Genomic DNA, 56,636 nt, shown 5'->3' on the forward strand with positions numbered 1-56,636 from the left:
CAGCCTCGGCGGGCTGACACCCGCCGAGTTCAGGCAGCAAAACGACCCGGCAACCTCGGGTTATGGTTGGCACTAACTAACGGGGGGTCGACACCGAGACGCGTCCTTCACGGCCACAGGGGCCCTATGGAGACGGTTCCTCTCACAAGGCCTCACCCCATGACCCACGACCGCAAAGACGGCCAGCATCCCGACCATCACCCTACTGGCAAGCCGGAAAGTCCCGGGCAGGAAAAGCAACGCAAGGCGCACGCCGACGACAACCAGGACAGCGCACTGGAAGAGACCTTCCCCGCCAGCGATCCGGTATCCCCGTTTATTCCTGCGAAGGCGCCGGAGTGAACCGCTCCGGAATACGGCAACCTCATTGCCCCCAAATTGCCGCATTCCGATAACGGGATGGTCACGCTTGCCCCGGTACAGTGAGCGGGTACTTCAAGGAGCCCGACCCGTGCTGGCGCAATACGTTTACCAGTCGACCTCAGGATTGTTTCGCATCATCCGTCACGGCCACCGCTGGCGTGCCCTGCTCGACGAAGTTGAGCTCGGCCGATTCGACGAGCCCGATGCAGCAGCCACCGCCCTTCGCGACAGCTTCAACGCCGCGCGTGTGCCCCACCGGCTTGATCGGTGGCGCTACCTTCCCGCAACCGCTCTGGGCCATCTGGCGCCGCCCCATCCGACAGCGATGGCGCGCCTCGCCGCTGCCTGATGTCTGCCGGGCGCTTCGGCGCCCGTACATGCAGCCGCTACAAGGCGACCGCCCGCCAATGGCCGTGGTCGTCCTCCACCCGAAGCTCTACTTTGAAACCGGCCTCGTTATTGATCCGGGCCTGACGCAATGCGTAGGTAAGCGCCTCGCGCTCCAGCCGGAACCGCTGAGGCCGGCTGGCATCCACACGTACGGCCCAGTCAGCGCCAGGCTCTGGCGGATGCATCACGTAAATGCGCATGTGACGGGACGACGTGCTCATGATGAGCCCTCCTCATCGGCATTCCTGATGATCCCCCCGGATGTCGCAGGTATCGCACCAGCGCGATGAAGCCGCCGTATGCACCCGCGCCTTCACAGTTTGCTTGTGCTTTCAATCGCCGATATGGTCACTTGCCGAATCTGCATAGCATGTGCCAGTTTCGCGCAGCGAGATGGCCAGCAATTCACGAAATCACGATCTACGCGGGCGGAGCCTGAGTTGACGTTCGTACGAGGGACGAATGATGCACGGCATAGTCAGGTGGTATCACCCAGAGTTGAGAATGGCTCTGGTGGAATTGCAATCGTGCTTCATCGTCGGTGCCGTCGAGGAAGGCCATTGCGGCATCGACGATGTACTGACAGGCCAGTTCCGCCAGGAAGAAGTGGAATCCCTGCAAAACCAGCGCACGGGCGGCATCGTATTGCTGCACGTGGAGTCTGAGGAAATGAGCGAAGACCAGGCCAACGACCTGCTGGGCCTGATGCGCGACTAGTCTTCCTCCACCGCTGCGGTCGGGCAGCGCCAGCATGGAACGGTAAACCGGCAGCCCACTTCTTCATCCACATACGTCACTGTCCCGCAGCCGCCACAGGTGGGACACAACGGCACATCGGATGACGCTGGGTCAGGTTCGGGACACATGCACATTTCCGCTGACATACCAACGCCAGAGCAAATCGGTGCCTTCGCGGATGCCAATGCGCGCCACACCGGCAACGGCTTCCGGTGGCGCGGTGCCGTCGTCCAGAATGGTGTAGCCGTCGCGCGCCTTCACCAGATCAATGCCGTTTTGCTCACCCGTGATACCCATGGCCTGCGTGAGGCGCGCCGGCCCGCTGCACAGATCGCGATCCCGCCGGATGCGCGGGCGCGCCGCTCGCATGGTTTCGATTCCCGCCACTGGCTCAAGGGCACGGATCAACACGCCCGAGCCCGCTCCTTCGTCATCGCACACCGTGTTGCAGCACCAGTGCATGCCGTAGGTGAAGTACACATACATGTGCCCGGGCGGCCCAAACATCACCGCATTACGTGGCGTCTTGCCACGAAATGTGTGAGCGGCCGGATCAACGGCCCCGACGTACGCCTCAACCTCAACAATGCGCCCCGCCCGACCGTCGGCGCAGGCCAGCACCTTGTTCAAAAGCTGCGGCGCCACCTCGCGCGCGTCTCGATGAAAGAAGGCACGCGGCACGATGGTGCCGGGCCAGCGTGTACGGATTTTCGTGGGGCGGGGCACGCGGGAACCTCGTGGGGGACGGCCTACCTTAACGGATGAGTGGCGGGTCTTTCGGGCGATGTCGCAAGCCCGCCACGCGAAAGCGCACCCTTCCTGCCACGCCAGGGAAGCCAGCCGTGGCGCACCTCTGCGGTTCTTCAGACACAAAAAAACCCGCCTTGCGGCAGGTTTTTTTATCCAGAAACTCTTGGTGACGCTCCGGTAAATCTTGGTGCCGGAAATAGGAATCGAACCTACGACCTCATCATTACGAATGACGCGCTCTACCAACTGAGCTATTCCGGCGAGAGGCGGAATTCTAAAGATCCTTGGCGTACTGTGCAAGCCTTTAACTGGCCAGACGCAATTCTTTTGGCAGCGCGAAGGTGATGTTTTCCGCTTCGCCGTCCAGTTCACGCACGGTGCCGGCGCCCCAGGACTGCAAACGAGCCAGGACTTCCTGCACCAGCTTTTCCGGCGCGGACGCGCCAGCGGTAACGCCGATGCGGGTCTTGCCATCGAGCCATGCGCGGTCGATGTGCTCCGCCCCGTCGATCAGATAGGACGGTACGCCCTGCTTTTCCGCCAATTCCTTCAGGCGGTTGGAATTGGAGCTGTTGACCGAGCCGACCACCAGCACGACGTCCACGGCTTCGGCAAGTCGGCGCACGGCATCCTGGCGGTTCTGCGTGGCGTAGCAGATGTCGTCCTTGCGCGGGCCTTCGATGCTGGGGAAACGGGCGCGCAGCGCGCCGATGATGGCGATGGTGTCGTCCACGGACAGCGTGGTCTGGGTGACGAAAGCCAGCGCGTCGGGCTGTTCGGGTACGAGCGCGTTGACGTCGTCCACCGATTCCACCAGATAGATGCGTCCGGCGTTGTTCGGGTTCCACTGCCCCATCGTGCCTTCGACTTCCGGGTGTCCGGCATGGCCGATGAGAACGACATCGTGGCCCGCGCGACCCAGGCGGGCCACTTCCATATGCACCTTGGTCACCAACGGACAGGTGGCGTCGAACACGGTCAGGCGACGACGGTCAGCTTCTTCGCGAACGGCCTTGGGCACGCCATGGGCGCTGAAGATGACGGTGGAGCCATCGGGCACCTCGTCCAGCTCTTCCACGAAGACGGCGCCGTCAGCGCGCAGCTTTTCGACCACGTAGCGGTTATGCACAACCTCGTGGCGCACGTAGATGGGCGCGCCGTAGGACTCCAGCGCACGTTCGACGATGGCAATGGCGCGATCCACGCCAGCGCAGAAACCACGGGGATTGGCGAGCAGGATGTCCAAGCGAACCTCGAAAACCGTAAGGAGGCGCTGCGCGCAGGCAGCACCGACCCCCGAATTATCGCACGTCGGCCGAAGGCTTCGCTGAAAACAGCCCGAAGACGATGAGGCCGACAGCGCCCACGGTGATGGCCGAATCGGCCACGTTGAACACCGGGAACGGGTAGCTGCCGATGAACACCTGAATGAAATCGGTGACTTTGGCGGCGTGGAAGCGGTCAATCACGTTACCCACTGCGCCGCCCACGATCAGGGCAAGGGGAAGCGCCGTGCGCCAGTCGCGGCGCGGCGTGCGACTCAGCCACACGCTCAGCGTGACGCTTATGCCCACAGCCAGAAGCACGAAGAACCAACGCTGCCAGCCAGCGCTATCGGCCAGAAAGCTGAAGGCTGCGCCCGTGTTGAAGGTCAGTGTCCAGTTGAGGATGCCCGGAATGACCGGATGCGGCGTCTCGGCCGGCTGCAGCGACGTAAGTGCCCACCATTTGGTGAGCTGGTCCAGCGCAATGATGGCAACAGCAAGCCACAGCCAGCTGAGTGCGTTCGGTTTGATGCGGGTCGTCATGACGGCCGGATTTCCTGAGATGGCAGACGTGCCGCAGAGATCTGCGGCACGTCAGAACAACATTAGCGTGTGTTTAGAACCAGCGGCGATCTTCGCCCTGCCCCGCCACGTTCTCGACGCAACGGCCGCAGATTTCCGGATGCGCCGGGTCCGAACCCACGTCCGGACGGTGATGCCAGCAACGGATGCACTTGGCGTCGTCGTTGACCCCTGCCGACACCCACGCCTCCACGCCTTCCAGTTCCACGCGACGCGCATTGGCCGGGCGCGGCTCCAGCGGCGCCAGCACGACGTCGGAGGTGATGAAGAAGAAGCGCAGTTCGTCGCCCGATTCGGCGAGCGTGTTGCGCAGCGCATCGTCGGTGTGGATGGTCAGCGTGGCGTCCAGCGAGGCACCGATCTGGCCGTCCCTGCGCATGCCTTCCAGCACGTGCGAGGCGCTATCGCGAATGGTGAGCAGGCGTGCCCACGATGCACGGGCATCGCCGTCCATGCGTGCGCCTTCCAGACCCTCGTACCAGGTCTCGAAGAGCACCGATTCGCTGCGCGAGCCGGGCATGTGCGCCCAGATTTCCTCGGCGGTGAACGTAGTCATCGGAGCCAGCCAGCGCACCAGTGCTTCCAGGATGCGGTACATGGCGCTCTGCGCGCTGCGACGGCCGAGGCTGTCGGTCGGCATCGTGTAGAGGCGGTCTTTGGTGATGTCCAGATACAGCGCGCCGAGCTCGTTGGTGCAGAAATTCTGCACGCGCTGGACGATTTCCGGGAAATCGTAGCGCTCGTAAGCCGCGATGATCGCCGTCTGCGTATCCAGCGCCTGCTGCACGGCCCAGCGATCCAGCGCCACGCATGCGTCAACGTTCAGCAGATGCTTGTCCGGATCGAAACCATCGAGGTTGCCGAGCAGGAAGCGCGCCGTGTTGCGCACGCGACGGTAGGTGTCGGCTACGCGCTTGAGGATTTCGTCTGACAGCGACATCTCGTTGCGGTAGTCGGTGGAACAGATCCACAGGCGCAGGATGTCTGCACCGAGGGTCTTCATGATTTCCTGCGGCTCGATGCCGTTGCCCAGCGACTTGGACATCTTGCGGCCCTGCGCATCCACGGTGAAGCCGTGAGTGAGTACGTGGTCGAAAGGTGCGCGGCCGTTGATCGCAGCGGAGGTAAGCAGGGAAGACTGGAACCAGCCGCGATGCTGATCGGAGCCTTCCAGATACATGACTTTGTATTCGGTGGCGTTGCCCGCCTGCAGTTCCGGACGCGCCCCGATAACGGCAAAGTGGCTGACGCCCGAGTCGTACCATACGTCGAGGACGTCGGTCACTTTCTCGTAGTTGTCGGCGTCGTCGCCGAGGAAGTCGCGGGCGTCCAGCGTGAACCAGGAGTCGATACCCTCTTTCGCCACACGGTCGGCCACCTTCTCCAGCAACTGGACGCTGTCCGGATGCGGCTCGTGGGTTTCCTTGTGCACGAACAGGGCGATGGGCACGCCCCAGGTGCGCTGACGCGAGATGCACCAGTCCGGACGACCATCAACCATGCCGGCGATACGCTCTTCGCCCCAGCCGGGGATCCAGCGCACATTCTTGATGGACGACAGCGCGGTGCGGCGGAGATCCGCTTGCTCCATGCTGATGAACCACTGCGGCGTGGCGCGGAAAATCACCGGTTTCTTGTGGCGCCAGCAATTGGGATAGCTGTGCGACAGCTTCGACGAAGCGAGCAGCACGTGACGTGCGCCCAGCAGGTCGACAATGATGTCGTTGCCCTTCCAGATATGCACGCCGACCAGCGACACGTCACCGATCAGCGGCGTGGTCGCGCGATAGACGCCGCGGCCATCCACGAGATTGAGCGTGCCAATGCCGTAACGCTGACTGACGATGAAGTCGTCCGCGCCGTGATCGGGTGCCGTGTGCACAGCACCCGTACCGTCTTCGGCCGACACGTGGTCACCCAGGATCACCGGCACATGGTGGCCGTAAAGCGGATGGTGCAACGGCTGATTTTCGAGCACCGCCCCCTGCACGCGACCGAGCACGTTGACCGTCTCGACGCCATAGCGTGCCAGCGCCTTGCCAGCCAACGGCTCGGCGATAACCAGCAGAACGCGGCGACCTTCGCGGGCCGGGCCTTCCACCAGTACGTATTCCAGCTCACCACCCAGCGATACGGCCTGACTGGACGGAATCGTCCACGGCGTGGTCGTCCAGATGGGCACGGCAATGACGGCGTCGCCAGCGGCCACACCGAACAGGGCGCCAAAGGACACCGGATCCACCGCGTCGTACGCGATATCAACGGCCGGCGATTCCTTGTCGCCGTATTCGATTTCCGCTTCCGCCAGCGCGGAACCGCAATCGAAACACCAGTAAACCGGCTTCGCACCACGCACCACGTGGCCGTTTTCCACAATGCGCGCCAGCGCGCGGATCATGTCGGCTTCGTAGGTGAAGTCCAGCGTCCGGTACGGATGCTCCCAGTCGCCGATCACGCCCAGACGCTTGAAGTCGGTACGTTGCAGGTCGATCTGGGCCAGCGCGTATTCGCGGCACTTCTGACGGAATTCGGCGGCGTTGAGCTTGTCGCCCGCCTTGCCGAATTTTTTCTCGATGGCGATTTCAATCGGCAGGCCGTGGCAATCCCAGCCCGGCACGTACGGTGCGCGGTAGCCGGCCATCAGCTTCGACTTGACCGTGACGTCCTTCAGCACCTTGTTGACCGAGTGGCCCAGGTGAATGACGCCGTTGGCATACGGCGGGCCGTCATGCAGCACGAACACCTTGTCGCGGTCGGCGGTTTTTTCCTGGATCTGCGCATAGCGTCCGACGCGCTCCCAGGTGGCCAGCCAGTTCGGCTCGCGCTTGGGAAGGTCGCCGCGCATCGGGAAATCCGTCTGCGGCAGGTTGATGGTGTTCTTGTAATCCTGGGTCATTGCTCGCAACCGCTGGTTATCGAATCAGGACGCCTCATGACGTCCATCTTTCATGCATCGACAAGAATGGGGTTCATTCCAAGAGCCTGCCGGGCGTCCCGTTCGTCCTGGCGCATCTGCGCAGTCAGGGCTTCCAGGTCGTCGAATTTCAGTTCATCGCGCAATTTGGTGACAAACTCCACTGCGATCCGGCGCCCGTAGAGGTCGCCCGCAAAATCGAAAAGGTGAGCTTCCAGCAAGGGTTCGCGCACTTCGTTGACGGTGGGGCGCGTACCGAGGCTGGCTACGCCAGGCCAGCTGCACGGCCCCTCACCCACCCCGATGCGCACGGCAAAAATGCCGTGGACCGGGCTGACCCGGTCGCCCAGGTGAATGTTGGCGGTGGGGTAGCCCAGCGTGCGGCCAAGCTGGTTGCCATATTCCACGTGGCCATCAATAACGAACGGACGGCCCAGCAACGCGGTGGCGTCTGCGAAGCGGCCCTCGGCCAGCAGCGTGCGGACCCGGGACGCGGACACCCGCTCGCCATCAATCAGCACCGGCTCCATGGCGTGGGCCGTGAATCCGAGTTCGGCGCCCATAGACTCCAGCAGCGCGAAATCGCCGGCACGTTTATGGCCGAAACGGAAATCCGACCCGACCCACACTTCGCGAGCCGCCATGCGTCCGACCAGCACCCGGCGAACGAAGTCTTCGGCGGACATCGCCGTCAGCGCTGCGTCAAAACGCAGCGAAAGCAGATCGCGCACACCGGCCGCCGTCATGCCCTCCACCTTCTCGCGAAGGCTGCTCAGGCGCGGAACCGGAACCGGCGAGAAGAAAGCGCGCGGAAGGGGCTCGAAGGTGACCACGGCAGGCACCAGCCCCTGGGCACAGGCGCGCTGACGCACCTCGTCAAGCAGGGTTTGATGACCGCGATGCAGGCCATCGAACGCGCCGATGGCAAGGACGCTGCCTTCAGGCACCAGACACGGCCCATCGACGTCACGATGCAGACGGAGCGTCATGCGCAAACCCTCCCATCAGGGAGGTCAGCACGGTTCAGGAGGTGCAACGGAATCAAAGCCATCGGGCCAGTATAGCCGCAGCATTGCGCCGCACAATGCGGCGCCCCCTCACCGACCGCGCAGTTCACGCAGGCGGAAGCCTGCAGCGAACAGAGCCGCCAGATAGGCCCCGCCACCGGCCGCCACCAGCACGGCCAGACGGGCGACGCGGGTCCATTTTTCAGTGTCCGTCCAGTTGGGCCACAACCACAGGCCGGCAAGCAGGACCACGATCATCGCGGCGCAGGCGAAGGCCAGCCGGCCAAGATGACGCATCCAGCCCGGCTGCAACTGATAAACGCCTGCCTTCTTCAGCCAGTGCCAGAGCAGCGCCAGGTTCAGGTAGCTGGCCAGCGCACTGGCCATGCCCAATGCCATGTGCAGGCCAGGAATCTGCGACAGGCCGGTCAGCCAGGACCCCGCCTTCTGTTCGGGGCTGGCCCACAGGGAGAACAGCAAGGCCAGAAAAAGCACGTTGAACACCATGTTCGCCACCAGCGAGGCGACGCCCGCCCTGACCGGTGTACGGGTGTCCTTGCGCGCATAGAACGCGGGCAGCAACACCTTGACCAGCGCGAAGGCCGGCAGGCCAAAGCTCAGCGCGGAGATGGAAAGCGACGCCATGCGCGTATCGAACGGCGTGAACCGGCCGTGCTGGAAAATGGTGGCGACCAGCGGCTCGGACAGCAGCATCAGGGCAAACATCGCGGGCACCGCGATAATAAGCGTCGTGCGCAGGCCCCAGTCCAGCGCACGCGAGAAGCCTTCCTTGTCCGTGGCCACGTGGTGGCGCGACAGCGATGGCAGGATGACCGTACCCAGCGCCACGCCAAAAACGCCCAGCGGCAGCTCAAGAAAGCGATCCGCCTGCGACAGCCAGCTCTGCGAGCCGGCAACCAGCAGTGAGGCAATGACCGTATCCAGCAGGAGGTTGATCTGCGCCACGGACGAGCCGAACAGCGTCGGCACCATCAACTTCATGATCCGGCGCACGTCCGGCGAGCTCCAGCCCCAGCGAGGCAGCGCCAGCAGGTCCAGCCCCTTCAGGGCCGGCAACTGGAAAGCCAGCTGAAGCACACCAGCGACCAGAATCGCCCAGCCCATTGCCATGATTGGCGTGTGCAGCCGTGGCGCCAGCCAGAGCGCGCCCGCGATCATGCAAAGGTTGAGGATGACCGGCGTCAGGGCTGGCAGGCCAAAACGATGGAAACTGTTCAGGGCCCCGCCAGAAAGCGCCGTCAGCGACACAAACAGCAGAAAAGGAAAAGTCAGACGCAACAGGTTGACAGTGAGCTCGAATTTCTCCGGCGTATCGACAGCACCCGGTGAAAACAACGCCGTTACCTGAGGAGCAAAGATCACACCCAGCGCGGTCACCACCAGCAACACACCGCCAAGCGTCCCCGAGGTGCGCGCCATCAGCGACTTCAGCTCCGCATGCGGGCGGGTTTCCTTGACCTCGGTAAAAACAGGCACGAAAGCCGTGGAAAACGAGCCTTCGGCAAACAGGCGACGCATGAAGTTGGGTATGCGGAACGCCACCCAGAAAGCATCGGTAGCCGCGTTCGCGCCGAAGGAGGCATTGATGGCCATGTCCCGCACCAGGCCCAGCACGCGCGACACCATGGTCATGCCGCTGAACGACAGCACGCCACGTAAAAGACTGGGGGTTTTCATCCTTGGAACGGGTGCCTTTGCCGGGGTCGGAAAACGCCGTAGTTTGACAGCGAGCGCCAGCAGGAAGACAGTACGCGTTCGGCGCTTTTGCGGGCAATGTTTCCCGCTACCCCGCCGGCACGCCCGTGAACGGCCTAAGCTGTTGACGTAGCGACGCATTGACCTCATACTGGGCGTCTTTTTTAAGCCCAACCGAACTCTGGAGTTTTCCCTTGGCCAACATCAAGTCCGCGAAGAAGCGTGCGCGTCAGTCGGAGCAGCGCCGTCTGCGCAACGTCAGCGCGCGTTCCATGGTGCGTTCCGCACTGAAGAAGGTCGTCAAGGCGATCGACGCCAAGGATAAGGCAGGCGCAGCTTCCGCCTACGCCGTCGCCGTGCCGGTCATGGACCGTTACGCTGCACGCGGCCTGATCCACAAGAACAAGGCTGCCCGTCACAAGAGCCGCCTGAACGCGAAGATCCGCGACCTGGCGTAAGCCTGCGCGACTGCGTTCCCGAAAGAAGCCGGCTTACGCCGGCTTTTTTTGTGCCCGAACCCTGGCTCGCGATAGAACTGGCCATGCCGGTAATGGCTCAGGCCGGGGGCAGCATGTCCAGCGCCATCACGATGGCATCTTCGCGACCTGTTTTAGCCGGGTAATATCCCGGCCGGCGACCGATTTCAGCGAAGCCCAGAGACTCGTACAGCTCCTTGGCCACCGGATTGGACGGCCGCACTTCCAGGAAAATGCGCTCCGTCCCATACCAGCGGGCCAGATCGAGCAACCGGCGCATCATGCGGCGGCCATAGCCCAGCCCCCGGTGATCGTTGCCGATACAGATATTGAGCACATGGGCCTCCCCCGCGCCGACGGACAAGATGCCGTAGCCCGCCAGGACGCCGTCGTGGACGATGACCCAGCAGTGGTGCCCGGCCTGCAGACAGTCCCGAAAAATGCCCGGCGTCCAGGGGAAATCGTAAGACGCCTGCTCGATGGCGACGACCTCGTCGAGGTCGTCGCGGCGCATGGCGCGCACTTCAGTAGCGGGATGGGCGACGGCGACCACGACTCAACCTGCCGCCAGCGCGCGCCTCAGCGTGCGCAGACCATTCCACAGACGCCGCTTGGCGCCCGGTTCCGCCACGATCCGTGCGGGCTCGTCCACCAGAACGATATCGGCGGCACTCATCACCGCAGCTGGCAGGTCGTGGCCCAGTGCGTGAGCCTGCGCCTCACCGAAAACCAGATACGCCCGCGCGACGGGAACGACGCCCAACCCGCCCTGCCCGGCTTCCAACCGGGCGGCGCGCGCCAGTTGCGGACCCGTGGCACGCAGGGCGCGGCCGATCAGTTCCAGCTGGCGCTCGTCACAGCCTGCGGGGATGACCACCACACAGACGGCATCGGTTTCCATCGCCATCGGCGACGCGGGCATTGCCTCGCCCATCGCGGCGGATGCTGCGTCCGGCCCCGACCGCAGCCGCCACGGCGTGACGCCCATGGCTTTCAGCAGGCGGGCACGCCGACGTGGGTCAGTGCTGGCGACAGCCGCGACCATGCTCATCCATCCGCCCGGGCGTGATGCCGGGCGCGGCGCCGACGGGAGGCACGACCCCACAGGGTCATGACCGGCCCGGACACCACATAAATGATGCCCACGGCCAGCAACACCGGGGCGGTGTCGATCACCAGAAGCACCACCACCAGCACCGCCGCAATCAGCCAGACGAACGGCACGCGGTCGCCCTTGGGCCACGCCTTGAAGCTGTAATAGCGCACGTTGCTGACCATCAACAGACCCGCAACCACCGCGAGCGGCATCGTGAAAAAGGCGACCGTGGGACCGGGAATGCCAAATTTTTCCATGGTCCAGACGAAGGCCATGCACAACCCGGCGGCCGCCGGACTGGCCAGCCCCTGGAAGTACATCTTGTCGGCAACGCCCACCTGGGTATTGAACCGCGCCAGGCGAAGGGCCGCGCACACGGCATAGATGAAGGAGGCAGCCCAGCCGATCTTGCCCCACACCGGGCCGTAACCGGCCAGCGAGGACAGCGACCAGGTGTACATGACCAGTGCCGGTGCAAGGCCGAAGCTCACCAGGTCCGACAGCGAGTCGTACTGAACGCCGAAATCACTCTGCGTGTTGGTCATGCGCGCCACGCGGCCGTCCATGCCATCGAGCACAGCCGCCACGAAAACGGCGCACGCCGCCGTCATGTAGTGCGCATTGATGGCCGAGACGATGGCGTAAAAGCCAGCAAACATCGCTCCCGTCGTGAACAGGTTCGGCAGGAGATAGATGCCGCGGTGGCGAGGCGCCCGCGCGGGAGTGGGTTCAGTCATTGTCCATTCCGTGACGGTGGGCGGTCAGTTTAAAGGACTGGAGTGATGCGTGCGTAGACCAGCGCCCGGAGAGGCTCGTGCGTGCGGTCGCGCACACAAGCACCACCTGGCGCTTGTGCGCACGCCCGGCCGGTGCTAACTGTACGCGCGCCTTCCTTTGAACCGGACTCCCTTCATGCGTCGTTACCTGATTGTCGCGCTGCTAGCGTCTGTTGCCACCATGGCACAGGCCCAGTCGGCCACGTCGTTCTACAAGTGGAAGGATGCTCAGGGCGTCACGCACTACACCGACTCGCCGCCGCCGGGCGGCACCAAGGTGGAGAAAGTGCACACCTCCGGCGCAACGGCCTCCACACAACCGTCCACCGAGGGCGTCTCGCCGGAACCGAAGCCGGAGCCTGCCAAGGGCACCAGCGGCCCCACCGCAGACACGCCGGAAAACCGCGGCAAGCTGTGCGAGACCCTGAAATCGAACCTGGAAGTGCTGGGCAAAGACCAGCCGGTATCCGCCGATGACGGCAAGGGCGGCAGTGTTCAGCTGGACACGGCAGCACGCCAGCGCCAGATGGAAACGGCGCAGGCCCAATACACCCTGTACTGCAAGAAATAAGCACGATCGAATGGGGGCGCTCGCACGCCCCCATTCCGTCCGGCGGCTTAAGCCTATAATCGGTGCTTTACCGTCCGGACCTCCAAGCCTCATGCGTCTCAGCCAGTTTCATCTCGCCACCTCCAAGGAAGTTCCCGCAGACGCCGAGCTGCCCAGCCACAAGCTGATGCTTCGTGCGGGCATGATCCGCAAGCTTGCCTCGGGCCTGTACACCTGGACGCCACTGGGCCTGCGCGTCATGCGCAAGGTGGAAGCGGTGGTACGTGAAGAAATGAACCGCGCTGGCGCGCTGGAAATGCTGATGCCTTCCGTACAGCCGCGCGAGCTGTGGGAAGAAAGCGGTCGCTGGGAGAAGTTCGGTAACCAGCTCCTGAAAATGAAAGACCGTAAAGAACAGGATTTCTGCTACGGCCCCACGCACGAAGAAGTCATTACCGACTTCGCGCGCAATGAGCTGAAAAGCTACAAGCAGCTGCCGCTCAATTTCTATCAGATCCAGACCAAGTTCCGCGACGAGATCCGTCCGCGTTTCGGCGTGATGCGCGCGCGCGAATTCCTGATGAAGGATGCCTATTCCTTCCATCTCACCGAGGAATCGCTGGCTGAAACCTATCAGGTGATGTACGAGGCCTACACCCGTATCTTTACCCGCCTGGGTCTGAAGTTCCGCGCCGTCGATGCCGACACGGGTGCCATTGGCGGCAGCGCCAGCAACGAATTCCAGGTACTGGCCGATTCGGGTGAAGACGCCATCGCGTTCTCCGACGGCTCGAACTATGCCGCCAACATCGAGAAGGCCGAAGCGCTGGCGCCCACCACGGAACGCCCTGCCCCGTCGGCCGAACTGACCCTCGTACCCACGCCCACGCAGCGCACCATCGACGACGTGTCCCGCGCCCTGAGCGTTTCCCCCAGCCAGTGCGTCAAGACGATCATCGTGCGCGGCGTGAAGGGCCTGGTAGCCCTGTGCGTGCGCGGTGACCACGAATTGAACGAAGTGAAGGCCTCCCACCTCGCAGAACTGCCGGACGAGTCGGTGCTGGCCAGCGAGGAAGAGATCGTCGCGGCCATCGGCACGCGCCCGGGCTTCATTGGCCCGGTGGGCCTGCCGGACAGCATCCCGGTGATCGTGGACCGCGACGCGGCCGTGCTTGCCGACTTCGTCTGCGGCGGCAACAAGGATGGCACCCATTACACGGGCGCCAACTGGGTGCGTGACGCCCGCATCGACCGCGTGGCCGACCTGCGCCAGGTTGTCGACGGTGACGCCTCGCCGGACGGCAAGGGCACCCTGCGCCTCGCCCGTGGCATCGAAGTCGGCCACATCTTCCAGCTCGGCCAGAAGTATGCCGAGGCAATGGGCGCGTCCGTGCTGGACGACCAGGGCAAGCTCGCCACGATGTACATGGGTTGCTACGGCATCGGCGTCAGCCGCATCGTGGCTGCCGCCATCGAACAGCGCCACGACGAGGCAGGCATGATCTGGACGGATGCCATGGCCCCGTGGCGCATTGCCGTGTGCGTCATCAATCCGAAGAACTCCCCGGAAGTGGCCGCCGCCGCTGAAGCGCTTTATCAGGAACTGACCGCCGCCGGCATTGAAGCCGTGCTGGACGACCGTGGCCTGCGCGCCGGCTCCATGTTTGCCGACATGGAACTGCTGGGTATTCCGCACCGCGTGGTTGTCAGCGAGCGTGGCATCGCCGCAGGCACCCTGGAATATCGCCAGCGCACTGAAAGCGAAGCCCGCGCCATCACTCGCGAAGACCTCCTGTTACTTCTGGCATAAGATTTTCCGATTAATCTTATTAATCGCGAATAATCGCGTGGTGCATTTCACAAAACGCCGGGCTTTATGCCCGGCGTTTTTTGCATTTGGCGTCCGCGTGGGAGAGAATCAGGGCGTAATTCACCATGGGCGTTCCCGCGAATGACCCATGGTGCGGGGCAATAACGTCAACAATAAAAAATGCGGAGTTTCTCATGGCGGTCGACATCAAAAACCTGAATCACAACCAGCTCAACGACCTCATCACGAAAGCCCAGTCGCGCCAGTCCGAACTGCGCAAGGAAAAGGTTTTCAAGCTGAAAGAGAAAATCCACGCCCTTCTCAAGGCCGAGGGTTTTACCTTTGAAGACGTGTTCGGCACCCGCGCCAAATCCAAGCGCGCAGGCATTACCGTCGCTCCGAAATATCGCAATCCGGCGGATGCCGAGCAGACCTGGTCTGGTCGCGGCAAGCGCCCGCGCTGGTTCAACGATGCACTGAAAGCGGGCAAGAAAGAAAAAGACCTTCTGGTCTGATTCGACATCTACCCGCGCAAGGAAGAGCCGGCCATTGGCCGGCTTTTTTCCGAGTCTGATCCGGGGAGTCTGAAACCGGATTAATGGCCGTGGCCGATCCGTAATACCAATGCGTTACAGCGAGCGCCGCGGCGCGATCAGCAAGTCGCCAAACAGCAGGCCGGCCACCAGCGACACCAGCAGCGTGACGACGAGCAAGCCGGTATCCATGCCCAGCGACGCGTCGTGGTCCAGAAGATAAGACACGCTGCGGAAACTGATACTTCCCGGCACCAGCAGGATGATGCCGGGCTCACGAATCACCGCACCGGGCTGGTGAGCGAACCGTGCGTACAGGTTGCTGACCGCCCCCAGCAACAGGCCGCCGATAAAGACGCCTACCGGAGCTGACGGCAAGGTGCCGGCGATCATGCCGCCCCAGCGGGTGGCCAGATACCCAACGATCACCGCGCCCATCACCACCAGCCAGTCCTTGCGGGCGGCGCGGAAAAGAATGGCGAACGAGAACGCACCCAGCACCAGTGACGGCCAGTCCATCCAGCCCGGTAGCGGCGGCACGGCATAATCGTGCGCCTTGATGCCCAGCGCCTCGAACAACTGGCTGGCGGCAACCGCGCCGAAGGTCAGCTTCAGCAACGTAGCGATAGCCCCGCCCATCCGCGCCACGCCGGCCACCAGATGGCCGCTGGAAATCTCGCGCACAGCGGTGGTCAATGCCATGCCGGGAAGCAGCACAATAAGGCTGCCGAGGATCACCGACTTCAAGGCCAGCGGCACGACAAATGCGCTGACCAGCGTGGCGATGGCCGTGGCCACCATGGCACTGATGGCCTCGCTGGCCACCGCCAGGCGCGGCCGCGTGGCCGAGGCAACAGTGATGCTGCCGATCACCACGCCAATGAAGCCTGCCGTGATCAGGTCGACCCAGGCGCTGTGCAGAAGCAACGCCACGACCGTGGCCGCTGCCAGACCGTAGCTGGCGATCAGTGCGGCCTCGGAACGCCGGGTTTCCGGCTTGCCCAGCGCACGCAGCGACTGAAAGCCTTCACGCAGGCCCATATGGCCGTCGATCACCGCATCAGCGATGCGATCGGCTTCGCACAGGCGCGCAAGGTTCACGTCACCCGGCGGCAGGCGCATGACCTGGGTGACCTGAGCCACACCATCATCGCCCTGCGCCTGATCCGAAAACGAAACAATGATGGCGGTAGGGCTCGACCAGACATCCGCCACCAGCCCCATGCGCTGCGCCACGCTGAACATGGCACTTTCCAGACGCGGCGCGGTGGTGCCGTACTGGTGAAGCCGGCGAGCCAGCTCCACCAGAAACGCAATGCGGGTATTGATCGCCGTCGTCGCGAACGACGTCGGCACCGCTGTATTGACTACGCTTGCGCCCATGCTCTGACCTTGAGCGTTGTGCCATCCACACCCGTGACCTCCACCATCGTGCCGACGGGAAGATCAGGGCCGCTCACCAGCCACATGCCATCGCCCACGCGCGCTTTGCCGCGCCCGTTCACGATGGGCTCGATCAGCTCGTAACGCTGGCCGATCAACTGCTCGCCGCGACGATTAAGCCGCTCGTTGCCGACAGGAATGCTGTCCACACGTGGCCGGATGTACTTCCAGTACGCGAAGCAGGACACAAACGAAAACAGCGCAAAGACCAGCGCCTGCGCCACGGGCCCGAGGCCGGGAATAAAGAGCAGCACCACGCCCATGGCGGCGGACGCAAAACCGATCCACAGCATGAAATAGCCGGGCAACAGCACTTCGCCGCCGATAAGCAGCAGCGCCACGATCCACCACAGGTAATGCAATGCCATGTCGCTCATGGCCGTCAGCGGATCGGCGGCGGCGTGCGATCAGCGTTCGCGGCCTGCGTACGCGTCTGCTGCTGGGCCAGCGAATCCTTGGCCAGCTCTGCAATACCCGCCAGCGAGCCCAGGATGCCCGTGGCCTCGATGGGCAGCAGCAGCATTTTCTGGTTCGGCGATTTGGCCATCTCTTTCAGCGCTTCCACGTAGTTGTTGGCGACGAAGTAATTCAGGGCATTGACGTCACCGCCGGCAATGGCCGTGGAGACCATCGTGGTGGCCTTGGCTTCTGCCTCGGCTTTGCGCTCGCGGGCTTCTGCTTCACGGAACGCCGCTTCCTTCTTGCCTTCGGCTTCAAGGATGGCGGACTGCTTCTCGCCTTCGGCCTTGAGGATGGCGGCCTGACGGAAGCCCTCGGCATCAAGGATGTTGGCGCGCTTTTCGCGCTCGGCCTTCATCTGGCGGGCCATGGCGTCCACCAGGTCGCGCGGCGGCGAAATGTCCTTGATTTCGATACGGGTGACTTTGACGCCCCACGGATGGGTGGCTTCGTCGATCACGCCCAGCAGCTTCGCGTTGATGGCGTCGCGCTGGCTCAGGCTTTCGTCCAGGTCCATCGAGCCCAGCACCGTGCGGATGTTGGTCATGATGAGCGCCAGTGCGGCGCCTTCGAGGTTGGCCACTTCATAGGCCGCCTTGGCGGCGTCCAGTACCTGATAGAACACCACGCCGTCCACGCGGACCACGGCGTTGTCCTTGGTGATGACGTCCTGCGAGGGAACATCCAGCACCTGCTCCATCATGTTCATCTTGCGGCCAATGCCGTACATGATGGGAATGAGGAAATGCAGACCCGGCGTCAGCGTGCCCGTGTACTTGCCGAACAGCTCCACGGTCCACTCATAGCCCTGGGGCACGACGCGAACCAGCTTCGACAACAGGATGACGACAACGAACACAACCACTAACGCAACGATGCTTCCCATTTCCCGCACTCCCGATCCGATGGATATTCGGGAGTATAGGTGAAGGTCATCCGTTCAGCGGCAACAGAAGAGTGACACGCAGACCGCCGCCTTCCCGATTGGCCAGGGAGATGCGCCCGCCGTGTGCTTCGACGATCTCGCGGGCCAGCGCCAGGCCCAGTCCCGTACCCGCGCGTTTGGTGGAGTAGAACGGTAAAAGGGCCTGTGCCAGCACCATTTCGTTCATGCCCGGACCCCGGTCGGCCACTTCGATGCGCAGCTCATGCCCCACCAGAAGGATGCTGAGCGACACGTCGTCCGCTTCCCCGCCCGCTTCATGGGCGTTCTTGATGAGATTGATGAGAACCTGCTCAATCTGGGTGCGGTCAAAGCGGCCGGGGATGTCGGGCAGTGCGGCTGCCAGCTGAAACTGGCAGTGCAAGGCCAGCCCGTCGAGAAATGGCTTCCACTCCACCGGCTCGGTGCGCGGCGTGGGCAGCTTGGCGAAACTGGCATAGCCGGCGATGAAGCCGTGCAGATGCCGGGCCCGTTCGCCAATGGACGCAAAGACGCCCGGAAGCCGTTCCAGGTCGCCCCGCCGTGCCAGCTCGATACCCGAGTGCGACAGCGACGAAATGGGCGCCAGCGAGTTGTTCAACTCGTGACTGATGACGCGGATGACGCGTTTCCAGGTGGCCACTTCCTGCCGTGACAGCTCGCGGGTCATGCGGCGATACAACTGGAGGCGATGCGGCCTGCCCTGAAGGCGGAAATTCCGCTGCGACAGATGGAAGGTTTCCTCCCCGCCCTCCATCTCCACCGTCAGCAGCGCATCCTCGCCACCCTGTGCCGCCACGCGCAGCGGCTGGGGCATGCCATTCAATAATTCGTCGAAATCGAGCCCGGCCAGCGTGCGCCCTTCATTGAAAAGATGACGCGCAGCGATATTGGCGTAGGTAACTTTGCCCGCCCCATCCGTAAGCACGAGCGCGACAGGCGTGTTCTGCACCACGGTGTCCAACAGCAGTTCGCGCTGGGCCAGGTGCTGGCGCTGGTCGCGCAGCGTCTGCCCCAGTTCGTTGTGCATCTTGATGAGGTCGCCCAGCTCATCCCGGCGCGGCGATGCGATGGACATGCTGAAATCGCCGTCGCGATAACTGGCCACGGCACTTTGCAGTGCACGCATCAGGCTGCGCAACGGCTGCATCACCGCATGCGCGAGCCACGCGGACAACGGCACCAGCACCAGCACGCTCAACGTCAGCGCGCCCCAAGGACCGATCGGCTGGATCGTGGCTGCCGATGTCACAGCCTTCGCACCTGCCGCGTGTTTCTCGGTAGCACTCAGCCATGCCATCAATTGCGGCACCGGCCACTCGGTGAGCGACGCGTACACCAGCGCACCGACCAGCGCGGACGTGCCGATCAGGAGGGTCATTCGTCCTTCAAGCGACATCGTTCTCACGCGCGTTCCCTCTCCCAAGGATGCACCGTCCGCCCGGTTGCCACGCTACCAGATCAGGTAGCGAGCCCGTAGCGCTCCATGCGGCGATACAGTGCCTGGCGGGACAGGCCCAGGGAGCTGGCGGCGCGGCTGATGACGCCGCCGGCTGAGGCCAGTGCCGCTTCCACGGATTCACGCGTGGGTTCATCCAGATTGCGTGCGGCATTCGGTGAATGAGCAGGCAGGTTCAGATGCTCCGCATCAATGCGGCCGTGCGGTGCCAGCAACGCAGCGCGCACAATGGCGTTCTTCAATTCGCGCACGTTGCCCGGCCAGCTGTGCGCAAGCAAAGCCTCGCGTGCGTCCTCGGTCAGCACGGCACGCTCTTCGAGGAAGAACTCGGCCAGCGGCAGGATGTCGTCGGTGCGCTCGGCCAGCGGAGGCAGATTCACTTCGATGACGTTGAGGCGGTAGTACAGATCCTCGCGGAACGTACCTGCGCGGATCATTCCCTTCAGATCGGCATTGGTGGCACTGATGACGCGGACGCGGGCCTGACGGGTACGCCCGGAACCCAGACGCTCGAATTGCCCGGTTTCCAGCACGCGCAGCAATTTCATCTGGCCGGGAAGCGGCAGGTTGCCGATCTCGTCCAGAAACAGCGTGCCGCCATCGGCCATTTCAAAACGGCCTTCGCGTGCCTTGTTGGCGCCGGTATACGCGCCGGCATCGGCACCGAAGAGTTCAGCCTCGATCAGTTCGCCGGGCAGCGCGCCGCAATTCACGGCAATGAACGGACCACGCTTGACCGCCGAATTGGCGTGCACAATCGCAGCGATACGTTCTTTTCCCGCGCCATTGGGGCCGGTGACCAGCACGGGCACATCGGATTTGGCCACCTGACAGGCCAGCTCGATAGTGCGCCCCATGCCTTCGGAAGCAAAGACCAGACCCGCCAGATCGTAGCGGCTCTGCAACGCTTCGCGACGCTTGCGACGTTCGATGCGCGCACGGGTCACCTCACGCGTGGATTCCGAAAGCTCCAGCAGGTTTTCCACCGTCTGCAACAGCTTTGCGTCGTCCCACGGCTTGGCCAGATAGTCGGCGGCTCCAGCCTTCACCAGTTCCACGGCGCTTTCCAGATGCGTCCATGCGGTAAGCAGGATCACCGGAAGGTCGGTATGGCGGCCGCGAATTTCGCGAAACAACGCAATGCCTTCCTCGCCAGACGTGGTATCGGCGGTGAAATTCATGTCCTGGATGACCACGTCCACCGTTTCACGCCCCAGTACCGCCAGGCCCTCTTCCGGTGTGTGCGCCACCAGGGCGCGAATGTCCCGCAGGGATAACGCGAGCGACAACGCCTCGCCCACTGCAGGGTTGTCATCAATAATCAGTACGGTACGCATGATGTCCTTTCGCATGCATCCATGGATGCTGCCCCAGGCGAAAAGGTTGAAACCCTTTCGCACCCTTTGTCCATTATGCACACCATGAGGTCATCCGCGGGTGGCAACCACTGGCGGAACGGAGGCGGCGCGCAACGCGGGGCCCAGCACCGCCGCCTGTCCAAGCAGCCAGAGCAGCGCAGCACCCGCGGGAAGATAGATGAACGGAAGACGCGGCAGTTCGTAGTGGACCATCAGCAGGAGATTGATACCGTAAGCCAGAACCATGCCAAGAGCGATGCCGATGGTGGCGAGCAGGAAATTCTCGGTCTGGAAATACCGCACGATGTCGATCCGCCGGGCGCCCAGGGCGCGACGCACCCCTATCTGCCGACGCCGTTGCGCGACCCAGAAACTACCCAGTCCGACAATGCCCAGCGCCGTGACGATGAGCAACGCTGCGCATACCGTCGCCAGCAGCACTGTCATGGAGCGGTCGCCCGCGAAGAATTTCTTTCGTATCTCGTCGTAGGTACGCTTCTCGGTAAAGACGCGCCTCGGATCCTGCTTTCTGAGCGTCGCCACCGCTTCGTCCAGCACCCGCGCACGGTCCTGTGGGCGCGAACGCAGCACGAAGCCAGCGAAATTACCCATCGTGACGCGCAACGGCATGATGATGCTGTATCCGTTGGACTCAACATCACGCAGGTTCGGGCGTGTCAGCGTGCGGACCACGCCGATGATCTGGATGTTGTTGGTGCCCTGCCAGATGGTCTTTCCCAACGGATTTTCGTTCGGGAAAAGCTTCCTGGCCAACGCCTGGGTGACGATGCCGACGTGCGGCGACAGTGAATCGTCCCCAGCAGTATCGTCCCACCATTTGTACTCATCGTCCTGGAAGTTGCGGCCTGCAATGAGGTCCAGGCCATAGATGCGGACGACGTCCTGGCCATAGTAGATCGTGGAATTGAGCGATGGCAGCTTCTGGTCAGGCGAAAGCCGGATGGATGAGTTCCACGACTGATTGCCGAACGGCAGCTGGTTGGCCATGGTCGCACCGGTCACTCCTGGGATTTGCCGGAGGGCCGCCAGATCTGCCGTTGCCCGCGCATGGGAATCGGCCTGCTTGCCGATACCCACGGGGATAATCTGCATCAGCTCGCTTTCAGCGACGCCGCTGGGCAGATCAATATGATCCAGGCGCTGGCCGATCAGGAAGATGGCATTACAGACGATGGCACACGTCAGCGCGATCTCCAGGATCACCAGCGTAGCGGTGACCTTGTGGCGACGCAGCGTGGAAAGGATCGGACGAATTTCCATCGTGAACCTCATTGGGTCTTGAGCTGAAGCGCGGGGGCAATCTGGCATGCGCGCCATGCCGGCAAGACGCCCGCCAGCACCGTGGCGACGATGGCAAGCACCATCGTGAGCACCAGCATTTCCATATCCAGATGCGCGAGCGACGCATATTGCGCAGGCTGCGCGCGCACCAGCACCAGACCGGCCATGGCAAGCATCAGTCCCAGCAGTCCTCCCATCAATCCGATGATGCCGGCCTCCGTCAACAACTGCGCAAACACGGCGCGACGAGATGCACCCAGCGCACGTCGCACACCCACTTCCACCGAGCGACGCATGAACTTGGCAAGCATGAGACCCACCGTGTTCACGAGGCATACAAGAAAGAAGCCCATCGCCAGAAGCGTCTGCAATTTGACGTCACCCGGCACCACCTGTTTGTAATCCATCCACTGCATGACGTTGAAAAGCTCCACCCGCGCCGGACGCTCAAAACGTCCCAGTGCCTTCTGTTCCTGCACGTAATGAAGCAGGAACTGCCGATACTCGGCGGCCTTCGCCGGCGAGTCGAGCTGAACCCAGAATTGCAGCCACACGCAGGACGCCTTCTCCAGGCTCTCCTCGGCACTGCCGCCAGGACCCCAGCAGTCGATCGACCCGCTGCGGGGAAGCAGAAGCTCACGCGCCACAGACAACGGTACGAACACATCTTCCGTATTGGCGAAGTCACCCATGTTCAGATCATAGAAGTGTGGTGTCGGACGCCAGTCACCGATCACCCCCACGATCCTCATGTCGGTACCGTGGATGCGAATGCTCTTGCCCGTGCTGTCCTCGCCGTGGAACAGCTTGTCGTTCAGTTCGCTCGAAATGACTGCGACACGCGTCCTCGCCTCATCATCGCTCGCGTTCCAGGCACGGCCGTAAAGCAGCGGGATCGCGAACATCGGGAAGAAGTCAGCCGTGGTGTATCGGGAATTCGCATAGAACGGATCAATGGACCCATCGGAAGGCTGAACCGTCATCGCGCCACCGGTCATCAGAGCCTGATGTTCGCCACGCTTTGACCTGAGGAGATTCATCCCGTCGATCCACGTCACCTGATCCAGCATCGGGCCATCTTCCACGTAGCCATCCATGGCCCGTGGATCAATCTGTGGCGTGTACAGGTTCTGGCTTTTGCCAGGCATCGGATCGCCCGACAGCACATGCAGGACCGTGAGCGTTGTCATGCAGCTTCCAATGCCCAGCGCCACGGCCACCACCATCAGGGCGGTGAGTACGCGGTTGCGCTTCATGCTGCGCATGGCAAGCTCAAGGTAATAACCGAACATGGATAGCTCCAGAGGACGTCGGAATCAGACCGAGCGTGTCGCTTCGACGGGCGACACCCTTGATGCGCGCAATGCAGGCGCCAGTACGGCAGCCTGGCCAAGCAGCAGTAGTGCGACCACTCCCGTTATGACGTACACCAGCGAAAGGCGCTGCATCTCGAACTGCTCAAGCAGCCACTGGTTCATGCCATAGGCAAGAGCGGATCCGACGATCACGCCACCCAGCGCGATCAGGAAATTCTCGGTCATGAAGTAGCTGAGAATGTCGCCCTTGGTCGCACCCAGTGCGCGTCGCACACCAATCTGCTTGCGGCGCTGCCCCACCCAGAAACTGGACAGGCCCACGATGCCGGCGGCAGTGATGGCCAGGAGCACGGCGCAGACGATACCCATCAGGATGGCCATGCCGCGGTCGGTCTCGTAAGCACGACGACGAACATCCTCGAACGAACGCACGCCACCCTCCTCAGGAATGACCCGCATGCGATTCGTGTCGATCAGCAGCTTGGGCAATGCCTTGAGCACCGCCTCCTGCTGGCCGGGACGCGCGCGGACCAGGAAGTTCTGATAATTGGCGTCGAGCGTGGCGGGAAGCAGCACAGCGTGCTGATCGAACGAGCCGGCCCACGTCCCCACCCAGGGAACCTGCAGCTTTTCCACCACGCCGATCACGGTGGAGGGTTTGCCTTCCTGGGAAAGGTAAATTGTCTTGCCAAGCGACTTGCCATCGGCGAACAACTTCTGGGCCAGCGCCTTGGTAATGATGACCTGCGGCAAGGCGGTGGACTTGCGCGGGTCCAGCATGATGACCTCGCCGGCATTGAAGTTGCGGCCTTCGATCAGCTTCACGCCAAGTGTCCGCAGTGCGTGATCGTCGACGAAGTACAGCGTGGTAGACGTGATTTCCTTCTTCGCGTCAGGAATCAGTCGCACACCCATCGACCAGCCGCCATTGCGCAGCGGGTATGAATTGGTGGCATAGGCGTCTTCCACGCCCGCCATGTTGCGGATGGCGGCAAGATCGGTCTTGATCGTGGGACCGAACACCGTGGCCGGTCCCACATAGCGGTTGGCGATGGCAATGACGTTGCTCTCATCCATGCCCGTCGTTCGCGACAGTCGCGAAACACGTTCCTGGATGATGAACAGCGCATTGCAGACGATGGCGAGCGTGAGCGCGATTTGCAGCGCGATCAGGATGGTGCCCGCCTTGTGCCGGCGAAGCGCGGCAAGAATCGGTTTGATCTGCATGGCGACGCCTCTTAATTCGACTTGAGCTGCCACGCCGGCTGCACCTGAGCGGCGCGCCACGTGGGGTAGAAGGCTGCGATGAGCGATGCGGCGATAGCCACTACCAGCGTCAGCAGCACCAGGGAAGGATCAAGCGTCGCAAGCCGCGCGATGTCCTTGGGAAAGACCAGGCCAACGCCAAGTACGCCGATGCCTGTCAGGATCAGTCCCAGCAAGCCACCTGCGAGTCCGACGGTGCCCGCTTCGATCAGGAACTGCGCGTAGATCGTGCGACGTGATGCGCCCAGTGCACGGCGGACACCGATTTCAGGCGCACGACGCATGAACTTCGCAAGCAACAGTCCAATCGTGTTGACCAGGCAGATGATCAGGAATCCAAACGCGACGGCCAGCGAAATCTGCGACTCCGGCGGCACGACGTGCTGCACGTCCAGCCATTCCATCACGCCGCGCAGGCGGACATTCGGCGCCCAGCGAAAACGACCCGCGCGCTGCTGTTCCGAGGCGTAGCCCTGAAGAAACCGCTTGTAATCGGCGGCAGCGGCTTTCGTCGGCAGCTCAACCCAGAAGGCATTCCAGATGCATTCTGAGCGGATGTAGTTGTCCCAGCCCTCGCCCGGATCAGACGAGCAGTTGTTGTTGCCGTTGGTGGCAAGTTGCAGGTCGATGGCGCGGTTGTAGGGAATGTACACACCCGGCGCATCGTCAAAACCGCCGGTGTTGACCACGTCGAAGAAGCGCGGCTGCGGGTTCCATTCGTCAATGACTCCGGTGACGCGGAAAAGTCGACCGTCCAGATTCACCTGCTTGCCTACACTTTGCCCACCATTGAAAAGCTTCTCATTGAGCTTGCGATCAATGACGATGGTGCTGGCGTGCTTGTCGTCGTCCTCACTCGTCCACGGACCACCCTGGATGAAAGGCGCGTCAAACATGGTGAAAAAGTCGGCACCCACCGCATAAGCGCCCTGGCGCATGGGCAGGCGCCCTGCGTCCTCGGGAATCACCGAAGGACCGATAGGATAGATGGCCGTCTGGCGCGAAGCTTTCTTTGCACGCATCAGCGCCATGGCGTCAATGTAGGACAGAGCATTCGGCGGCTCGCCCTTCTCGGTGTTTTCCGGGCCCCAGTTGTCCACCTGCGCCATGTAAAGCACGTCGGACTTCTGCGGAATCGGATTACGCGATGTGGCACGGAATACCGAATAAGTTGTCATGGAAGCGGCCACGCCGAATCCGATCGCCATCACCATCAAGGCGGTAAGCATCGGATTTCGACGCAGGCTCCGCAGGCCCAGCTGCAGGTAATAAGCAAACATGGCGTTCGTTCCCCAACGATGCGCGGAGTGTTCCGCTTCAATGCGCGACGGCTGTGCCGTCGCGTCCACGACGATCCCGTATTACGACGCCGTATCTGCCAGATGCGATGCCGCGTGGAAGCGCGGGTCTTCCGCCAGGTCAACCACCTGACCATCGATCACATGCACGTTGCGTTGTGCGCGTGCGGCAAGTTCGGGATCATGGGTCACCATCACGATGGTGGCGCCTTCTCGATGGATTTCTTCCAGAAGCTCCATCACGCCGCGGGCCATCTGCGTGTCGAGGTTACCGGTCGGTTCATCGGCCAGAAGCAGGCGCGGCGAGCCGGCCAGTGCCCGGGCGATAGCGACGCGCTGCTGCTGACCACCGGACAGTTCGGCCGGATAGTGCTTTGCACGCGATGCCAGACCCACGCGCTCCAGTGCATCCATGATGCGCTGCTTGCGCTCGGCGGCCTTCATGCCGCGATAGCGCAGCGGCACTTCCACGTTGTCGAACACGTTCAGATCGGGAATCAGGTTGAATGCCTGGAAAATGAAGCCGATCTTCTCGTTGCGAATGCGCGAGCGGGCGTTGTCGTCCAGCTTGCTGACTTCCACGCCGTCGAGGTGGTACTCGCCGCCCGTGAACGTTTCCAGAAGACCGGCGATGGTCAGGAAGGTGGTCTTGCCCGAACCGGACGGTCCCGTAACAGCGACGAACTCGCCTTCCTTCACGTTGATGTTGAAGTCACGCAGCGCGTAAGTCTCAACAACTTCGGTGCGGTAGACCTTGGCCAGATGGCTCATCTTCAGCATGGCTGTTTCCTCTTGATGATTGGGATGGTTTGAAGGCACAACGGAGCGGGACGAGTCAGCCGTTACCGGCTGATCGCCACGTGCGCGGCGCCGTTGAAACCGTCGGAGCCGGAAATCACGATCTTGTCGCCTGCATTCAGGCCAGACAGGATCTCTACCTTGTCGATGCTGTTGGCACCGACACGAATCTCGCGCTTGTCTGCCACGCCGTCGTGAACCACATAGGCGTAACGACCTGCACTTTCATCCACGAACGAACCTCGCGACACCGTGAGCACGTTGTCGCGCTTGTCCAGAAGGATGCGCACAGACAGGCGCTGGTTCTGGCGAAGCTGCTGCGGCGTGGCGCCATCGAAGCGCAGTCGTGCCGACACTTCACCGTTGACCACTTCGGGTGAGATCGCGCTGACCTTGCCCTGCCACACCTTGCCGTTGCCGGTGATTTCGCCGGGCATACCGATGCCCAGATCGCGGGCGAAGCTCTCGGGCACCTTCATTTCCACTTCGAGGGCGCTCAGGTCGATGATGCTGAGCAACTGGGCGTCTTTGGCGACGGTGGCACGCTCGGCGATGAAGAGCTGACCCACCTGACCATCCACCGGTGACTTCACGTCCAGATCGGCCACCTGACGCTCCAGGTCCTGCACCAGCAGCACCTGACGGTCATGCGCGAGGCGCTTGGACTTCACGTCGAATTCGGCGCTGTCGTTGTCCAGGCCAAGATCGGTCTGCGCGTGCTTCGTGGTGATCACCGCCTTCTCGACAGTCGACTTGGATTTGTCGACGTCCATGCTGGGCACCGCACCCTTGCTGAAGGCCTTTTCGTAGCGTTCCTGATCGCGCTCGGCCGACTTCTGGTCGATGATGGCGTTGTCGACAGCCTTCTGCAATTCAAGACGCTTCTTGCGAGCGTCGATCTGCGCGCGCAGATAATCCACTTCCATCGCATTGGCGGCAGACGTTTCCTGCGCGAGCTTGTTGGTCAATTCGGGGCTGGTGATCGAGGCAAGTACCTGCCCCTTCTTCACGACATCACCGGCATGCACCTTCAGCACCACTGCGCCGGGTGAGGCGGCATACAACGTGGGGCTGACCGCAGCCACCACCTTGCCTTCGGCCGCGATGTCGCGAACGAACGGGCCACGTTCGACCACGGCGTAACTGAGGCGCGATCCACTGACGGATGCGTCAGTGGAAAACATGGTCATCACCTTCGGCGCCATGAACGCGCACAGCGCAAGCGCCGCCACACCGCCGCCGATATACACCAGCTTGCGGCGCGTGTTCGGGCGGACTTCGACAAGACGATCCTGAGCGGAGGTATCGCGGATCATTTCAGGTTCCCTGACCACGGACATCGTGGAGACGGGAACATATGAGCAAGGGTCGTGCCAGTCGGAACGCATCCGAAAACCGGCTATTTATCAGCTTGTTAGAATAAGCGCCGTGCTGTGGTCCGGTGTCCGCGGACACCGGACACGGACACCGGGACAATCAGCCGGACATCGCCACCGATTCGGACAGGGCGATATCGCGCGCCACACCCTGCCCCAGCGACGAGATGCGCACAGCTCGCGCACCGAACACATCCAGTTCGGCCATGCGGCGCCGCGTGAAGCGCACAACGCGTGCATGGGCCACACCGCAAAGCTCTGCATCGGCGCCCCAGCGCGCAGGCACATCCACGCGAATGGCATCGACGAACAGGGCGTCCCATGCGAGGTAATCGGTATCGGGAAGCAGATAGATGCGGGCCAGAAGCGTGCCCTGCGCGTCGACGCAATCCATCCATTCGCGCGGGCCTTCGGAGGTGACCGCGCAGGTCAGGCCCACATAACGTGTGTGCAGGAGCGGAACGAAGTCCGCCTGCTCTACCACGCAACCGGCCAGAGCGATCTCATCGGACGCCTCATGGCGCGACTGAGCGAGATAGAGCACGCCGCCCAACTGCGCCAGCCCGTCGATTAACGAGCGTGGCGCGACGCTCAACCATTGCGTCACCGGCGTGGAACGGGCGCGTGCATGCACGCCAAAACTTGCGAGCCAGCCGAACATACGGTCTCCATGAGACGTCCGAACGATGGGTGACCTGGCCGGCGGCCCCGTCCATGGAGGACACGCGCAGGCCGTCAGGCCCGGGGAGAAACGCGTGCGGGGCGCCTGGCGCCCTGCACGGTTACTTGGTGAGGATGAGCTTGTCGTTACGCGTCAGGCGCAGGTGGTACTCGTTACCCTGGTGCTCGATCACCAGCTCGCGCGAGCCTTCCAGCAGGTTCTTGCTGGCAATGCGGCGCGCCGCAACCGCCTGCGCGCGCAGCGGGATGACTTTGTCGCGGGGGGTAACTTCGTTAAGGGGAAGCGCTCTCATCAACATGGTCTGCTCCGCAGTGAGTAGGTGCGGAGTTGATGATAGTGATTCTCATTTACATGTCAAGCGGGCGGCTGGTCCAGAAGCACCTCATGCCGCTGAATGCCTTTCTGGCAGTCCTGCAGGAGCGAGCTTGCCCGCGATGAATGCTTGGCAGCGAAGTCAGATGGCTTCGTGCACTTCCACGTCGTCCAGGGCCAGCAGCGGCGTGACGGTGGCTTCCAGGGCTTCCAGATCGGGAATGATCGCGGTGTCGTCGCGGACGAGTACCTGGGCGCGGACGCCGAACGGCAAATCGTTACCGTCATGGGTCGGCAGCAGGAGCTCGGCGTTCAGCGTGGTCAGGCGCGGGAAGCCCTGGGTAAGCACCGCAATGAACGGAAGCTTCGGATGGTTGCCCAGCGCCTTCAGCACGGCCACGCGCGAGGCCGCCGGAGCGCCCTCCTCGTCGGCATTCACGATGTGCGCGAACGAAATCAACGGCAGCTTCCAGCCACGGTAAGCGATGCGGCCCAACAGCCATTCCGGCGTGTCCTGCACGACTTCAGGCTTGGTCAGCGTGATGACTTCCGCAACCGACGCATTGGGCAGCAACAGGCGGACGCCGCCGGAAGGAATCAGCAGGCAGCGGATTTCGCGGGGTAACGGCTCGCTCATGGGAATTCCTCGATCAGTTTCTTGGCGAGTGCGTCCACGTCGCCGGTAAAGCCTGCGACGCGCTCTTCGCGAATACCGGCGACCATCTGGCCCGGGGCATCGTCTTCGGGTGTTTCAATCCAGACGCGACCGCCGCGGTCGTAGATCGCCTGTGAACCGGCTACGGCATCGTTGGCTTGCCCTGCAAACACGATGGCCAGTGCGTCGGAACCGAAGCCAGTGGCAAGCGAACTGAACACGCCGTCGATGGACGGGCTTCTCGCGTTCTGAGCGCTATGATCGTCTTTCAGCACCAGGCCGCCGTCACGGCGTACCTGCACGTGCCTGCCCCGCGGCACCACGATGATGTCGCCATGGCCAACAGGCAGTCCGTCGTCGGCAAGGATCACCTTGCGCGCGGACACGGCACTGAGACGCGAGGCCAACGCCTGGCTGTCGCCGTCGTGATGCTGCACCACCAGGAACATGGCGGGCACGCGGCTGGTCAGGCGCGAAAGGAACCGGCCCACGGCCGCCTCACCTTCGTGCGCGGCGCCCAATGCCACCACGCGACGTACAGCGCGACTGCCCACGTCCAGGAACATCTCGTGCGCGAAGTCACTATCGGTGCGCGGCGCCACCGCTTCTTCCATAGACACCAGTTCAAGACTGAGTCCCGGCTGGAAATCATGCGTGCCATCATCCACCACGTCCTGCGCCAGATACTCGGCCGCGCTGATGGTTTCGATGCCGAAGGTGGACGCAGGCGTCTGCTCCGGCGTTTCCACCACGATGGTGTCGTGATCGACCAGATCCCATTCGGGGGCCGGAGGAGCCACATATTCCGTGGAACGCGATTCGATCTGCACCGGCACAATGTCATCGGTGAGCATCGGTGTTTCATCGACCGACGCAAGCTCGAAGCGGCTGATGTCGAACTCCCGCTCAACGGGCGCCGGTTCGGCCGCCTTCTCTTCAATGACTTCAAAGTGCGACAGGTCCAGCGACGCCAGATCAGTCAGCGCCATGTCTGAATGCGGCACGCTGTCCAGGTCGTGGACATCGAAAGCGCTGGTTTCGTTTTCCGCCAGCAGCGCTTCCAGCTCGGCGGCCAGCGTAACCGACTCGACGTCGGTCTCGTTTTCCACGGCCTCGTCGTGCGCCGTCGGCAATTCGAGCGCCGCCAGCTCTTCTTCCACCGACGATGCGTGAACGACGGGCTCATCGAGCTCGAAGGTTTCAAAGGTGTCATCGACAACGGGCTCGTCCGAGAACGCCACGGTGCTCCGCGCCTCCGGCTCGTCCACAGGTGCGTCGGCCACTTCGACCGGCGCGAGCCTCGGCTCAATCGCCCGTGCATCGGCGGGACGCGGCGGATCAACCTGCGCCTCGCCTACCAGCTTGGCGGCAAGGTGGCGGGCCCAACGGGCGCGATCCCAGCCTTCCAGATGGCGCGAGGCATCCGCGTCGTTGAAGACCAGTCGCGGCTGGTCTCCCTCCACGGTGTCGTACAAACGATCCAGGTCGGCATCAGACGGGTTGTCCAGGTCCACCACGACCACGTCGGCCGACGATCCCACCAGCTCGGCCGGTGCGAACGACTTCAGGTCCGATTCGTAGACGATGCGTGCGCCCAGTGCCACCAGCGCCTCGCGCAGATGGCTGGACAGGCCCGCGTCATCGAACAGCAACGCGACCGACGAGGAACGATCAGCCATGGGTCACCCGCAGTACGTCGTTGATCTGGATGATCAGGTCATTCTCCTGATACGGCTTGCCGATGTAACGGTCAACGCCGATATCGAAGGCGCGCTGGCGATGTTTGTCGCCGGTACGGGACGTGATCATGATGATGGGCACGTCGCGCAGACGGGCATCGGCCTTCATGTGGGTAGCCAGCTCGTAGCCGTCCATGCGCGGCATCTCGATATCCAGCAGCATCAGGTCGGGCACACGCTCGTTGAGCTTTTCGATGGCGTCGATACCGTCTTTCGCGGTAGTCACTTCAAACTCATTGCGCTCCAGCACGCGGCCGGTGACTTTACGCATGGTGATGGAATCATCGACCACCATCACCAGCGGCTTGGTGCGGATTTCGTCCTGATCGTGGCCCAGCGAGGCCAGGCCGGCTTCGGCCTCGAAGGCGCGACGGGCCAGACCGTGACGCACCAGCGGCGCCAGATCCAGAATCATCAGCACCGAGCCATCGCCCATGATGGTCGCGCCAAGGATGCCCGGCACCGAACTCACCTGCGGACCCACCGGCTTGACCACGATTTCGCGCGAACCGATCACGGCGTCGATGCGGATCGCACCACGCAGTTCACCGCTTCGGGTCAGCAACAGCGGCAACTGCGCTTCGTCAGAGGAATGCACCACGTTGACGCCGAGCAGCTGTGCCAGGTCATGCAGCGCGTAGTTTTCACCCGCATAGGAGAACTGCGGATCATCGCCGCGCATGCGCTCGATGAGATCTTCCGGCGAAATGCGCGCCACGCCATGCACCGAGGTCATCGGAATGGCGAAGTTGGATTCGCCGATGCGCACGATGATGGCCTGGGTCACGGCCAGCGTGAACGGCAGGCGCAGCACGAAGGTCGTGCCTACGCCGCGCTCCGATTCAATGCCCAGCGTACCGCCAAGCTGCTTGATCTCGTTGGCCACCACGTCCATGCCCACGCCACGGCCGGCCACCTGGGTGACCTTTTCTGCCGTTGAGAAGCCCGGCACCTGGGTCAGTGCATACAGCTGGTCGTCGGAGATGCGGGCATCCGCGCGCAGCAGGCCGCGCTCGATGGCCTTGGCGCGAATGGCGTCGCGGTCCATGCCGGCACCGTCGTCGCTCAGGCGCACGACCACTTCGGTCGCTTCACGTGCCACCTGGATGCGCACGGTGCCTTCGGCCGGCTTGCCTGCGCGCTCGCGTTCTTCGGGCGATTCGATGCCGTGAGCGACCGCGTTGCGCAACATGTGCTCGAACGGTGCCTTGATGCGATCAAGCAGGTTGCGATCCATTTCGCCGTGGGCGCCTTCGACCTGCAACTGTGCACGCTTGTCCATGTCCTGCGCAGCCTGGCGCAGGGTTCGGCGCAGGTTGGGCACCATGGCGTCGAACGGAAGCATGCGGGTCTGCATCAGACCGTCCTGCAGTTCCGCGTTGACGCGCTGCTGCTGAAGCAGGAGGGTTTCGGACTGACGGGTCAGGTCATCGAGGATAGTCTGAATGGACACAAGATCCGAGACCGACTCGGCGAGCGCGCGCGAGTACTGCTGAAGCTGCGAGAAGCGATCGAGTTCGAGCGGATCGAACGTCGACATGCCGGTTTCGCGATGCTCCTGGTGGTAACGCGCGATGATCTGCGTTTCGGTTTCGATTTCCAGCATGCGCAGCTGGCTGCGCAGACGGCTGACGGTCTGTTCGTGCTCGGTCAGCGTGGAACGGAAGCTAGCAATCTGCTGTTCCAGACGCGAACGGTAGATCGACACTTCGCCCGCATGGTTCACCAACGTGTCGAGCATGTCTGCGCGAACGCGGATCTGCTCCTGCGGCGAACGCTGAACTTCTTCCTCTTCGAACTCGGGAAGCAGTTCGGGCATGTCCTGCATCATGGTGACCGGACGTGCCGCTTCGCGCTCGTCGCGGAAGCTTTCCAGCGTGTCGGTATCCGGCGCAATCGGGGCACCGGCCAGACGTGCAAACGGCTCGATGTCTTCGTCAGTGATGGCAATGGCTTGGTTGAGCGCGATCTTCTGCACCAGTCCATGCAGGCGGTCGAAGCCCACCTCGGTCGCTTCGATGGCAGCGCGGTCAGCATCGCGCTGACCACCGGCCACGGCGTCCAGCAGAGCTTCCATGGCATGCGCCAGGTCGCCCACGGGCGCCATGCCCGCCATGCGCGCACTACCCTTCAGCGTGTGCAAGTCACGCTGGAGACCCGCCACGTGCTCGGCCTGTTCCGGCTCCACGCGCCACAGCGCAAGCACACCATCGGCGTGATCGAGAATTTCGCGACCTTCCTCCACGAACACTTCGAGAAGATCCGGATCAATGTTTGCGTACGGCGAGAATTCCGGTGCGACGGGTTCGACATCGACAGGTTCGGCGGCGACGGGCTCCTGGACGGAAGGCTCTTCGACAGAAGGCTCTTCGACAGAAGGCTCTTCGACCGACGCCTCGACGGCGGCAACCTCGACCTCCGGTTCCGCGACAGCAGGCTCTTCCACCTCGTCGGCGAACTTGTCTTCCTGCACAGGGACCGGTGCTTCGGCCTCCACATGCAGCAACTCGTCGTCCAGCGCGTCAACCACTTCCGGCTCGGCCTCTTCCACCGGCAGTTCCGGCTCAACGGCCGGCTCTTCCAGGGACGTTTCAACCGGCACCGCGTCGCCGTCGTGCACCACGACCGGCGTTTCCTCCGCGTGCGTGGAACGACCTTCAACCGCGGCCTGCGCGGCATCCATGCTTTCGATGAGAGCTTTCCAGCTCGCATCTTCATCGGCGTCGTATTTCGCAATCGGCGTGACGACCACGGGCGGACGGTCAACTTCGAAGGTATCGAAGGCAGCCAGCAGTTCGGCGGTCAGCTCATCGCTGGAAGACAGCGCCTGCGTCTCCTCGCGTTCGATGGCAGGAAGCGCTTCGTCAGCGGCCACTTCGGCCGGCGACAGCGCTTCGGGCAGCGGCCCGGCGACGGGTGCGTATTCGTCATCCGGCTCGTCCACAAGCCACTCGTCGTCGATCACCGGCTGCACTTCGGCTTCCGGCTCAACCGGCGGAGCGTCAAGAACGAGTTCGTCTTCGTCCTCATCCAGCGGCATCGGATCGGGTTCGTACAGCACGTGGGCCACGGTGGCCTCGGGCTGCTCGTCGCGCAGGGCCGCGATGCGCGCGGCAAGCGCTTCCACGCTGGGCACCACAGGATTCGCCTCGTCGAACAGCGACATCACCTCGTCCACCAGGTTGGCCGCCTGACCCAGCACGTCCACACCGGCCGCGCTGAGCGGCGTACCGCTGGCGCGCACGCGCTTGATGAGGCCTTCCAGCGGTGCCAGCACCTGGATCAGCACCGGAATGTCGACCATCCCGATGGCACCGTGCAGCGTGTGCACGGCGCGCAGCAGGGCGTCGTCCACCGGCAATTCGACGCCGGCGGCACGCGCCAGGTTGGCACGGATGATCTGCTGGTACTGCGCCACTTCCGTGCGCAGGATGTCCAGCAGCACCGAGTCCACGGGCGGCAAGGCCGGCGCGGCATAGGTATCGTCAACGAAGGCGAGCGTGTCTTCCGCCGGATCCGTCGTCGGTGCCAGGCCGGCAAACGCCGCCGTCGGCACGTCGGCAATGCTGTCGCGCGGCACGCGGCGCTTCACCTTCGTGCGCACCGTCTGCATCGCACTGCTGGCCACGTTTTCGACGTAGGTGATGTCACCGGCCGCGATCTTGTCGGCCGTTTCCATGATGGCAGCGATGGGCGCGGCCAGCGTGGTCTCGCCTTCCAGCGCGAGCTTCAGCTGCGGCAGCGCGGCGATGGCGTGACGCACCAGCGCCTGCACACCGTCGTGCGGCGGGATGCTTCCGTCCAGCACGCGGTTGAGCATGTTCTCCACTTTCCAGGAGAACTCGCCCAGCAGACGCGCGCCGACCAGACGTCCGGAGCCCTTGAGGGTATGGAACGAACGGCGGATGGGCGTAAGGGCCTGGATCTGCTCCGGATCGGCCAGCCATGCCTTCTGTGCAGCAAGCAGGTTGCCGATTTCTTCTTCGGTTTCTTCGAGGAAGATCTCGCGGATTTCGTCGTCGATGCCATCGACGGTGATCTGGAAGCCGCCGAACTCGGCGTTGCCGTCACCACCCACTTCCTGCTCGACTTCCTCTTCGATCTCCACCCAATCGGTGTCATCGGCCGCCACAGGGGCAGCCGCTTCGACGGACGGAGCGACGACGGGCTCGTCGTCTTCCACCGGCTCGTCGATGATGTCGAACGAGTCTGCGAAGGTCGTGACTGTTTCGCCGATGTCGGCACTCGTCTCGGGCACGGCGATGTGTTCAACCGCTTCCTGCTCGATGGCGTCGATGCGTTCGCCCAGTGCCTGCGGCTCGTGCTCGACAGGTACCGGCCAGTAGCCGAGGTCGGCCAGGCTCTGCTGGGTCACATCAAGGATGTGTTCCAGACCGCCGCGATGTTCGCGCGCCGCTTCCAGGTAGTACTCAAGCGCCGCCAGCGAGTCGGCCAGTCGATCCATCTGCGTGCCGGTAGGCACGCGACGATCACCCAGCAATTCGCGATGGATGAACAGGCCAATGCCATCGGCCAGCTCGGCCGGACGCAGCGCGTTCAGCATGCGCATGGCGCCGCCGATTTCTGCCATCAGTTCCGGCGTGCCGTTGAGATATTCGTGATTCCACGACGACTCGACGAAGGACACGATCGCATCCTTCACCTTGCCCGTATTCGTGGTGGCCTCGCGCATCAGCGTGGCCAGAATGTGGCGGGCTTCGCTGCGCGGCAGCGGCGTGGGGCCACCTTCGCTGTCCAGGTGATCGTCTTCGGCGCCCAGGCGCTCGATGTGATCGTCCAGCGATGCTTCCACGTAAAGCAGTGCACCGGCCACGTCCAGCAGCGACTCTTCATCAGGCGCGCGCAGACGGGTGGCGATTTCTTCAATGATGCGACGCTGTTCGTTGACGACGCGGCGCGGAACCGAAAGCGCCAGCATGCCCAGCGTGTCGCCCACGCGTTCAAGCACCTCGGCCTGCGACCCAAGCTGCGCGGGATCGCCATCGGGACGGCGCAGGAACAGGTCCAGCGCTTCCTTCACCCGCAGCAGGTCGTCCTTGATCGCAGCGGACACGGTATCCAGCAGCGCGCGGTTGTGACCGGCCATGGACCCGCGTGCGTGCTCCACTTCCGACGCATCGGGAAGCAGACCATCCAGACGGTAAGTCTGGCGAAGTTCGTCGATGCGTTCGCTGCCCGGCTTGGCCTGGGCTACGTAATAAAGGAGCTTGCGCGCCAGTTCATCGGCATCGCTGCTCTGCAGCGCGTCTTCGCCGCCTTCCACCAGTTCGCGGATGCAACGGTCCACGCGGCCGATCAACTGGCGCACGTCTCCCGCATGCGCGCGCAGCACCCCGCGCTCAAGGCCTTCCAGCACGCCGGCTGCAATCCACCACAGGCGACGGCCTGCGATGGTGTAGCAACGCGCGGCCAGCGAATCGAGCGTGGCGCGCATGCCCAGCAACTGGCGATCATTGGCCTGACCACGGAACCATGCCAGCAACTGCTGCTGGAAGCGGACACGCAGGCTCGCGATCTCCGAACGGTGCATCTCGGCCGTGGCCGGATCGCTCGCACCCGGTGCCGTCGCCGGCAGCATGGTGTCGAGGTTCGGAGTGAACAAGGCCGATTCGTGCAGCGACTGCTCGCCACGACTGGCGCGCAGATCATTAAGCAGCGGCAACAACACGATGGGCACATCGCGGTGACCGCTTTGCAGACGCTCCAGATAATCGGGCATCTGCATCATGCCGCGCATCAGCGCTGCATAGGCGTCGTCACGCTGTGCCACCCGATCTTCGATCAGGGCAGCCACGAGTTGTTCCATTTCACCCACGACCATCGCGGCGCCGTACAGCTCCACCATGCGCAGCGTGCCGTGCACCTGGTGCAGGTCGGCGGCGCAGGTATGCATGACGAAGGCGTCGCGCGGGTCCTCTACGTAGGACTCCAGCGCCTGGCGTGCCTTGGCCAGGGCGTCGTCCAGCTCCGCCTTGACCCAGTGCAGCGTGGTGAAATCGTTATGGTCTTGAAGTCTCATCGAACGCATCCAGAAGGTGCGAGGCGCCGGTTGAACCGGCTTGCGAGCCGCTCGCTGCGTGAGCGCGACAGCGGATGCGCGCGTTCACGGGCAACAAGCCCGGTCGCGCGACGATCCGTCAGGTAACGCAGCACGCTGTTCACGTTCATCCCGGGAGTTTGAAGTTGGCAACGGACAGACGAAGATCGTTTGCGAGCTGCGCCAGGTTTCCAATGGATTCGGCCGTCTGGCTGGCACCCAGTGAGGTCTGCGACGTAATTTCCTGAATCACGTTCATCGTCGCCGACGTATCGGTTGCCGCTGCCGACTGCAGACGCGCAGCGCTGGAGATGTTTTGAATCAGCGCCGCCAGATCGTTCGACACGCGCTCGATGTCTCCCAGAGCCGTACCCGCATCTTCCGCCAGTCGTGCACCGGCCACCACCTCGGCGGTGGTCTGCTCCATGGAGCTGACCGCCTCGTTGGTATCGGACTGAATGGTCTGCACCAGCGTTTCAATTCGCTTGGTAGCACTGGCGGAACGCTCTGCGAGGCGCTGCACTTCGTCCGCAACCACTGCGAAACCGCGACCGGCTTCACCCGCGGAAGCTGCCTGGATGGCAGCGTTCAGAGCCAGGATGTTGGTCTGTTCGGCAATGTCGTTAATCAGTTCCACGATGGAACCGATTTCCTGCGAGGACTCACCCAGGCGCTTGATTCGCTTTGACGTTTCCTGAATCTGGTCACGGATGGAGTCCATGCCCTGAATCGTCTCGCGCACCACCTCGGCACCGCGCGATGCAATCTGCACCGAGCGCTGCGCCACGTCGGCGGATTCGGCCGAGTCTTTCGACACGGTATCCATCGAGGTCGCGATCTGGTTAATGGCGGAGGTCGCAGAGGTGATCTGCTGGGCCTGCTGCTCTGCCGCATCAGCCAGATGCATGGCCGTGGCCTGCGTTTCCTGGGCTGCGGCGGACACGCGCACGGCCGTCTCGTTAATGGTGGTGACGAGGTTACGCATCTCGTCGACCGCGGAGTTCATAGCGTCGGCGATAGCGCCGGTGATGTCCTCGGTCACCGTGGCCTTGATGGTCAGGTCGCCTTCGGCGAGCGAGCCCATCTCGTCCAGCAACCGCATGATGGCGGTCTGGTTACGCTGATTGAGTTCGGAGGTGGTCTCGAAGCGGCGACGCTGATCGCGCACGAGGAAGAACACCAGTGCCAGCGCGAATGCGACCGTTGCGATAGCGCCAAGCAAACCGGCCCACACGTTGGGGAACAGGCGGGTGATCGGCAGGCGGGCAATCTGATCGGCTGACTCGTTGGCACGAAGCAACACGGACTGCGAATCCAGCGACGCCTGGTTACCGGCGCGCTTCACGTCCTGCAGGTTGGGCGATGCGGCCACCAGCTGGGAGACCGGGTCGGTCAGGTCGCCCCAGGAGGTCTGCATGCCTTCCAGAATCTTGCGGGCGTTGGCATCGCCGATGGCGCGCACGCCGCCATCCGGGTTGCCGTCGACCAGACCCTTGAGCACCGAGCCGTAAAGCTGCGCGTCACGCGACAGGCCATCGGCCGCCGGCTGCGCGGCTTCACCACCCTGCAGAATTTCCTGCACGCGGCGGATCATTCGGTCAGACATGAGCATCCAGCGGGCAATCGCGAAGGTCTGTTCCACCGACGCGTTCTTCTGCTGCACGATGTTGAGCACCTCGTCTGCTCGCGCATTCAGCAGGGGCATCTGCTTGGCGAAGAGGTCGGCACGCTCACCTGAGGACAGCACCAGCTCCTTGTTGCCAAGGATCTTGCCGATGTCCGCGTCAAGCTGGTTCCAGGCGTTGGCCAGTGCACCCACCGAACGTCCGGCAGGCGTCTTGTTGCCATCCGCATAGGCGGGCATGTCGGTTTTCACGTCGCCCTTGTTCAGGCGCGACACGGCCGAGTCGATGGTGTTGCGGGTAGTTGCCAGCTCGCGATACGAATCGCGGTTACCGTCAGACGCCTCCAGCGCGTACTTCGCCACCTGCTGCGAAAGCACCTGGATTTGTGTGGTCAGTGCGATGGCTTCGCGGTCTTCGTTGTTCTTGGTGTTAAGCCACCAGAAATCGACCGACGCCAAACCGATGGAGAGAAGCAGAAATACGACAATGATCGTATATCCACCTTCCCTGCCTGCGCCCCCTGCTGTCGTGCTCATACTCACCTCACCCAAACCTGGCGGAGCTTATGGCCGGCCCTTGCGGTCACCGGCACGTTGAGGCGGTTTGAGCCGCCCCTGCCTTTTCCCGTACGGCGGTTGCACACCGCCGCTCCTGTACCGGCACGCCCAAACGGGCCTGCCGTTCCCCCCACGCTAAAGCGCGGCCTGCCTGAAATCCGGGGCCCGCACCAGACGGCTCATGCTGAACAGGCCGAAGCGCTGCTCACCAAGCCGCAGGTTGCCCTGTACGAAACGCGTCAGACGCGGATCGGTTTCTTCTTCCGAACCTTCCCGCTGGTCATCGTCGATAGTGCGCTGACCGAACACTTCATCCACCAGTAAACCCACGGTGCCGCCGTGCTGACGCACCAGCAGCAGACGCGTTCGTTCGGACGAGGGTGTGCGCTCGTTGAAAAGGAAGCGTCCCAGGTCAATGGCCGGGATGAGGTTGCCGCGAACGTTCGCCACACCCATCAGCCATGCCTGGGTTCCCGGCACGTGAGTGAGAGCCGGCACCGCCAGAAGCTCGTTGATTTCCTCGATACCGCTGACAAAGCTGTGCCTGCCCACGCGAAAGCCGATGCCGCGCCAAAGACCCAGCGCTTCCACACGTTCCGGCGTACCGGCCGAGTGGGCGAGACTCAAGCGCTCGTAGTAAGCGAGCAGTTCAAACGGCGAAAGTGCGGCGACTGCGCTCATGGCGACCTTCAGTGGGCTTTCGGCAACAGGTTGTCGATGCAGGCGAGCAATTCCTTCTCGTTCACCGGCTTGGTGATGAAGGCTTTGGCTCCCTGGCGCAGACCCCAGACACGATCGGTTTCCATGGATTTGGTGGTGATCATCACCACAGGAACGTGCGCCGTGGCCGGGTCGCGGCTAAGCGTGCGCGTGGCCTGAAAACCATTCATGCCCGGCATGATCACGTCCATGATCACAAGGTCCGGACGCTGTGCACGGATGCGCTCGATGCCGTCTTCGGCATTGTCGACGCTGGACACGGAAAAACCCGCCTTCTCCAGCAGCGTGGTGAACACGCGTACGTCGGTCGGCGAGTCGTCGATAATTAAAATGTTTGCCACACGTCCCCCTAGACGTCGACAGCGGACTTAGATGGCAGTCGCATAGCGGTGAATCGCGCCGAGAAGCTCGTCGCGTGTAAAAGGCTTCGTAAGGTATTGCTCGGCGCCGACGATGCGGCCCCGCGCCTTGTCGAACAGGCCGTCCTTGGAGGACAGCATGATGACGGGCGTCGCCCTGAAGTGCGGGTTGTGCTTGATCAGTGCGCAGGTCTGATACCCGTCCAGACGGGGCATCATGATATCCACAAAGATGATGTGCGGTTTCTGGTCGGAAATCTTGGCCAGCGCCTCAAACCCGTCCACCGCCGTCAGGACGTCACATCCTTCCTTCTTGAGGAGGGTTTCGGCCGTACGCCGGATGGTTTTCGAGTCGTCGATGACCATGACCCGCAGTCCGGCCATGTCGGTACCACGTCCGTTTTCGTTCACTACGCCCCCGTACCACCCAAAGACAACATCAACGCCCACGATACTCCGGATGGCTACGGGGAACCGTGCGCAAATCGACTACCCAGGGCGATTACCCCACCCCGACGGCTCGCTCTATCGGCGCTCCGCCCAGTGTCGCTGTTTAGCGGGTGGCCGACGTTACGTCAAGCTGCAATTATTCGTCATCGTCGGGAATCCACCGCCAAACAGGGTGTCGGCAGGAAGTTGACGGTCCTTTAGCCCATGCAACGTGCGCACGACGGGTCGCGCGGCACTAAACTTGGCGCTTCGCCTTTTGAGGTCAGGAAGCTCCCATGTCCCTTTCCGTCGCCGTCCTGATGGACCCGATCCGGTCGATCAAGATCGCAAAAGATTCGACCTTCGCCATGCTGCTGGAAGCCCAGCGCCGCGGACATGCGCTGTTCTACATGGAACAGGGCGACCTGGCCCTGCGCGAAGGCCGTGCCTTTGCCCGCCTGCGCCCGCTGTCGGTGGTGGAAGACCCCTCCGGCTGGTTCTGCCTGGACGACCCGCAGTGGCGTCCGCTGTCCGATATGAACATCGTGCTGGCCCGCAAGGACCCGCCGGTAGACAGCCAGTTCATCTACGACACGATGGTGCTGGAACGGGCCCAGCGTGAAGGCACGCTCGTGGTCAACGACCCGCGCTCGCTACGCGATTGCAACGAGAAACTGTTTGCCCTGGATTTCCCCCAGTGCATCGCCCCGACCATCGTCGCGCGTGACGCCAGCGAGCTGAAGCGCTTCGTGGCCGAACACGGCGAGGCGGTGCTCAAGCCGCTGGATGGCATGGGTGGCCGTGGCATCTTCCGCGTGCGCCACGGCGACAGCAATCTGAACTCCATGCTGGAAACACTGCTGGACGGCGCAAGGCATTTTGCGATTGCCCAGAAGTACATCCCGGAAATCACCAGCGGCGACAAGCGCATCCTGTTGATCGACGGCGAACCGGTGCCCTACGCGCTGGCCCGCATCCCCCAGGGTGACGAATTCCGCGGCAACCTGGCCGCCGGTGGCCGCGGCGAAGGCGTGCCGCTCAGCGAACGTGATCGCTGGATTGCCGCTCAGGTGGCGCCGGAACTGCGCCGCCGTGGGCTGCGTTTTGTGGGGCTGGACGTCATCGGTGACTACCTGACCGAGATCAACGTCACATCCCCGACATGCATCCGCGAACTCGATGCCCAGTTCGGCCTTAATATTGCCGGGATGCTCTTCGACGCCATCGAGGCCCAATGACTTCCCGTCCCACGGGCGCCGACCTGATCGGCGCCACCCTGCTCTTCTCGCTGCTTGTGCATGGCATCGTGGTTCTGGGCATCACCTTCGACATGGACAAGCCCAAGCCGAGCTTGCCCACGCTTGACGTCACCCTCGTGGACGTGGCCAACAGCGAACCGCCGGACAAGGCCGACTTCCTCGCCCAGGCCAGCAATGCCGGTGGCGGCGATCAGGACAAGGCGGCGCGCCCGTCCGAACGGGTGTCCGGCCCGCTGCCCACGCCAAACCGGGGCGTAGCCGCTACGCCGAAGGAAGCGTCCGCACCCGCCCCGCGTGAGGCAGCGGACGCCCAGTTGCTCACCACCCGGGGCGCGGCCAGCTTCAGCGTGGACACGCAGAAGGAAACCACCGAACAGCGTGAACGCCCGCTGCCGGTGTCCGATGAGGAAGTGGAGCGCAAACTGGAAATGGCGCGGCTGAGCGCCGAGGTCCGCGAGCAGTCGCAGGCCTATGCCAAGCGTCCGAAGAAGAAATTCATCTCGTCCAATACCCGTGAATACGTCTACGCCGCCTACATGAAGGGCTGGGTCGGACGCGTGGAACGCGTGGGCAACCTGAACTACCCGGACCAGGCGCGCCGGCAGGACCTGCACGGCGAGCTGGTGCTGACGGTGGCCCTGAACCGGGATGGCAGCATCAAGAGCATGGACGTCATCAAGAGCTCGGGTCACAAGCTGCTGGATGACGCCGCCCAGCGCATCGTGCGCCTGTCAGCGCCCTTCCCCAGCCTGCCGCCGGACAAGACCCGTGTGGATGAGCTTTACATCACCCGCACGTGGCAGTTCCTGCCCGGCAACGTGCTGCGTAACTACTGACGCACTCACCGAAGCAGCTGATCCGCCTCGCTGACATAAGCCTGGCGGGCCTTGCGGTCAAAGACGCACAGTTCGCGCCCCTTCCTGCCTGCCATGTGTTTCTGGGGATAGATGCCTTCCAGGACCAGCGCGGCGACCGGCACGCGGTCGTCATAACGAATGATCTGGCCAACGGGCTTCACGCTTTTCAGGCCACTGGCCTGGACGCAGGCTTTCTGAATGGCCGCGTCGTCGGCAGACCAGGCACCGGGGGACGAGGCGTGCGCACTGACTGCTACGCAAAAACCGAGAAAAACTGTGAACTGGCGCCACATATGCGTTACTCCTTGAGCGGGTTATCCACAAAGCCTACAACTAACGACTGAACGGCAAGCTCACCCCCGAAAGCGCGGTAGCCGCTACAATGCGGCCATGACGATCGCCAACACTTTCGCGGGGCAATTCCTCATCGCCATGCCTTCGCTGGCCGAGCCGCCGTTTGCGCGCGGCGTAGCGTTCCTCTGCCAGCATGGCGAGGATGGCGCGGTAGGCCTGCTGATCAATCAGATTTCCGAATACCGGCTGGGCGACGTCCTGGCTCAGATGAAACTCGGCTGCGACGATCCGGAGATCGCGGACTATCCGGTCCTTATCGGCGGTCCCGTGCAGCAGGAGCGCGGTTTCGTCCTGCACCGCGAGCCGGGGCACTGGGATTCCAGCTACCGGGTCAACGACGAGTGGTCGGTGACCACTTCGCGCGACATCCTCGTTGCCATGGCGGCCGGCTCCGGCCCGCGCCGCGCGCTGGTCACGCTGGGCTATGCCGGCTGGGATGCCGGCCAGCTTGAACAGGAACTGATGGACAATTCCTGGCTCACCACACGTGCGCACGAGCGGGTGATCTTCGACACGCCGCTGGAAGAGCGCTGGACTGCCGCCGCAGGCCTGATGGGCGTCAACCCGAGCCAGCTGGCCGGCTATGCCGGACACGCCTGATCCACGATGAGCTGCCTGTTCGGTTTTGACGTTGGCACGAAGATCGTGGGCATGGCCGTGGGCAACCGCCTTACTGCATCCGCGCGCGCGCTGGCTGCCGTCGCCGTGCGCGATGGCGAGCCTGACTGGACAGTGATCGACCGCCTGCGCCAGGAATGGCTGCCCGCCGAACTCGTGGTCGGCCTGCCGCTCGATATCGACGGCAAAGATCAGCCGATGACACGCACCGCGCGAAAATTCGCTGCGAAACTTGAAGCACGCTATGGCCTGCCGGTCGTGCTGGTCGACGAGCGCCACAGTTCGCGCGAAGCCGCGCGACGTTTTGCAGACGGGCGCGCGGCCGGACTGCGCAAGAAGTCCGATGCGCAGACCATCGACGCCGAAGCCGCCGCGGTCATTCTCGAACGCTGGCTGGTCCAGTCCTGAAGCTCGCCCCCTATTCCGCTCCCCACCTTGCCGAGGCCGTCATGTCCCACCGTCTGCGCCATCTGACCACGCTCCAGGACCTGCCTCGCGAAACCATCGAACGCCTGCTTGATCGCGCCGGCACCATGCGCGACGGCTGCGCGCATGGCACCCGCAAGCTCGACCTGCTGGCCGGCCGCACCGTGCTGAACCTGTTCTTCGAACCGTCCACGCGTACGCGCACATCGTTTGAACTGGCCGCACGCCGACTGGGCGCCGACGTCCTCAACTTCGACATCAGCTTTTCCTCCACCGCCAAGGGCGAGGAACTGTTCGACACGCTGCACACGCTGGAAGCGATGCATCTGGATGCGATCATCGTGCGCCACAAGGAGTCGGGCACGCCCGAATCGCTGGTGCGTCACGCCATGAGCGGCGTTGCCGTGATCAATGCCGGCGACGGCAATCGCGCCCATCCGACCCAGGGCCTGCTGGACGCCCTGACCATCCGCCAGCATCACCCGGACTTCAGCGACCTCATCGTGACCATCTGCGGCGACGTGAAGCACTCGCGCGTGGCCCGCTCGGACGTGCACGCGCTGCGCGCGCTTGGCGCGAAAGAAATCCGCCTGTGCGGCCCCGCCTCGCTGATGCCCGACCCGGCCGAATTTCCCGGCTGCGCGATTTACAGCGACTTCGACGAAGCGGTGGAAGGTGCGCACGCGGTCATCATGCTTCGCCTGCAGAAAGAGCGCATGGCCAGCACCGACCTGCCTGACGAAGCGGCGTACTTCACCCGCTATGGTCTGGACACCACGCGCCTGAAGATGGCCGCGCCGGGCTGCCTCGTGATGCACCCGGGCCCGATCAACCGCGGCATCGAAATTGCGCCGGAAGTGGCCGATGGCGCCCAGTCACGCATCCTCGAACAGGTCGCCAACGGCGTCTTCGTGCGGATGGCCGTGCTGGCAGAGGTCATGGGGCGTTGACAGAACCTGCGCTGGTGTCCGTGTGACACTTCGCATACCGGTGCCCGCCACGGCGGACACCGTCACAAAATCCGCAACGCCCCGTTATGCCACATCTGTGTCCGTACAGGGGCCGGAGGATTGGGCATAATGCCCGTCTGCGATTGATTAGATAACCATGGGGAAATACATGCGACCGACGAAGCGACTCATCGCGCTTGGCCTTGCCAGCGCCCTGCTGGCAGCCTGCGGCCACAAAGACAAGGATGCACCGCTGGCTTTCGTGCCGGCCGACACGCCGTACGTGGTAGCCAACCTCGACGTTCCGGATGACGACGTCGTCACCGCCCTGACCACCCAGCTCAATACGCAGCTGCCGGGTCAGGTTGTGCAGATGAAGAGTGCCGCCGACGACCTCGAAGCCAAGGGCAACGTGGAAGCCGCTCACCTGATGCGCGCCCTCATTGCCGAGCTTGATGGCAAGACGGTCGAGCAGATCGCCAAGAACGACGGCTTCAACCTGAAGGGCAAGAGTGCCTTCTACGGTGTGGGCCTGTCGCCGGTCGCCCGAATCGAACTGGCCGACAACGCCGCGTTTGAAAGCTTCATCGGCCGCCTGGAAACGGCGTACGGCCAGAAACTGGAAACGGCAACGATTGCCGGCCAGTCCTACCGCCACGTGTCCCCGAAGGACTCCGGCGTGCAGATGATCCTCGCGGTCGTCGGCAAGCAGGCCGTGGGCGCCCTGCTCCCGGCCGATGCCGGCGAGCCGCTGATCCGTCAGGCTCTTGGCCTGGATCGCCCGGAGAAGAACATCCAGGACGACGGTCGTCTCGCAGACCTGGCCAAGGCCAAGGACTACAAGGACTACCTGGTTGGCCAGGTCGACATGACCCGCCTGCTGCCGCTGATCGCGAACGGCAAGGACCCGCTGGCGGTCGCGCTGGCCAAGCACCACGCTGCGGCCGCTGCGCTTGCCAACGGCGAGCCGGCTCCTGCCGCCGCTCCGGAAGTGCCGGCCAGCTGCCAGACCGACGCCGCGCGCATCGCCGCACGCGTTCCGTCCATGAGCTTCGGTTACACGCGCCTGGATGCCAAGCACCAGGATCAGCGCTTCGACATCGCACTGGCTGACGACGTCACCAAGGCGTTCTCGGGCCTGAAGGTCGAACTGCCGGGCCTGGGCGTGGACGCCGATGCACCGTTCGACGTCAGCTTCGCGCTGCCGGTGGAACAGCTGCGCACGTTCTGGACCGCACAGGCAGAAGCCGTGGCGGCCAAGCCGTTCACCTGCCCGAGCCTGGTCGAGATCAACGACAGCTTCGCCAAGATCGGCTCCACGATGCAGCAGGCGGCCATCCCGCCGTTCGGCGACATCCGTGGCATGCGCATCATCCTCGATACGTTCAAGGCGGCTGATCCGACCGCTGCCACGCAGATCCCGACGTTCAGCGGTCGCATCGTGCTCGGCACCCGCAACCCGGCCGGCCTGATCGCACTCAGCCAGACGATGCTCGGCGGTACCCCGCTGAAGGTTACCAACGATGGCAAGCCGGTGGCACTGCCGCAGAACGTCACGGCCATGGCCGGTCAGCCGGCATGGGTAGCGATGACCGACGCCGCACTGGCCATCGGCATCGGCGCAGGCGAAGACGCACGTCTGAGCGACACGCTGAAGGCTTCCACGGGTGACGCAGGCCGCATGGCCCGCATGCACCTCAATGGCGACATGTACCGCAGCTGGATCGACCTGATGGCCGACAAGGCGGGCGCATACGCCGAAGCCACCGCTGCCAGCGCCGATGAAAGCGGCAATCCGGAAAAGGCAGGCGATGCCGCTGCTTCCCGCTCCAAGGCACAGTTCGATGCGATGCGCGCGCAGGCTGCACGCATTGTTTCGGTCTCGGCCGAAGCACACGTCGACGACAAGGGCCTGGTCATCACCGGCCAGAGCGAACTGAAGTAACCGGTCAGTTCCACTCCCGAGAAACCCCGCTTCGGCGGGGTTTTTTTTGCCTTTTTTTCGTGTGTGCGTGTGTGCCGGTCGGATCTGTTCAAGCGCCGTGAAGAGCAAGCTGAACGATGCAAATTCTTGCGCACAGATCGTTCACAGGTGCGCTGTTTTTATACGCCCCACGGCAAGACCGTCGCAGAGCGCGGCAACTGTCGTCGTCCCAACCCAAGAAAGAAAGGAGTTCACCATGAGCCATGCCATTATCCGTAAGGCCCTGTTCGCTGCTGCTCTCGTCGCTGGTCTCGGCGCCGCTCAGGTGAGCGCGCAGGACGTCAAGTCGACTGATAACCAGACCGTTGCCGGCAAGACCGACGACGCATGGATCACCACCAAGGTGAAGTCGGAATTTGCTACCAAGAAGGCTGTCCACGGCTCGGACATCTCGGTCACCACGACTGAGGGTGTTGTCGCACTGTCGGGCACGGTCCCGACCGCCAAGGAAAAGACCAACGCTGAAAAGATCGCCAAGTCGGTCAAGGGCGTGAAGAGTGTTGATGCCAGCGCACTCACTGTGTCGGCAGCCGCCAACTAAGTCTTTCCGGTAACGGATAAGTAAAGGGAGCCTTCGCGGCTCCCTTTTTTATGCATGAAAAGCGCACCGGCTTATCGGCGCAACATGCCGCCGAACGTGTTGCGATCCGATGACTCTTCGATCTCCACACCTTCCAGCCCCTGCGACAGGGTGTGTGCATCGCCACCCTGCGCCAGTTTGATGCGCAGGCGCACTTCGTTGGAGCTGTCCGCGTGACGCAGCGCGTCTTCGTAGGAGATCTCGCCTGCGTGGAAAAGCTCCACCAGACTCTGGTCGAACGTGCGCATGCCCAGTTGGTTGGAATCCCGCATGAGCTCCTTGAGCTTGTGCACCTCGCCCTGACGGATGTAATCCTGCGCCAGCGGCGTGCCCAGCAACACTTCCACCGCCACACGACGCGCCTTGCCGTCGGGCGTGGGGATGAGCTGCTGCGCCACGATGCCCTTGAGGTTGAGCGACAGATCCATGAAGAGCTGCTGGCGACGGTCTTCCGGGAAGAAGTGCAGGATGCGGTCCAGCGCCTGGTTGGCATTGTTCGCATGCAGCGTGCACAGGCACAGGTGGCCGGTTTCGGAGAAGTTGATGGCGTGTTCCATCGTTTCGCGTGTGCGCACTTCGCCGATCATGATGACATCAGGTGCCTGACGCAGCGTGTTCTTCAGCGCGTTTTCCCAGCTGTCGGTATCAATGCCCAGCTCACGCTGGGTGATGATGCAGCCTTCGTGTTTGTGCACGTACTCGATCGGGTCTTCGATCGTGATGATGTGACCGGTGGAGTTCTGGTTGCGGTAGCCGATCATGGAGGCGAGCGAGGTCGACTTACCCGTGCCGGTGCCACCCACGAAAATGATGATGCCGCGCTTGGTCATCGCCAGTTGCTTGATGACGGGCGGCAGGTTCAATTCTTCAGGCGTCGGAATCTTCGATTCGATGCGACGAAGCACCATGCCCACGCAGTTGCGCTGATAGAAGCACGACACGCGGAAGCGGCCCACGCCCGATGCGCTGATGGCGAACTGGCACTCGTGGGTCTTTTCAAATTCTTCGCGCTGCGAAGGGGTCATCACGTTCAGCACCATGTCGCGTGCCTGCTGCGCGGATAGCGGGCTCTGCGTGATGGGAACGATGCGCCCCTGCACTTTCATGGACGGCGCGACGCCAGCGGTGATGAACAGGTCAGACGCCTGCTTGTGCACCATCAGCTTCAGGAATGAAGTGAAATCGAAGTCGCTCATGACACACCCTCTAGTGCCGGACAAGGGCCGGCCCCCCGTGCGCGATCATATACCGGCCGGCGCAGGCATGCTGTGGCGTGGTTGGCGGAAGGCGCACCGGCCTTCCGCCCGGTTCCGGCTTAGCGGAAGCCTTCCTTGTTCTTGGCGTACATCATGGCTTCCTGGCGGGTGATCTGCCCCCGCTTGACCAGGTCCTGGAGGGTCTGGTCCAGGGTCTGCATGCCGTACTGCTGACCGGTCTGGATGGCCGAGTACATCTGGGCCACCTTGTCTTCGCGGATCAGGTTACGGATGGCCGGGATGCCCACCATGATTTCATGGGCCGCCACACGGCCGCCGCCCACCTTCTTCAACAGCGACTGCGAGATCACGGCGCGCAGCGACTCGGACAGCATCGAGCGGACCATCGGCTTTTCGCCGGCGGGGAACACGTCGATGATGCGGTCGATGGTCTTGGCGGCCGACGAGGTATGCAGCGTGCCAAACACCAGATGGCCCGTTTCCGCGGCCGTCAGTGCAAGGCGGATGGTTTCCAGATCGCGAAGCTCGCCGACCAGGATGTAATCGGGATCTTCACGCAGTGCCGAGCGCAGCGCTTCGTTGAAGCCGTGCGTGTCACGATGCACTTCGCGCTGGTTCACCAGACACTTCTGCGAGGTGTGCACGAATTCGATCGGGTCTTCCACCGTCAGCAGGTGGCCGTACTCGTTCTTGTTGATGTGGTCGACCATCGCCGCCAGCGTGGTGGACTTGCCCGAACCGGTCGGGCCGGTCACGAGGATCAGGCCCTGCGGCTGCTCGATCAGCTCGCGGAAGATCTTCGGTGCGCCCAGATCTTCCAGGGTCAGCACTTCGGACGGAATGGTACGGAACACGCCGCCTGCGCCACGATTGTGGTTGAACGCGTTCACGCGGAAACGCGCGAGGCCCGGGATCTCGAACGAGAAGTCGGTTTCCAGGAATTCTTCGAAGTCGCGGCGCTGCTTGTCCGACATGATGTCGTAGATCAGCGAATGGACCTGCTTGTGTTCCAGCGGCGGGATGTTGATCCGTCGCACGTCGCCGTCGACGCGGATCATGGGCGGCAGACCTGCGGAAAGATGCAAGTCGGAGGCCTTGTTCTTCACCGAGAAGGCAAGGAGTTCGGCGATATCCATCGGTGTCCCCTGTGATTGGCGCCATCGTGCCGCGCTTGCGCGCCGGCCGCAGCCCCTGTGATTTCATCCGACGTACCCGGGACCCCCCGGACCACGCGTGGCGCATAGGTAAACACGCCCTACCGTCGGCGGCAAGGCGCGTCGGCTATATTGTCGGTCAGGACAGCCACGCTCACAGTGACGTGGCGCACCACAGAGATGAAATCAATGAGTCGGATTGCCTTTATCGGTGGCGGAAACATGGCAGCAAGCCTGATTGGCGGGCTGTTGCACAAGGGCACGCCACCCGGTGGCATTGCCGTCGCCGAACCCCGGGCGGAAGCCTGCCAGGAGTTGTCGCGCCGCTATGGCGTGGCGACCTATACCGACAATCTGGACGCCGTGGCAGATGCCGGCATGGTCGTGCTTGCGGTCAAACCGCAGGTAATGGCCGAGGTGTGCCAGAAGCTTCAGCCTGCCATTGCGCGCCAGCGGCCGCTGATCGTGTCGATTGCGGCAGGCATCCGCATCGAACAGCTGGAGCGCTGGCTGGGTGGCGCCCTGCCCGTCGTGCGCTGCATGCCCAACACGCCCGCCATGATCGGCGCCGGGGCCACTGCCCTGTACGCCAACGGCAGGGTCAGTCCGCCGCAGCGTGCCGAAGCGCAGCATCTGCTGGATGCAGCCGGGCTCACCGTCTGGGTGCCTGAGGAAGACCAGCTCGATACGGTAACTGCGTTGTCAGGTTCCGGTCCCGCGTACTTCTTCCTGCTGGTGGAAGCACTGGAAAACGCGGCGTTTGCGCAGGGTCTGTCCCGCGAAACGGCACGCGCGCTCGCCGCGCAGACGGCTCTGGGCGCCGGGCGCATGCTGACCGAAAGCGGCGATCCGGCAGCCACGCTGCGCCAGAAAGTCACCTCGCCGGGCGGCACCACGCAGGCCGCCCTCGAAAGTTTTGCTGCCGATGGCTTCAACGCCATGGTGGCCCGCGCCGTGGATGCCGCCCGGCGTCGCGGCGGTGAACTGTCACATGCTATGGAATCGACCAAGTGAACTATCTGACCAACGCTGGCGCGCTTGTCGTCAACTTCGTATTTGGCGCGGTGATCGCGCTGTTCGTCCTGCGCCTGCTTGCCGAGGCGTGGCGGGCGGATTTCAACAATCCGATCTGCCAGTTCCTCTATCGCTATACCAATCCCGTGCTGCGCCCTATCCGCAAGCTGCTGCCCAACTGGCGGCGTGTCAGCACCTCGGCTCTGGTCGTCGCGTGGCTGCTGGAATGCGTCAAGATCGTGCTGCTATTCGTGATGGTGGGCTTCATGCCCAACCTTCTCGGCGTGCTGGTGGCTGGTGTGGCCGAGCTGCTGGACTTCGTGCTGCTGATGTACATCGTGCTGATTGTGGTCTGGTCGCTGATGAGCATGCTTTCCACGGATCGCTATCACCCGGTTGCACGACTCATCACCAGCATCACCGAGCCGGTGCTGCGTCCGCTGCGCGGGCGCATGGTGCTTGGCGGCCTCGATTTCTCCCCCGCCGTGGTGCTGCTTGGCCTGACCCTCGTGCGTGTACTGGTCGCCCAGCCGCTGATGGATCTGGGCCTGCGGCTGATGCAGGGTCAGTGATGCTCCGTCGCCTCATCCTGGCATGTGGCCTGGCCTGTCCAGCACTGGCGGCGCAGGCGGGAGAAGTGCGCAGCGGCGAGGTCGTCGTACGCTACAACGCGCTTCCCACCGCCAACCTTCCTGCCGAATCTGCACGTCGTTACGGGCTGGTACGTTCGCAGGACCAGGGTCTGGTCATCGTGGCGGTGTCCCGGGCCAGCGACGATGGTGACGTGGCGGCCACCGTGAGCGGGCGCGCCAGTACATTGATCGGATCGCCGGTGCCGGTCACCTTCCGGCGGGTGGAAGAGTCCGGCAGCGTCTCGTGGCTGGGCACCTTTCAGGTGCCCTCGCCCGGAGCGCTGCGCTTCTCGCTGGATGTCACGCCCACAGGGGCGGCGACCCAGCATGTGGAATTTGTGCAGGATTTCTGATGCGTGGCCTTCGCCCGCGATGCGGGCTGGCCACTCAAGGGCAGGCTGAATCCTGCCCCGCGGCTGCCGCACGCGCCGCGCGCGCAATCTGTGTGGCCACCTGCGCAAGTGCCCGCTGGTGAGCTTCCACCAGATCCGAATACGACGACCCCGCCGCCTCTGACACACGGGACGCGCACGCCAGCGACGACTTGCCACGTACAGACCAGGCCGCTTCCAGCGTGGCCTGACCACCCAGCTGCGAATCAAAGCGGCGCACGTCCAACTGCACCTTGACCACCGACTGCCCCGCCGAACGCGGCAGTCCATTGACGTCATGCGTGCCCAGCATCGTGCTGAGGTCGGCGGAAAGCGCACCGCGAACCTCATCTGCCAGCGGCGAAACCCAGCGCTCGCCGTCCATCATCACCATGTTGCTGTTGCCCTGACGCAGCACCAGCTGCGGCTGGTCCACCTGGGGCGGAATGCGTACCGGCTGCACGTCGATGAGGAAGGGCGCCGCATCCGGCGACACGGTGGCGCTGCCTGCGGGCGGCACCAGCGTGTGGAAGTGCGTGGGCGCTGACGAACACGCCGCCAGCGACAACACCATCATGGCCGGCAAAGCCAGTTTACGGATCGAATGCATCATGGCTTGCTCCCTTGCCGGGTGTCGTCAGTAGCGGCGGGTGTGGCCGGCGCGGCGAGCGCAGGCTTTTCGTCGGGTTTGCGGCCGCGGATCAGCGACTCCGGATGGCGGCCCAGGTAATCGGTAAGCACGCGCAACGAGCGCGCCGAGCGCTGGAGTTCTTCCATCGTCTGGCCGATGTTCTGCTGCAAGGGCGAGTCTTCCGACAGCGCACTGTTGGCCGAACCCATCGTCTTCTGCGTCTGCTTCAGGGTTTCCTTCAGCTCCGGCGCAATCTGCTCGTTGACCTGCTTCAGCGTGCCATTCAGTTCCTTCAGGCTGCCGTCGAGGTTCTGGCCGATGGTGTCGAACGGGATCTTCGAGATCTTGTCGACGATGGAGCTGAGCTGTTCCTGCAACTTGTCGAAGTCACCGGCAGTGGTCGGAATTTCCAGCGGCTTCGCGTTGGGATCAAAGGCCACCTTCGGCGCCTTCGGATTGAAGTCGAGCGCGATGTACAACTGGCCCGTCAGCAGGTTGCCGGTGCGTGCCGTGGCGCGCAGGCCATGGTCAATCAGCTTGCCCATGATCTGGCTCATGTCGGCATCACCGCGCGAGGCGGCCAGTTGGCTGAGCTTGTCGAACGCGGCGCCAAGGCGCTGCGGATACACCAGCGCACCCACGATGACCGGGAAGCTCTGCTTCTTCTCGTCGTAGTCGAGGTTGACCGACACCACGCGACCAATCTTCACGCCAAGGAATTCAACCGGCGCGTCCACGGCCAGACCGCGCAGCGAGTGCTCGAAACGCATACGGATGTAGCGGGGGTTGCCATCAGGCGGTGCCATGGCGGTGGCCTGATCGCCAAATAGCGTGTAATCGGCCATCTCGGCGGCCGGTGTTTCGTCACGCGGCCCGGGGGGTGCCTGGAACGCCACACCGCCGGCAATGACGGTGGCAAGCGACTGCGTGTTGAGCTTCAGGCCATCGGCACCCAGCGATACATCCACGCCGCTGGCATTCCAGAAGCGCGTGTCTTTGGTGACGAAACGGTCGTTCGGACCATCCACAAAGAGCTGCAACGACACGCCCTTGCCGTCCCGATCCAGCTGATAGGACACAATGCGGCCCACCTGGATGCGGCGGTAGTACACGGGCGAGCCGATATCCAGCGAACCCAGATCCGTGGCATGCAACTGGAACCGTCGTCCCGGGGCTCCATGAGTCACGGCGGGGGGTGTTTCCAGGCCGCTGAAATTGCTTTCGCTCTCGTCGGAATTACCAGCATCCGCGCCGATGAAGGCGCCGGAGAACAACGTGTCCACACCCGACACACCGCCCACGCCCACGCGCGGGCGCACCACCCAGTAACGGGTGCCCTTGGTGGCGAAGGTCTGTGCATCTTTCTCAAGGTCGATCACCACCGACACATGCGTGCGGTCGTGTGCGAGGCGGATCGTGGTGACCTTGCCGATCACCACGTTCTTGTACTTGACCTGGGTCTTGCCGGCCTCGATGCCTTCAGCGGTCTGGAAGCTCACCGTGATGCGCGGCCCGGCAGAAAGCCAGTGATTGACGATGAGCGAGATGCCCACCAGAGCCGCGATGATCGGCACCAGCCAGACGAGCGAAAAGCCCAGCTTCGACCGCCGTATGGCGGGCTGGGGCAGATCGGACTTCGGGGCATCGCCCTTGTCGTTTCCGTCGTGGATATCAGTCATCGGATTCCCTGTTGTCCCAGATCAGACGGGGGTCGAAGCTCATCGCAGAAAGCATCGTGAGCACCACCACCATCCCGAAAAAAATCACGCCAGGCAGCGGCTCGACGCGGCTCAGCACCTGAAAATGCACCAGCGCGCTAAGCAGCGCCACCACAAACACGTCCAGCATCGACCAGTAGCCGATCACTTCCACCAGCCGGAACAGCCTGGCCCGCTGCCGCGCGCCCCACTGGCTGGACCGTTGCACCGAAATGAGCAGAAAGCCCATCACGAGGAATTTCAGCACGGGCACCACGATGCTCGCCGTGAAGACGATGATGGCCAGGTCGGGCGAACCGGCACGCCACAGCTCGATCACGCCGCTCAGGATCGTGTTGTCGTCTTTGCTGAAAAGACTCTGCGTGCGCATGATCGGGAAGATGTTGGCAGGCAGATAAAGCAGCAGCGCGGCAATCAGCAGCGCCCAGGTCCGGGTCAGGCTGTCCCGCTTGCGCCGGTGCAACGGCGCGCCGCAGCGCGGGCAGCGCGCATGCGCCTTCTTCGTTTCCAGGCTCACCTGGCGGCATACATGACAGCCGATGATGCCCAGGTCGTGGGCACGGGGAAGCGCGCTCATTCGGAGGTATCCCGGGTCACGTTCCACAGTTCGCGCGAATCGTGGCTGGCAAAAATGGTGATGAGAATGGTCAGCACGGCAAACGCCCAGACGCCGGGCCCCGGCACCACTTCGAAATAGCTTGAGGCTTTCACCACCGCAACCAGCACGCCCAGCATGAACACCTCGATCATGCTCCACGGCTTCACGTAATAAAGGGCGATCATGGCCGGCGCGAAGCCGGGTGCCCGTATGCCATCACGGGCAAACCAGAGCACCCAGCCGAAAATGAGTATCTGGGTCAGCGGGAAAAAGAACAGCGTCATGGCGGTGAGCACGGCCACCACCTGCGAGCTGTCGTTCCACATGGCGATGACCGCGCCCCACAGCGTGGTGGCGCTTTGCATGCCGCTGAAACCCAGCGACACGATGGGCGTGCAATTGGCGATGACGAACACAATAAACGCAGCCAGAATCAGGGCAAACTGGCCATCGAGGCCAATCCACTGATGGCGTTCCAGCACGGCGCCACATTCCAGGCACGTGGAGACCTGACCGCGCGTCAACGGCTCGCGCCGGTAGACGGTGTCGCAATGCTCGCAGACGATCAGATCCTGGCCCGATTCCATACCTTTCCGCTATACCTTCAACGCCAACCGGTTTTGCATTGGCGACCGCATATGATCGCACGACGTGTAAACGAGGTGCGATGAACGGCCGCCAAAGAGCCACACGTGGGCGCCGCCGGGGTTGATATGCTGGCGCCCGCCCCGATTCATACGCCCTATTGATCTTTCGTTTCCAGGAGTTCCCGTGAGCACCGTCCCGCCCAGCACGCCCCACGTTTTCGACGCCACGGTCGCCAATTTTGAAGCCGAGGTGCTCAAGGCCTCGCTCACCACACCCGTGCTCGTGGACCTGTGGGCCGAATGGTGCGAGCCCTGCAAGACGCTGGGCCCGATCCTCGAAAAGCTTGCCACCGAGTACAACGGTGCGTTCCGTCTGGCCAAGGTCGACGTGGAAACCGAGCAGCAGCTCGCCGCCATGTTTGGCGTACGCAGCATTCCCACCGTGGTGCTCGTGAAGGACGGCCAGGTGCTGGACGGCTTTGCCGGTGCCATGCCCGAAGGCCAGATCCGCGAATTCCTGTCCCGCCATCTGCAACCGCTGGAAGGCGGCCCGTCCGACGAGCCGCCCGAAGCCGCACCGGAAACGG

General features: G+C 63.2%; 55 protein-coding genes and 1 tRNA gene (1 of these 56 running past the window's edge). 18 read left to right on the top strand and 38 right to left on the bottom strand.

Annotated elements, in window-relative coordinates; translation table 11 throughout:
* The first annotated feature begins 159 nt into the window (after positions 1–159).
* Complete coding sequence (locus FHW69_RS09430; protein ID WP_183422820.1) at positions 160–342, top strand: hypothetical protein; 183 nt, start codon at positions 160–162, stop codon at positions 340–342.
* A gap of 109 nt (positions 343–451) precedes the next feature.
* Positions 452–712: a hypothetical protein gene (locus FHW69_RS09435; protein WP_183422821.1), complete on the top strand. Its 261-nt coding sequence runs from the start codon at positions 452–454 to the stop codon at positions 710–712.
* Positions 713–749: 37 nt separating this feature from the next.
* Here the strand turns inward: FHW69_RS09435 and FHW69_RS09440 are convergent, their stop codons facing one another.
* A complete protein-coding gene (locus FHW69_RS09440; protein ID WP_183422822.1) occupies positions 750–974 on the bottom strand; it encodes a hypothetical protein in 225 nt (74 codons plus the stop codon).
* A 292-nt stretch (positions 975–1,266) separates the two neighbouring features.
* On the opposite strand from FHW69_RS09440, the gene FHW69_RS09445 reads away from it, so the two are divergent.
* Positions 1,267–1,470 carry a hypothetical protein gene (locus FHW69_RS09445; protein ID WP_183422823.1) on the top strand — a complete coding sequence of 68 codons (204 nt, stop codon included), beginning with the start codon at positions 1,267–1,269 and terminating at the stop codon, positions 1,468–1,470.
* A gap of 132 nt (positions 1,471–1,602) precedes the next feature.
* On the opposite strand, the gene FHW69_RS09450 is transcribed toward FHW69_RS09445, so the two are convergent.
* The 7 genes from FHW69_RS09450 to murJ all read right to left on the bottom strand — a co-directional run bounded on the left by FHW69_RS09450 (position 1,603) and on the right by murJ (position 9,707).
* A complete protein-coding gene (locus tag FHW69_RS09450; protein ID WP_183422824.1) occupies positions 1,603–2,217 on the bottom strand; it encodes a DNA-3-methyladenine glycosylase in 615 nt (204 codons plus the stop codon).
* A gap of 209 nt (positions 2,218–2,426) precedes the next feature.
* A tRNA-Thr gene (locus FHW69_RS09455) sits at positions 2,427–2,502 on the bottom strand.
* 43 nt (positions 2,503–2,545) lie between these two features.
* Complete coding sequence (gene ispH / locus FHW69_RS09460; protein WP_183422825.1) at positions 2,546–3,487, bottom strand: 4-hydroxy-3-methylbut-2-enyl diphosphate reductase; 942 nt, start codon at positions 3,485–3,487, stop codon at positions 2,546–2,548.
* Positions 3,488–3,542: 55 nt separating this feature from the next.
* Positions 3,543–4,049 carry a signal peptidase II gene (lspA, locus tag FHW69_RS09465; RefSeq protein WP_183422826.1) on the bottom strand — a complete coding sequence of 169 codons (507 nt, stop codon included), beginning with the start codon at positions 4,047–4,049 and terminating at the stop codon, positions 3,543–3,545.
* Between the two features lie 73 nt (positions 4,050–4,122).
* Positions 4,123–6,984, bottom strand: coding sequence for an isoleucine--tRNA ligase (gene ileS, locus FHW69_RS09470; protein WP_183422827.1), 2,862 nt, complete (start codon positions 6,982–6,984; stop codon positions 4,123–4,125).
* Between the two features lie 50 nt (positions 6,985–7,034).
* On the bottom strand, positions 7,035–7,991 hold the full coding sequence (locus tag FHW69_RS09475; protein ID WP_183422828.1) for a bifunctional riboflavin kinase/FAD synthetase: 957 nt from the start codon (positions 7,989–7,991) through the stop codon (positions 7,035–7,037).
* Positions 7,992–8,099: 108 nt separating this feature from the next.
* On the bottom strand, positions 8,100–9,707 hold the full coding sequence (gene murJ, locus FHW69_RS09480) for a murein biosynthesis integral membrane protein MurJ (protein WP_183422829.1): 1,608 nt from the start codon (positions 9,705–9,707) through the stop codon (positions 8,100–8,102).
* Positions 9,708–9,919: 212 nt separating this feature from the next.
* On the opposite strand from murJ, the gene rpsT reads away from it, so the two are divergent.
* Positions 9,920–10,183, top strand: a complete 264-nt coding sequence (gene rpsT, locus FHW69_RS09485; RefSeq protein ID WP_166699218.1) for a 30S ribosomal protein S20 — start codon at positions 9,920–9,922, stop codon at positions 10,181–10,183.
* 97 nt (positions 10,184–10,280) lie between these two features.
* On the opposite strand, the gene rimI is transcribed toward rpsT, so the two are convergent.
* From rimI to pssA, 3 genes are read right to left on the bottom strand one after another with little or no spacing between them, the layout of a single operon-like run.
* Positions 10,281–10,715, bottom strand: a complete 435-nt coding sequence (rimI, locus tag FHW69_RS09490) for a ribosomal protein S18-alanine N-acetyltransferase (RefSeq protein WP_183422830.1) — start codon at positions 10,713–10,715, stop codon at positions 10,281–10,283.
* A 42-nt stretch (positions 10,716–10,757) separates the two neighbouring features.
* Complete coding sequence (locus FHW69_RS09495; protein ID WP_255494743.1) at positions 10,758–11,252, bottom strand: hypothetical protein; 495 nt, start codon at positions 11,250–11,252, stop codon at positions 10,758–10,760.
* The gene (pssA, locus tag FHW69_RS09500; RefSeq protein WP_183422831.1) at positions 11,249–12,034 is read right to left on the bottom strand and encodes a CDP-diacylglycerol--serine O-phosphatidyltransferase; all 786 of its coding nucleotides are present in this window, start codon (positions 12,032–12,034) and stop codon (positions 11,249–11,251) included. The genes FHW69_RS09495 and pssA overlap by 4 nt, the downstream gene beginning before the upstream one ends.
* A gap of 175 nt (positions 12,035–12,209) precedes the next feature.
* On the opposite strand from pssA, the gene FHW69_RS09505 reads away from it, so the two are divergent.
* The 3 genes from FHW69_RS09505 to FHW69_RS09515 all read left to right on the top strand — a co-directional run bounded on the left by FHW69_RS09505 (position 12,210) and on the right by FHW69_RS09515 (position 14,948).
* The gene (locus FHW69_RS09505; RefSeq protein ID WP_183422832.1) at positions 12,210–12,644 is read left to right on the top strand and encodes a DUF4124 domain-containing protein; all 435 of its coding nucleotides are present in this window, start codon (positions 12,210–12,212) and stop codon (positions 12,642–12,644) included.
* A gap of 91 nt (positions 12,645–12,735) precedes the next feature.
* Positions 12,736–14,433, top strand: a complete 1,698-nt coding sequence (locus tag FHW69_RS09510) for a proline--tRNA ligase (protein WP_183422833.1) — start codon at positions 12,736–12,738, stop codon at positions 14,431–14,433.
* A gap of 194 nt (positions 14,434–14,627) precedes the next feature.
* Positions 14,628–14,948, top strand: a complete 321-nt coding sequence (locus FHW69_RS09515; RefSeq protein WP_183422834.1) for an H-NS histone family protein — start codon at positions 14,628–14,630, stop codon at positions 14,946–14,948.
* A gap of 114 nt (positions 14,949–15,062) precedes the next feature.
* Here FHW69_RS09515 and FHW69_RS09520 read toward each other — a convergent pair whose 3' ends face one another.
* The 20 genes from FHW69_RS09520 to pilG form a co-directional block, all read right to left on the bottom strand.
* On the bottom strand, positions 15,063–16,349 hold the full coding sequence (locus FHW69_RS09520) for a threonine/serine exporter family protein (protein ID WP_183422835.1): 1,287 nt from the start codon (positions 16,347–16,349) through the stop codon (positions 15,063–15,065).
* Complete coding sequence (locus FHW69_RS09525) at positions 16,334–16,786, bottom strand: NfeD family protein (protein WP_183422836.1); 453 nt, start codon at positions 16,784–16,786, stop codon at positions 16,334–16,336. Before FHW69_RS09525 ends, FHW69_RS09520 begins: the two co-directional genes overlap by 16 nt.
* A gap of 5 nt (positions 16,787–16,791) precedes the next feature.
* Positions 16,792–17,754, bottom strand: coding sequence for an SPFH domain-containing protein (locus FHW69_RS09530; protein WP_183422837.1), 963 nt, complete (start codon positions 17,752–17,754; stop codon positions 16,792–16,794).
* Between the two features lie 46 nt (positions 17,755–17,800).
* Positions 17,801–19,171 (bottom strand): ATP-binding protein, encoded by a 1,371-nt coding sequence (locus FHW69_RS09535; RefSeq protein ID WP_343204004.1) that lies wholly within the window; start codon positions 19,169–19,171, stop codon positions 17,801–17,803.
* Between the two features lie 80 nt (positions 19,172–19,251).
* Positions 19,252–20,586 (bottom strand): sigma-54 dependent transcriptional regulator, encoded by a 1,335-nt coding sequence (locus FHW69_RS09540; RefSeq protein ID WP_183422838.1) that lies wholly within the window; start codon positions 20,584–20,586, stop codon positions 19,252–19,254.
* A 90-nt stretch (positions 20,587–20,676) separates the two neighbouring features.
* Positions 20,677–21,888 carry an FtsX-like permease family protein gene (locus FHW69_RS09545; RefSeq protein WP_183422839.1) on the bottom strand — a complete coding sequence of 404 codons (1,212 nt, stop codon included), beginning with the start codon at positions 21,886–21,888 and terminating at the stop codon, positions 20,677–20,679.
* An 8-nt stretch (positions 21,889–21,896) separates the two neighbouring features.
* Positions 21,897–23,201, bottom strand: a complete 1,305-nt coding sequence (locus FHW69_RS09550; RefSeq protein WP_183422840.1) for an ABC transporter permease — start codon at positions 23,199–23,201, stop codon at positions 21,897–21,899.
* Positions 23,202–23,225: 24 nt separating this feature from the next.
* Positions 23,226–24,452 carry an FtsX-like permease family protein gene (locus tag FHW69_RS09555; protein ID WP_183422841.1) on the bottom strand — a complete coding sequence of 409 codons (1,227 nt, stop codon included), beginning with the start codon at positions 24,450–24,452 and terminating at the stop codon, positions 23,226–23,228.
* A gap of 11 nt (positions 24,453–24,463) precedes the next feature.
* Positions 24,464–25,771: an ABC transporter permease gene (locus FHW69_RS09560; RefSeq protein WP_183422842.1), complete on the bottom strand. Its 1,308-nt coding sequence runs from the start codon at positions 25,769–25,771 to the stop codon at positions 24,464–24,466.
* Between the two features lie 81 nt (positions 25,772–25,852).
* Positions 25,853–26,569 (bottom strand): ABC transporter ATP-binding protein, encoded by a 717-nt coding sequence (locus FHW69_RS09565; RefSeq protein WP_183422843.1) that lies wholly within the window; start codon positions 26,567–26,569, stop codon positions 25,853–25,855.
* A gap of 62 nt (positions 26,570–26,631) precedes the next feature.
* Complete coding sequence (locus tag FHW69_RS09570) at positions 26,632–27,903, bottom strand: efflux RND transporter periplasmic adaptor subunit (RefSeq protein ID WP_183422844.1); 1,272 nt, start codon at positions 27,901–27,903, stop codon at positions 26,632–26,634.
* A gap of 160 nt (positions 27,904–28,063) precedes the next feature.
* Positions 28,064–28,624, bottom strand: coding sequence for a hypothetical protein (locus FHW69_RS09575; RefSeq protein ID WP_183422845.1), 561 nt, complete (start codon positions 28,622–28,624; stop codon positions 28,064–28,066).
* 121 nt (positions 28,625–28,745) lie between these two features.
* Positions 28,746–28,943, bottom strand: coding sequence for a hemin uptake protein HemP (locus tag FHW69_RS09580; protein ID WP_183422846.1), 198 nt, complete (start codon positions 28,941–28,943; stop codon positions 28,746–28,748).
* Positions 28,944–29,099: 156 nt separating this feature from the next.
* A complete protein-coding gene (locus tag FHW69_RS09585; protein WP_183422847.1) occupies positions 29,100–29,594 on the bottom strand; it encodes a chemotaxis protein CheW in 495 nt (164 codons plus the stop codon).
* Positions 29,591–31,291, bottom strand: a complete 1,701-nt coding sequence (locus FHW69_RS09590) for a chemotaxis protein CheB (protein ID WP_183422848.1) — start codon at positions 31,289–31,291, stop codon at positions 29,591–29,593. Before FHW69_RS09590 ends, FHW69_RS09585 begins: the two co-directional genes overlap by 4 nt.
* A complete protein-coding gene (locus tag FHW69_RS09595; protein WP_183422849.1) occupies positions 31,284–37,391 on the bottom strand; it encodes an Hpt domain-containing protein in 6,108 nt (2,035 codons plus the stop codon). The genes FHW69_RS09590 and FHW69_RS09595 overlap by 8 nt, the downstream gene beginning before the upstream one ends.
* Positions 37,392–37,536: 145 nt before the next feature.
* Positions 37,537–39,570 (bottom strand): methyl-accepting chemotaxis protein, encoded by a 2,034-nt coding sequence (locus FHW69_RS09600; protein ID WP_183422850.1) that lies wholly within the window; start codon positions 39,568–39,570, stop codon positions 37,537–37,539.
* Positions 39,571–39,726: 156 nt separating this feature from the next.
* Positions 39,727–40,272, bottom strand: coding sequence for a chemotaxis protein CheW (locus FHW69_RS09605; protein ID WP_183422851.1), 546 nt, complete (start codon positions 40,270–40,272; stop codon positions 39,727–39,729).
* Positions 40,273–40,280: 8 nt separating this feature from the next.
* A complete protein-coding gene (locus tag FHW69_RS09610) occupies positions 40,281–40,652 on the bottom strand; it encodes a response regulator (protein WP_183422852.1) in 372 nt (123 codons plus the stop codon).
* A 27-nt stretch (positions 40,653–40,679) separates the two neighbouring features.
* Positions 40,680–41,081 carry a twitching motility response regulator PilG gene (gene pilG, locus FHW69_RS09615; RefSeq protein ID WP_343204011.1) on the bottom strand — a complete coding sequence of 134 codons (402 nt, stop codon included), beginning with the start codon at positions 41,079–41,081 and terminating at the stop codon, positions 40,680–40,682.
* Between the two features lie 314 nt (positions 41,082–41,395).
* Between pilG and gshB the strand changes: the two genes are divergently transcribed.
* Both gshB and FHW69_RS09625 read left to right on the top strand, forming a co-directional pair.
* Entirely contained in the window at positions 41,396–42,337 is a 942-nt protein-coding gene (gene gshB, locus FHW69_RS09620) for a glutathione synthase (RefSeq protein WP_183422853.1), read from the top strand.
* Positions 42,334–43,194 (top strand): energy transducer TonB, encoded by an 861-nt coding sequence (locus FHW69_RS09625; protein WP_183422854.1) that lies wholly within the window; start codon positions 42,334–42,336, stop codon positions 43,192–43,194. The genes gshB and FHW69_RS09625 overlap by 4 nt, the downstream gene beginning before the upstream one ends.
* Positions 43,195–43,199: 5 nt before the next feature.
* On the opposite strand, the gene FHW69_RS09630 is transcribed toward FHW69_RS09625, so the two are convergent.
* Positions 43,200–43,508: a hypothetical protein gene (locus FHW69_RS09630; RefSeq protein WP_183422855.1), complete on the bottom strand. Its 309-nt coding sequence runs from the start codon at positions 43,506–43,508 to the stop codon at positions 43,200–43,202.
* A 97-nt stretch (positions 43,509–43,605) separates the two neighbouring features.
* Here FHW69_RS09630 and FHW69_RS09635 point away from each other — a divergent pair, with 97 nt between their 5' ends.
* From FHW69_RS09635 to FHW69_RS09655, 5 genes are all read left to right on the top strand, one after another.
* A complete protein-coding gene (locus FHW69_RS09635; RefSeq protein WP_183422856.1) occupies positions 43,606–44,169 on the top strand; it encodes a YqgE/AlgH family protein in 564 nt (187 codons plus the stop codon).
* Between the two features lie 6 nt (positions 44,170–44,175).
* The gene (ruvX, locus tag FHW69_RS09640) at positions 44,176–44,595 is read left to right on the top strand and encodes a Holliday junction resolvase RuvX (RefSeq protein ID WP_183422857.1); all 420 of its coding nucleotides are present in this window, start codon (positions 44,176–44,178) and stop codon (positions 44,593–44,595) included.
* A gap of 41 nt (positions 44,596–44,636) precedes the next feature.
* Positions 44,637–45,563, top strand: coding sequence for an aspartate carbamoyltransferase catalytic subunit (locus tag FHW69_RS09645; RefSeq protein WP_183422858.1), 927 nt, complete (start codon positions 44,637–44,639; stop codon positions 45,561–45,563).
* A gap of 169 nt (positions 45,564–45,732) precedes the next feature.
* Positions 45,733–47,508, top strand: a complete 1,776-nt coding sequence (locus tag FHW69_RS09650) for a hypothetical protein (protein ID WP_183422859.1) — start codon at positions 45,733–45,735, stop codon at positions 47,506–47,508.
* Positions 47,509–47,743: 235 nt separating this feature from the next.
* Positions 47,744–48,088, top strand: coding sequence for a BON domain-containing protein (locus FHW69_RS09655; RefSeq protein ID WP_183422860.1), 345 nt, complete (start codon positions 47,744–47,746; stop codon positions 48,086–48,088).
* A 71-nt stretch (positions 48,089–48,159) separates the two neighbouring features.
* Here the strand turns inward: FHW69_RS09655 and FHW69_RS09660 are convergent, their stop codons facing one another.
* Complete coding sequence (locus FHW69_RS09660) at positions 48,160–49,323, bottom strand: PilT/PilU family type 4a pilus ATPase (protein ID WP_183422861.1); 1,164 nt, start codon at positions 49,321–49,323, stop codon at positions 48,160–48,162.
* A gap of 119 nt (positions 49,324–49,442) precedes the next feature.
* Positions 49,443–50,480 (bottom strand): type IV pilus twitching motility protein PilT, encoded by a 1,038-nt coding sequence (locus FHW69_RS09665; protein WP_183422862.1) that lies wholly within the window; start codon positions 50,478–50,480, stop codon positions 49,443–49,445.
* Between the two features lie 207 nt (positions 50,481–50,687).
* Between FHW69_RS09665 and proC the strand changes: the two genes are divergently transcribed.
* The 3 genes from proC to FHW69_RS09680 are packed head-to-tail and all read left to right on the top strand — an operon-like array spanning position 50,688 to position 52,497.
* Positions 50,688–51,512, top strand: coding sequence for a pyrroline-5-carboxylate reductase (gene proC, locus FHW69_RS09670; protein ID WP_183422863.1), 825 nt, complete (start codon positions 50,688–50,690; stop codon positions 51,510–51,512).
* Positions 51,509–52,084, top strand: a complete 576-nt coding sequence (locus tag FHW69_RS09675; RefSeq protein ID WP_183422864.1) for a YggT family protein — start codon at positions 51,509–51,511, stop codon at positions 52,082–52,084. The genes proC and FHW69_RS09675 overlap by 4 nt, the downstream gene beginning before the upstream one ends.
* Complete coding sequence (locus FHW69_RS09680; RefSeq protein WP_183422865.1) at positions 52,084–52,497, top strand: DUF4426 domain-containing protein; 414 nt, start codon at positions 52,084–52,086, stop codon at positions 52,495–52,497. Before FHW69_RS09675 ends, FHW69_RS09680 begins: the two co-directional genes overlap by 1 nt.
* A gap of 34 nt (positions 52,498–52,531) precedes the next feature.
* Here FHW69_RS09680 and FHW69_RS09685 read toward each other — a convergent pair whose 3' ends face one another.
* The 4 genes from FHW69_RS09685 to FHW69_RS09700 are packed head-to-tail and all read right to left on the bottom strand — an operon-like array spanning position 52,532 to position 56,049.
* Positions 52,532–53,128, bottom strand: coding sequence for a PqiC family protein (locus tag FHW69_RS09685; RefSeq protein WP_183422866.1), 597 nt, complete (start codon positions 53,126–53,128; stop codon positions 52,532–52,534).
* Positions 53,125–54,825 carry an MlaD family protein gene (locus FHW69_RS09690; protein WP_183422867.1) on the bottom strand — a complete coding sequence of 567 codons (1,701 nt, stop codon included), beginning with the start codon at positions 54,823–54,825 and terminating at the stop codon, positions 53,125–53,127. Before FHW69_RS09690 ends, FHW69_RS09685 begins: the two co-directional genes overlap by 4 nt.
* A complete protein-coding gene (locus FHW69_RS09695; RefSeq protein WP_183422868.1) occupies positions 54,818–55,441 on the bottom strand; it encodes a paraquat-inducible protein A in 624 nt (207 codons plus the stop codon). The genes FHW69_RS09690 and FHW69_RS09695 overlap by 8 nt, the downstream gene beginning before the upstream one ends.
* On the bottom strand, positions 55,438–56,049 hold the full coding sequence (locus FHW69_RS09700; RefSeq protein WP_183422869.1) for a paraquat-inducible protein A: 612 nt from the start codon (positions 56,047–56,049) through the stop codon (positions 55,438–55,440). The genes FHW69_RS09695 and FHW69_RS09700 overlap by 4 nt, the downstream gene beginning before the upstream one ends.
* A 184-nt stretch (positions 56,050–56,233) precedes the next feature.
* Between FHW69_RS09700 and trxA the strand changes: the two genes are divergently transcribed.
* Positions 56,234–56,636 carry the start of a thioredoxin gene (trxA, locus tag FHW69_RS09705; protein ID WP_183422870.1) on the top strand. 467 nt of this gene lie beyond the right edge of the window, so the window shows 403 of its 870 coding nt (coding positions 1–403); its start codon is at positions 56,234–56,236; the stop codon falls past the right edge of the window.

Origin of the sequence: Luteibacter sp. Sphag1AF (genome assembly GCF_014192715.1) — a bacterium.
Taxonomy (GTDB): Bacteria; Pseudomonadota; Gammaproteobacteria; order Xanthomonadales; family Rhodanobacteraceae; genus Luteibacter.

Coding starts and splice junctions, on each gene's coding strand:
- FHW69_RS09430 (WP_183422820.1), top strand. CDS start 160: ATGACCCACGACCGCAAAGACGGCCAGCATCCCGACCATCACCCTACT.
- FHW69_RS09440 (WP_183422822.1), bottom strand. CDS start 974: ATGAGCACGTCGTCCCGTCACATGCGCATTTACGTGATGCATCCGCCA.
- lspA (WP_183422826.1), bottom strand. CDS start 4,049: ATGACGACCCGCATCAAACCGAACGCACTCAGCTGGCTGTGGCTTGCT.
- ileS (WP_183422827.1), bottom strand. CDS start 6,984: ATGACCCAGGATTACAAGAACACCATCAACCTGCCGCAGACGGATTTC.
- FHW69_RS09475 (WP_183422828.1), bottom strand. CDS start 7,991: ATGACGCTCCGTCTGCATCGTGACGTCGATGGGCCGTGTCTGGTGCCT.
- murJ (WP_183422829.1), bottom strand. CDS start 9,707: ATGAAAACCCCCAGTCTTTTACGTGGCGTGCTGTCGTTCAGCGGCATG.
- rimI (WP_183422830.1), bottom strand. CDS start 10,715: ATGCGCCGCGACGACCTCGACGAGGTCGTCGCCATCGAGCAGGCGTCT.
- FHW69_RS09495 (WP_255494743.1), bottom strand. CDS start 11,252: ATGAGCATGGTCGCGGCTGTCGCCAGCACTGACCCACGTCGGCGTGCC.
- pssA (WP_183422831.1), bottom strand. CDS start 12,034: ATGACTGAACCCACTCCCGCGCGGGCGCCTCGCCACCGCGGCATCTAT.
- FHW69_RS09505 (WP_183422832.1), top strand. CDS start 12,210: ATGCGTCGTTACCTGATTGTCGCGCTGCTAGCGTCTGTTGCCACCATG.
- FHW69_RS09510 (WP_183422833.1), top strand. CDS start 12,736: ATGCGTCTCAGCCAGTTTCATCTCGCCACCTCCAAGGAAGTTCCCGCA.
- FHW69_RS09515 (WP_183422834.1), top strand. CDS start 14,628: ATGGCGGTCGACATCAAAAACCTGAATCACAACCAGCTCAACGACCTC.
- FHW69_RS09520 (WP_183422835.1), bottom strand. CDS start 16,349: ATGGGCGCAAGCGTAGTCAATACAGCGGTGCCGACGTCGTTCGCGACG.
- FHW69_RS09525 (WP_183422836.1), bottom strand. CDS start 16,786: ATGAGCGACATGGCATTGCATTACCTGTGGTGGATCGTGGCGCTGCTG.
- FHW69_RS09530 (WP_183422837.1), bottom strand. CDS start 17,754: ATGGGAAGCATCGTTGCGTTAGTGGTTGTGTTCGTTGTCGTCATCCTG.
- FHW69_RS09535 (WP_343204004.1), bottom strand. CDS start 19,171: ATGACCCTCCTGATCGGCACGTCCGCGCTGGTCGGTGCGCTGGTGTAC.
- FHW69_RS09540 (WP_183422838.1), bottom strand. CDS start 20,586: ATGCGTACCGTACTGATTATTGATGACAACCCTGCAGTGGGCGAGGCG.
- FHW69_RS09545 (WP_183422839.1), bottom strand. CDS start 21,888: ATGGAAATTCGTCCGATCCTTTCCACGCTGCGTCGCCACAAGGTCACC.
- FHW69_RS09550 (WP_183422840.1), bottom strand. CDS start 23,201: ATGTTCGGTTATTACCTTGAGCTTGCCATGCGCAGCATGAAGCGCAAC.
- FHW69_RS09555 (WP_183422841.1), bottom strand. CDS start 24,452: ATGCAGATCAAACCGATTCTTGCCGCGCTTCGCCGGCACAAGGCGGGC.
- FHW69_RS09560 (WP_183422842.1), bottom strand. CDS start 25,771: ATGTTTGCTTATTACCTGCAGCTGGGCCTGCGGAGCCTGCGTCGAAAT.
- FHW69_RS09565 (WP_183422843.1), bottom strand. CDS start 26,569: ATGCTGAAGATGAGCCATCTGGCCAAGGTCTACCGCACCGAAGTTGTT.
- FHW69_RS09570 (WP_183422844.1), bottom strand. CDS start 27,903: ATGATCCGCGATACCTCCGCTCAGGATCGTCTTGTCGAAGTCCGCCCG.
- FHW69_RS09575 (WP_183422845.1), bottom strand. CDS start 28,624: ATGTTCGGCTGGCTCGCAAGTTTTGGCGTGCATGCACGCGCCCGTTCC.
- FHW69_RS09580 (WP_183422846.1), bottom strand. CDS start 28,943: ATGTTGATGAGAGCGCTTCCCCTTAACGAAGTTACCCCCCGCGACAAA.
- FHW69_RS09585 (WP_183422847.1), bottom strand. CDS start 29,594: ATGAGCGAGCCGTTACCCCGCGAAATCCGCTGCCTGCTGATTCCTTCC.
- FHW69_RS09590 (WP_183422848.1), bottom strand. CDS start 31,291: ATGGCTGATCGTTCCTCGTCGGTCGCGTTGCTGTTCGATGACGCGGGC.
- FHW69_RS09595 (WP_183422849.1), bottom strand. CDS start 37,391: ATGAGACTTCAAGACCATAACGATTTCACCACGCTGCACTGGGTCAAG.
- FHW69_RS09600 (WP_183422850.1), bottom strand. CDS start 39,570: ATGAGCACGACAGCAGGGGGCGCAGGCAGGGAAGGTGGATATACGATC.
- FHW69_RS09605 (WP_183422851.1), bottom strand. CDS start 40,272: ATGAGCGCAGTCGCCGCACTTTCGCCGTTTGAACTGCTCGCTTACTAC.
- gshB (WP_183422853.1), top strand. CDS start 41,396: ATGTCCCTTTCCGTCGCCGTCCTGATGGACCCGATCCGGTCGATCAAG.
- FHW69_RS09625 (WP_183422854.1), top strand. CDS start 42,334: ATGACTTCCCGTCCCACGGGCGCCGACCTGATCGGCGCCACCCTGCTC.
- FHW69_RS09630 (WP_183422855.1), bottom strand. CDS start 43,508: ATGTGGCGCCAGTTCACAGTTTTTCTCGGTTTTTGCGTAGCAGTCAGT.
- FHW69_RS09635 (WP_183422856.1), top strand. CDS start 43,606: ATGACGATCGCCAACACTTTCGCGGGGCAATTCCTCATCGCCATGCCT.
- ruvX (WP_183422857.1), top strand. CDS start 44,176: ATGAGCTGCCTGTTCGGTTTTGACGTTGGCACGAAGATCGTGGGCATG.
- FHW69_RS09645 (WP_183422858.1), top strand. CDS start 44,637: ATGTCCCACCGTCTGCGCCATCTGACCACGCTCCAGGACCTGCCTCGC.
- FHW69_RS09650 (WP_183422859.1), top strand. CDS start 45,733: ATGCGACCGACGAAGCGACTCATCGCGCTTGGCCTTGCCAGCGCCCTG.
- FHW69_RS09655 (WP_183422860.1), top strand. CDS start 47,744: ATGAGCCATGCCATTATCCGTAAGGCCCTGTTCGCTGCTGCTCTCGTC.
- FHW69_RS09660 (WP_183422861.1), bottom strand. CDS start 49,323: ATGAGCGACTTCGATTTCACTTCATTCCTGAAGCTGATGGTGCACAAG.
- FHW69_RS09665 (WP_183422862.1), bottom strand. CDS start 50,480: ATGGATATCGCCGAACTCCTTGCCTTCTCGGTGAAGAACAAGGCCTCC.
- proC (WP_183422863.1), top strand. CDS start 50,688: ATGAGTCGGATTGCCTTTATCGGTGGCGGAAACATGGCAGCAAGCCTG.
- FHW69_RS09680 (WP_183422865.1), top strand. CDS start 52,084: ATGCTCCGTCGCCTCATCCTGGCATGTGGCCTGGCCTGTCCAGCACTG.
- FHW69_RS09685 (WP_183422866.1), bottom strand. CDS start 53,128: ATGATGCATTCGATCCGTAAACTGGCTTTGCCGGCCATGATGGTGTTG.
- FHW69_RS09690 (WP_183422867.1), bottom strand. CDS start 54,825: ATGACTGATATCCACGACGGAAACGACAAGGGCGATGCCCCGAAGTCC.
- FHW69_RS09695 (WP_183422868.1), bottom strand. CDS start 55,441: ATGAGCGCGCTTCCCCGTGCCCACGACCTGGGCATCATCGGCTGTCAT.
- FHW69_RS09700 (WP_183422869.1), bottom strand. CDS start 56,049: ATGGAATCGGGCCAGGATCTGATCGTCTGCGAGCATTGCGACACCGTC.